This is a genomic window from Actinoplanes sp. NPDC049265 (assembly GCF_043197135.1).
Lineage (GTDB): Bacteria > Actinomycetota > Actinomycetes > Mycobacteriales > Micromonosporaceae > Actinoplanes.
This window is the reverse complement of the sequence record NZ_JBICSP010000035.1, coordinates 1-57002: the sequence shown is the minus strand read 5'-3', so window position 1 is coordinate 57002 and position 57002 is coordinate 1. Positions and strand designations below refer to the sequence as shown.

The following is a 57002-nucleotide window of genomic DNA, read 5'->3' as shown; positions in this document are numbered from 1 at the left end:
ACTGGCCGACCTGGGTCAGCATCGCGTCGGTGAAGGTCCACGCGGGCCACGGGTATCGCCCGCCGGCGGTGTCGCCGGGCATGAAGGTGATCATCTCGCGGCCCTGGTCGTCGAAGCCGCGGGCCCGGGGCGCGCCCTCGAAGCCGGCGTCCTCCAGGTGCCGCAGCAGCGCGTGCACGGTCGGGGTCCAGGGCGAGGCCCGCTTGTGGACGACGTCGCCGATCCGGGACGCGCCGACGGTGTTGCCACCCGGGAGGGTCTGCTCGGTCATCGCTGGTTTATAGCTGTCACCCGGACGATTGCGACACTCAATTTCCGCCAGGCATACCTGCATCATCCATTGACTTTCGTAACCGGCTGATGACAACGTTGTAAACGTGCGTGAACTCGATCGACGGAGGGTCGCCGCGGCGGCCGTACTGGTTCTGGTGGCGAGCGGCTCGGTGCTGGCCACATCCACCGCGGCCGTGGCCTCGGCGGCACGTCCGGGCACCGTGATCTCGGGCGATGCCCGCTTCCAGGTGCTCTCGCCGACGCTGATCCGCACCGAGTACTCCCCCGGCGGCAGATTCACCAACGGTGACACGTTCAACGTGATCGGCCGGGACGACTTCACCCCGACCGGCTTCACCAAGCGGGTCACGCACGGCTGGCTGACCATCGACACCGGCGCGGCGACGCTGCGCTACCGGGTCGGGTCCGGGCCGTTCACCGCCGACAACCTCTCCGTACGCCTGACCGCCGGCCGCCAGACCGTGACCGCCGCGCCCTGGGCCGGCAAGACCGTCCCGGAATGCGCGGCGGGCGCGCTGTGCGAGGCCGAAGGACTGGCCCTCAACGGCCTCAGCGCGGCGACCGACCACCGGGACTACACCGGCCGGGGCTTCGCGGCCGGGTTCGAGGGCACCGGCTCGTCGCTGACCTTCGCCGTCACCGCGGCGGCCACCGGCGCCCAGCAGCTCACCGTCCGGTACGCCAACAGCACCGGCGGCGACGGGCAGAACGTCACCCGGACGCTGACCGTGACGGTCGACGGCACCGCGGCCGGCACGCTCACCCTGCCGCCCACCGCCAACTGGGACACCTGGGCGACGGCCTCGATCCCGCTCGGCCTGACGGCCGGCCGGCACGAGATCAGCCTGGTCCGGACGCCGGACGACTCCGGCAACGTCAACCTGGACAGCCTGGCCGTGCTCGCGCCCGGAGCGGCGTACCCGCCGCCCGCTCCGGCCGAACCGCGGCCGTGCGCCTTCGGCGTGGTGTGTGAGGCCGACCAGGGCGCGACGACCGGCGGCGGACGGCTGGCCGACGACCACAACGGCTACTCCGGCGACGGGTTCGTGGCCGGGCTCGAACACGCCGGGGCCGGGATCGCGGTCACCGTGACCGGGGTGCCCAAGGCCGGCGACTACCAGGTGCAACTGCGCTACGCCAACGGGCCGGCCGGCAGCCAGCCGGTGCGGACCCGGACCATGACGGTCGCCGGGAACGACACCGCGCCGGTGACCGCGACGCTGCCACCGACCAGCGGATGGGACTACTGGCGGACCCGGACGGTCGTGGTGCCCTTGACCGCCGGCACCAACACCGTGACGCTGGGCTGTCCCGACGACCAGAGCTGCAACGTCAACCTGGACACGATCGCGGTCACCGCCAAGCACGGGCCGGTGCTCGCCCCGCACGCGCCGCTCGGCGGTTACCGGCGCGGGCTGGACAACGTCAACGGCGGCGCGCGCACCTACGCCGGGCTGCTCTACCAGGACGGATGGTCGCTGCTGGACGACTCGGCGACGTCGCATCAGGACGGTTACGTCTTCGCGTACGGCCAGAACTACACCCGCGCCCTGCGTGAGCTGTCCACCCTGACCGGCCCGACCAAGCTGCTGCCGAAGTGGGCCTACGGCGTCTGGTACTCGGAGTACTTCGACCGGACGGCGGCCCAGTTCCAGGACATCGTCGAGCGCTTCAAGACCGAGGGCGTGCCGCTCGACGTGCTGGTGGTGGACACCGACTTCAAGACGCCGGACAAGTGGAACGGCTGGTCGATCGACCCGACACGCTTCCCCGACTGGAAAGCCTTCGCCGGGTGGCTGCGCCGGCAGGGCGTACACACCGGTTTGAACATCCACCCGAGCATCCTCGGAAGCGACCCGAAGTTCGCCCGCGCGCAGGAAATCGCCAAGGGCAAGCTGCAGAAGGTGGGCTGCAACGGCGGTGCCGACTGCTACACCTTCGACTGGGGCGACAGCGACCAGCTGAAGGCCTACTTCTGGCTGCACGAGCAGATGGGCGCCGACGGCGTCGACTTCTGGTGGCTGGACTGGTGCTGCGACGCGTCACGCTCGTCGAAGGCCGGCGTCACGCCCGACGCCTGGATCAACCAGAAGTACGCCGACCTGACCGGATTCGCGTTCTCCCGGGCGTACGGGTCGCTGCAGGCCGGCGGCTACGGCAACCCCGGCCCGGTGGCGACCGGGCCGTGGGCCGACAAGCGGACCACCCTGCACTTCACCGGCGACACCATCTCCAACTGGGAGACGCTGCGGTTCGAGGTCGGCTACACGCCGGGCGAGTCGGCGGCCACCGGCCTGGCCGCGGTCAGCCACGACATCGGCGGGCACACGCTCGGCCTGCAGGAGCCCGGCAGCGAACCGGGCAGCACCAAACTGCCCGACGACCTGTACGCCCGGTGGGTGCAGTTCGGCACCTTCCAGCCGATCGACCGCCTGCACTCCAACCACAGCGACCGCCTGCCCTGGCAGTACGGTGCGGAGGCCGGCGCCTCGGCCAAGAAGTTCCTCAACCTGCGCCGACACCTTCAGCCCTACACGTACGCGGCGGCCACCGCGGCCACCCGCACCGGCACCCCGATCGTCCGGCCGATGTACCTGGCCTACCCCCGCGAGCAGGAGGCCTACGCCACCGCCGGCAGCCAGTACCTGTACGGCCCCGACCTGCTCGTGGCCCCGGTGACCGCGCCGGGCACGACCGCGACGACGACGGTGTGGTTCCCGCCCGGAAACTCGTGGACGGACTACTTCACCGGCCGCACGTACGCCGGCGGCACCACCGCCGCGGTCACCACCACGCTGGACACGATGCCGGTCTTCGTCCGCTCCGGCGCCCCCAAGCCGTAGCCCCCGCCCCGCCCCGCCACCAGATTCCGAAGTGGTAGCCCAGGGCGGTGTCCGAGCCCCCGACACCATCCTGGGCTACCACTGAGGTTCGAAGTGGTAGCCCAGGGCGGTATCTGAGCCCGCGATACCGCGCTGGGCTACCACTTTTGCTGGAACGGCGGCGACCAGGCAGCCGGGCCGCCGGGCACGCCGCACCTCAACCCGGCGCCGCGGCGTCAGGAGTCGTTGTTGCGGTAGTCGATGACCTTGGTCGGGATGATCACGCGGCGGGGCAGGGCGGGGGTGGCGGCGGGCTCGTCGATGTGGGCGCAGACGAGTTCGGCGGCGACGCGGCCGATCTCGCGGGCGTCGTACGAGACCACGATCAGCGGCAGGTCGAGCAGGTCGGCGAAGTCGAAGTCGTCGAAGCCGGCCAGCGCGGTCGTCGTACCGCCGGCCCGGATGGCGCGGTAGGCGCCGACGGTGTTGCGGTTGTTGGCCGCGAAGATCGCCGTCGGCGGGTCGGGCTGGTCGAGGATGGCGCGCGCCGCCTCGACCGCGGCCGCCACGTCGGGCTGGTCGCGGCGGACGACGCGGTCGCGCACGGGGAGTCCGGCCGCCTCCAGCGCCGCCACGTAACCGCGGTAGCGCTCCGAGCCGGTCCAGGTGGCGGCGGGCAGGCCGAGGAAGCCGATGTTGGTGTGGCCGCGCGCGATCAGCATGGTGGTCGCCTCGTACGTGCCGCCGAAGTCGTCCAGCAGCACCGCGTCGGCGTTGATCCGGTGCGGCGGGCTGGCCGCGAGCACCACCGGGATGCCGGCCAGCGCGGCCGGGTCGAGGTGGTCGTGCTCATTGGCGGCCGGCACCGCGATGATGCCGTCCAGCCGGCGGGCCGCGAAGTCGTGCACGAGCCGGCGTTCGTTCTCGGTGTTCTCGCCCGAGTTGGCGAACACCACCCGCATGCCGCGCCGGCCGGCGTGGGCTTCGATGCCGAGGACGAGCTGGGCGTAGAACGGGTTGGCGATGTTGGTGATGACCACGCCGAGGAGCCCGGTCGAGCCGCCCAGCCGCAGGTTGCGCGCGGCCTCGTTGCGCCGGTAGCCGAGCGCGGCGACCGCCTCGAGGACACGCGTGCGTTTCTCCGGCGCGACACTGGGGTCGTCGCGGAGCGTGCGCGACACGGTCATCGGACTGACCCGCGCGTAGGTGGCGACGTCACGCATCGTCGGGTTCATCGCTGTGATGGTATCGCGATCATCCGGGAGCGTCGTGCCAGGTCAGCCAGGCCGCACCGAGGTGCGCGGCGGTGTGCGGAAGGGCGGCGGGGCGTACGTCGGCCGGGAGGCCCAGCCCGGTGACGAACAGTGGCCCGATCACGTCCCAGGAACCGGCGACCGCTCCCCCGACCACGACGGCCTGCGCCTCGAAGCGGCGGATCCACGGGGCCAGGGCCACGCCCAGTCGCCGGTAGGCGGACAGTGCCGCGGTGTCACCGGCCCGGATCACGTCCAGCACACCGGTCGCCGGGCGGCCGTGGGCCCGGATCACCGCGCGGGCACTGACCGTCTCCTCCAGCGGCCGGCCGTCGATCTCGAGCAGGTCGGCGCGGCCCTGCGGCGGCACCGACGGCCCGTCCCGTACGACCCGCCCGTGGTCGAGGAAGGCCGACCCGATGCCGGTGCCGAGCGTGATGCCGACCAGGCGGGTCAGGCCCGGCCCGGCGCCGGCGAGCCATTCACCGACCGCGAACGCCTCCGCGTCGTTGACGAAGGTGATCCGGGACGGCCTTTCGTCGAGGGCGGCGTACAGGGCGGCCCGCACGTCCACGCCGTTGAGGGCGGCGAACTTGCCGACCCCGGCGTACCGGCCGACCCCGGCGGCGTAGTCGAACGGGCCGGGTACGGCGAGGCTCAGCGGCGTACCGGACAACGGGCCGGCCGATCGGGCCGCGGCCGCCACCGCCGCGACGATCTCGGCCGCGCCGGCGTGTGGATCGACCGGCCGGGCCGGCGGGTGCTGGTCGCGCGTCGTCGCGGTGGCCGGGTCGGCGCGGGTGGCGCTGACGTGGCTGCCACCGAGTTCGACCACGGGGATCATGCGACGAACGCCTTGACCACCCGCGCACCGGACGGGCCGGACGCGGTGACCGTGTAGCGGCCGACGGCCGCGGGAACCACCAGCGTCTCGGCGTACGACAGGCGGTGCTCCCCCAGCCTGGTGCGGATCGCGACGCCGTCGCCGGCCACGACGTTGAGCACGTGGAAACGATCGGTGGTCTCCTGCCCGGCGGTGGCGCCGGCGTCGAGTTCGAGGCGGTGCACCCGGAAGAACAGCTCGGGCAGGGCACCGATCAGGTCCTCGCGCCAGCCGTCGCCGGTGACGATCGTCCTGGGCCGCTGGATGAGGTCGGCTCGCAGCGCCGCTCCAGTCCGGCCGGTGTCGAGGTTGTCGAAGGCGTGGCCGACGTGGACCGGCCGCTGCCGCCCCTCGGCGTCGCGGCGCAGCCAGTCGTAGAAGCGCAGCGAGTACAGGTAGGGCGTCGCGCTGATCTCCAGCACCACGTTGCCCTGGCCGCTGCCGTGGGGCGTGCCCGCCGGGACCAGGAACAGCTGGTGTTCGGTGGCGGGGTGCTGCTGCACGTACCGCTCGATCTCGAACGGCTCGCCGTCGTGGTGGGCGGCGTGGGCCCGGCGTTCGAACTCGGTCAGGTCGGCGGCGTCGCGCAGACCCAGGTGGATGACGTTGTCGGGCGAGCCGACCAGCACGTAGTAGGTCTCGTGCTGCGGGTACGCCCAGCCGAAGACCGTGCGCATGTTCTCCGGCCGCGGATGGCAGTGCACCGAGAGGCTGCCGCCGCCGTACGTGTCTAGGTAGTCGAACCGGATCGGGAACGACGGGCCGAACCGGGGCCGCACGGCCGCCCCCAGCACCTGCTCGGGATGTGAGGCGACCAGCAGCTGGAAGGGCACCTCGACGGCGCCTTCGGCCCGGGTGCCGATGAGGACGCCGCTCTCGGGTGCGATCAGTTCGTACCCGAGTGCGGTGTTGCGGGCCTGGGTGTTCATCCCGAGCCGTTCCTGGGCCCAGTGCCCGCCCCACGACGTGGTGTTGAACGTCGGCCGGGTGCGTAGCGGGCGGCGGGCCAGCTCCTCGAGGGTGGCGCGCAGGTCGGGGCCGGCGAGCATCCGCGGGTCGGCCGGGTCCTGCAGGTCGAGCCACTGGGCGATGCCGGGTGCGACGGCGTCGCGGTGCCGGTCGAGCAGCGGCCAGTCGATGTAGAACAGCCGCTGGGTGGTGCCGGTGCCGTCGCCGGGCCGGCCGAGGTTGCGGCCGTGGCCCTGGGTGGTGGCGTGTTCGGCGTACCGCTTGGGCAGATCGGCGTACCAGAGCTCGTCGTGGTCGGCCAGCGCGGCTCCGGGCCCGTAGACGACGGTGAGCCGGCCGGGTTGGCGGGGTACGGCCGGCAGTTCGTCGATCAGGTCGGCCAGCGTGCCCGGGGCGAGGGTGGCGAAGTCGGGGTCACCGGCGAGCTGCTCGGCCGAGGCGGTGCGTTTTTGCACCTGGTCCCAGGCCACGGTGGCGCCGCGCATGTCGACGGTCAGCGTGCCCGGTGGCAGCGCCGCCGCCAGGGCCGGCCAGTCCAGCATCATCGGCCCGTCGACCGCGAGCACCGCGCCGGGGCCGGGCAGGGCGTCGCGTACCGCGTCCCAGCCTCTCCGCACCAGGCCGGAGGCCGGTGGATAGATCGGCTCGGGCTCGTATGTCGTCTGCTGGGTCACCACGCCATGGTATCGGTACCTTCAGGCATACGCGCAACAGCCAGGAAACATTGCGCTCATCTCATGGTAGCGATACCGTGCCGGAGATGCGGATCACTCGACTTCACCGGACCGCCGGGTTGCTCCTGGCGGCAGCACTCGCCGGCCTGTCGGCCGCCGCCTGCGGAGGCGGAGGCGGCGACGCGACCGGCACCGGTCCCCTGTCGCTCTACTCGGACAACCCCACCTGGGAAAAGGGCTTCACCGAGGCCGGCACCGCCCTGCAGAAGATCACGGGTCGCGGCATCAAGCCGGTCAGCGTGCCCTCGACCTCGGACTACGAACAGGTCGTGCGGACCTCGATCAGCACCAAGAAGACCAACGACCTGGTCAAGTGGTGGAGCGGCTACAAGCTGCAGGACCTCGCGTCCACCGGCCTGCTCACCGACCTCACCGACGTGTGGAACACCGCCGAGAAGAACGGCTGGGTCGATCCGGCACTCAAACCCAACTACACCTTCCAGGGCAAGGTGTACGGCCTGCCGATGTACCAGTCGTACTGGGTGGTCTTCTACAGCAAGACGCTGTTCGCCAAGTACCACATCGAGCCGCCGGCCACCTTCGCCGACTTCGAGAAGGCGGCGGCCACACTGAAGAAGAACGGCGTGACCCCACTGTGGACCGGCCAGTCCGACACGTGGACGTCGTTCGTCGTCTACCAGGCCCTCGTCGCCGCCCAGTCACCCGACTACTACGGCAAGCTGACACGGAACCAGGCGGCCTGGACCGATCCGGTCTCGCAGAACACCCTGGACATCTGGAAGGGCTGGATCGCCAAGGGCTGGACCACCCCGGCCGACTCCAAGCTCGCCGACGCCCCGGCCATGATGAAGTCGGGCAAGGTGGCGATGCTCCCGGCCGGCACCTGGGAGAACAGCAACCTCAAACTGGCCGGCCTGACACCCGACGCGGACTACGGCGCCTTCTTCATGCCCACCGTGACCCCTGGCGCGCCCAAGGCGACGTTCGTCGAGGGCGGCGCGTGGACCGTACCGAAGAACGCGCCCGACCGGGCCGACGCGGTCAAGCAGCTGGGCAGCTGGCTCGACCCGTCGGTGCAGCGGGTGTGGTCGGACTTCCTGGCCGACAGCTCGGCCAACCCGAAGGTGCCGTCCGGCGACCCGCTCATCAAGAAGGTGCAGGCCCAGGTCGCCCAGGACAAGCCGGTGCTGCTCAACCGGTTCTACGAGGCCTTCCCGTCCAAGCTGGTGCTGGCCGCCACCACCGAGCTCGACGGCTTCATGGTCCACCCGGACACCGGCCCGAAGGTGCTCGACTCGATCCAGAAGACCTCGGTGACCGAGTGGGACGCGTGGAAGAAGCAGGCCGGATGACGTCCCGCGCGGCCTTTCTGTTCCCCGCCGTCGGGCTGGTCGCGGTGGTGCTGCTGACGCCGTTCGCCATCACCGTGTACCGCGGCTTCCTCACCGACGGCGTGCAGCCCGACTTCGCCGGGCTGGCCAACTACCAGGAGATGTTCCGCGACCCGATCCTGGTCCGGTCGCTGGTCAACACGCTGATCTGGGTGATCGGGTCGCTGCTGCTGCCGGTCGGGCTCGGCCTGACCATCGCGGTGATGACCAGCGCCACGCGGTGGGGCCGCTGGGCGCGGCTCGCGGTGGTGCTGCCGTACGCCATCTCCGGCTCGGCCGTGGCCGTGGTCGGCGCCTTCATGCTGCAGACCGACGGCGCCGTCAACCAGTTGCTGCGCGCCGCCGGGCTGGACGGCCTCACCACCCAGTGGCTGCTCAACTGGCCGCAGAACACGGTCAGCGCCATCCTGCTGAGCACCTGGCAGAGCACCGGCGTGGCGGTGGTGCTGTTCCTGGTCGGCCTGCAGACCATCCCCCCGGAGACCATCGAGGCCTCCGCCCTGGACGGCGCCGACGGCTGGAAACGGTTCCGGCACATCACCTTCCCGCAGCTGCGCGCGGTCACCGTCGTGGTCGTCGGCATCACGCTGGCCAACGCCCTGCGCGCCTTCGACCTCATCTGGGTGCTCACCCAGGGCGGACCGGCCCGCAGCTCCGAGACGCTCGCGCTGTCGATGTACCGCGAGACCTTCCTGCTGCAGGAGCCGGGCCAGGGCTCGGCCATCGCGGTGGTGCTGACCGTTGTCGTGGTCGGCGCCTCCTGGTCGTACCTGCGCTCCAGCCTGAGGAGTAGCCGATGAGAAAAGCCGTCCTGGCCGTGCTGGCGCTGATCTGGCTGATGCCCACCTATTTGCTGATCGTCAACGCCTCGGTCTCCAACGACACCTACACGGGTACGGCGAAATGGTTCCCGGACAGCTTCGCGCTGTGGGAGAACATCAAGGCGGGCTGGCTGGCGGCCGACTTCACCGACGCCGCCCGCAACAGCCTGCTCTACGCGACCGGGTGCGCCGCCGCGGCCGTGCTGATCGCCACCCTGGCCGCGTTCGCCCTGGCCGTGATGCCGGTCCGGCACAAGACGCTGTGGTTCTGGCTGATCTACACCGGCACACTGCTGCCGCTGCAGGTCTTCGCCCGGCCGCTGTTCCTGGCCGCGTCCACCACCAACCTGTACGACACCCAGGCCGGGTTGGCCATCGTCTACGTCGCGATCTGCGTCCCGTTCGCGATGTTCGTGGTCCGCAACTACCTCACCACACTGCCGCCGGAGATCACCGAGTCGGCCCGGATCGACGGCGCCGGATGGTTCCGGCTGTTCTGGTCCATCCACGTCCCGCTGGCCCGTTCGGCCATGGCCGCCGCGTTCGTCTTCCAGTTCGTCTACATCTGGAACGAGCTGTTCTTCGGCATCTCGCTGTCGCTCAGCCCCGAGGTGCGGCCGGTGATGGCGGCGCTCGCCGGTCTGCAGGGCAACTTCAGCGCGGTCGGCCAGCCCGCCGTGCTCGCCGCCGCGCTGGTGGTGTCGCTGCCCACCGTCGCGCTGTTCTTCGGCTTCCAGCGGTTCTTCGTCACCAGCCTCAAGTCCAACATCTGACCCGCGGAAGGACCTGCCCGTGACCGCCAAGACGCTGACCGCGAGGTCGACCTGGGACTGGGATCTCGCCCGGGACAACCTGAAGGACCGGGCCACCACCGCGTCCGCCGGGCCGGTCCGGTTGCAGGCCGAGCCACTGCTGCGCCGCACCGAGTCGGGCGAGCTGCGGCAGTCGGTGCGGGTCCGTGCGGGTCGTCCGCTGACCCATGCCGGGGTACGGACGGAGTCCGGCACCCCGCTCCCGGTGGAGATCCTGCCCGCGCCGGACGGCCTGCGTCTGCTCGTCCCCGAGGTGACCCGGCCCGAGACCGTCATCGTGGAGCTGCCCGGCGGGCCGGTCTCACTCACCCTCGAACCGGTCCGCCGCTGGGACATCCACCTCGTACACCACTCGCACCTCGACATCGGCTACACCGACCCGCAGGGCCGGGTCCTGGCCGAGCACCTGTCCTATCTGGACTCGACACTGGATCTGGTCCAGGAGACCGACGACTGGCCGGACGACGCCCGGTTCCGGTGGTCGGTCGAGTCGCTGTGGTCGTTCGAGCAGTGGTGCGCCAACCGGCCCGTGGCCGCCGTAGCCGACATGGTGGACCGGGTCCGCCAGGGCCGCATCGAGCTCACCGCGCTACCGTTCAACCTGCACACCGAGACCTGCTCCACCGACGAGCTGCACGAACTGCTGCGGACCGCGTACGACCTGCGCCGCCGCCACGGCGTGGACATTCCGGTGGCCATGCAGACCGACGTGCCCGGCGCGGTCGGCGGGCTGGTCGACGTGCTCGCCGCCAACCGGGTCCGCTACCTGTCGGTCGCGCACAACTGGGCCGGCCGGTCGGTGCCCCACCTGACCGGCGGGCAGGACGTGCCCCGACTGTTCTGGTGGCAGGCTCCCAGTGGGCGGCGGGTGCTGGTCTGGTCGACGGACACCCCGCACGGGCTGGCTTACATGGAAGGGTCGGTGCTCGGCTTCGATGCCTCGTACGACATGGTCGACGATCTGCTGCCCGCGTACCTGACCGCGCTGGCGACCCGGCCGTACCCGTACGACGGCAGTGCCTTCGGTTTCCCGGTCCCGGACGCACCGTTGCACCGCCCGCCCTACCCGTGGGACATCCTGCACCTGCGCGTGCAGGGCCGGTTCGGGGACAACGCGCCGCCGCGGCGGATCATCGCCGAGACCGTACGCCGCTGGAACGCCGAATGGGCCTTCCCCCGGCTGCGGCTGTCCCGCAACGAGGACTTCTTCACCGAGGCCGAACGCCGCTACGGCGACCGCCTGCCGTCGTTCACCGGCAGCTGGAACGACTGGTGGGCGGACGGCATCGGCTCCGCCGCACGGCCGCTGCAGCTGGTCCGGCGGGCCCAGGCCGCGGTCGCCGACGCGCAGACGGTCAGCACGCTGGCCGGACTGCGCGGGGCGCCCGGTTCGGCCACCGACACCGCTGACGCGCGGGCCGCGTACCTCAACGCCTCACTGTTCGACGAACACACCTGGGGCGCCGCCGACCCGTGGACCCACGGTGACGACCACACCCACTCCGGCGACGAGCAGTGGCACTGGAAGTACCACACCGCGCTGGCCGCTCACGACGACGCCGAGCGGCTGCTGACCCGAGCGACCTCCCGGCTGGCGGGCACGCTCAGCCGCGACACCGCGCTGTACGTGGTCAACACCGCCGCACATCCGCGGACCGGCGTGGTGACCGCGTTCCTGCCGGAGAGCCGGATCCCGATCGAGACGCCGCTGTCCGTGGTCGACCCACGCACCGGCAAGACGCTGCCGGCCGAGGAGACGCCCCAGCTCAACCCCACGCATCGCGAGGCCGGGCGGTTCCTGCACGTGGCCGTGGACGATGTGCCGCCGCTGGGCCTGGTCCGGCTCGACCTCCGCGCGACGGCCACGCCACAGGCCCCGGCCGCCCCACCCGATGGCTCCGTTCTGGAAAACGACGAGCTGCGCGTCGAGGTCGACCTGGCCGGTGCGAGCATCCGGTCGATCCTGGACAAGCGCACCGGCACCGAGCTGGTCAACGCCGACGCCACGGCCGGGTTCAACGCCTACGTCTACGACCGCTACGCGACCGCCGGCGGCATCAACCACCAGTCGTCGAAGACCGAGGCCACCGCCAACCTGGCCCTGCTCGCCTCGCGTGGCACGGCCCGGCCCGCGGCCCTGGTCGACGCCGGCCGGACCGCGGTGCGGCAGTGGCTGACCTACGAGTCGGTGGCCCCCGGCGCTGACTGGGTCCGGACCACGCTGACCCTGCGTACCGGCACCGGCGTGCTGGAGATCGAGAACCGGCTGGCCAAACCGGCCACGATGACCAAGGAGAGCGCCTTCTTCGCCTTCCCGTTCGCCCTGGCCGACCCGGTCGTTCGGATCGACGCCACCGCGACGGTCAACGGCACCGACCAGCCCCAGGTGCCCGGCGGGGCCACCCACATGCAGGCCGTCCGGCACTGGATCGGGCTGCACGCCGGGGACGTCGGCGCGGCCTGGGTCACCGTCGACGCCCCGCTGGTCCAGCTCGGCGCGATAGTCGTGCCGTACGCGCCGTTCCCGGTGTCGACGCCCTCGCACGAGCCCGGCACCGTCTACTCCTGGGTCCACAACAACCTGTGGGACACCAACTTCCCCAGCTCACAGGCGCTGGAGATGACCTTCCGCTACCGGGTCGCGGCCACCGCGTCCGACGGTCCGGACGCCACCTCGGCCTTCGCCGCCCGGGTCGCGACCGACGCCACCAGCCCGCTGATCGCGGTGCCGGCGTCCACCGGCGACACCGGTTCCGCCCTCACCCTGTCCGACGACCGCGTCCAGGTCGTCGGGCTCACCACGCCGGCCCCCGGGCAGGTGCTGGTCCGGTTGCGGTCGGTCGCCTCGGTCGCCGTCGACTGCACGCTGACTCTGGGCTTCCCGGCCGATGCGGCGTGGACCGCCACCTATCTGGCCGAGACCGTCTCGGCCCTCGAACCGCACGACGCGAAGGTCACGGTCACCGTGCCTGCCTTCGCGACCACCGCTGTGCTGCTGACCGTACCCACCAACCAGGAGTGAGTATGCGCCACGTCATCCGGCTCGCCACGACCGCCGCCCTCAGCGCCGCGCTCGTCGGCTCCGCCGGCATCCTCCCCGCCCAGGCCACATCACCGTGGACCGGCCGGGCCACCTCGGCCTACCGATCCCTGCAACAGCACCTGTACCTCGATCCGCTCTACCAGGAGGACTATCCGAGGCAGGCGGGCGACAACACGTACTCGTATCTGTGGCCCTATCGAGAAGCCACCACCGCCACACTCTCCCTGCACGAGGCACCCGGCAACCGCGCGGTCGACCGGCGCGATCTGGCCACCCGGTTCGCCGGCTTCGGCAGCTACTTCTCGTCCGGCTATCACTCCTATGTGGTGCCTCCGCTGGGGGCCGGCGGGGACCTGTTCTACGACGACAACGCCATCGTCGGGCTCGAGTTCGTCCGCGGCTTCCACGCCACCGGCGACAAGAAGCTGATCCCGCACGCCGTCGACGCGCTCGACGCGGTCCGGCGCGGCTGGGACACCGACATGTCCCGGCCCTGCCCCGGCGGCGAGAAGTGGGTCGAGTCGGACAGCAACACGTTCCGGGCGGCCAACGTCACCGGGCTCGGCGCCCAGCTCGCCGCGCACCTCTACCTGATCCGCCACCGGCGCGCCGACCTCGACTTCGCCCGAAAGCTGTTCGCCTGGAACCAGCGCTGTCTGCGGCAGAGCCCCGGCCTGTACTGGAACGACATCAGCTACGAGGGGGTCGTCAACAAAACCCTGTGGACCTACAACTCCGGCGCCATGATCGCCTCGGCCACCCTGCTCTACCGGGCCACCCACGACCGGTTCTACCTGCACGACGCGGTCGCCGAGGCGAAGGGCGCCCTGGACTACTGGACCGCCGGGGACCGCCTCTACCAGCAGCCCGCCATCTTCAACGCCTACCTGCTGAACGACCTGCTGCTGCTCGACGCGCAGGCGCCGAACCGGCGGTACCGGGCCGCGTTCGAGAAGTACGCCGCCCGGGTCTGGGCCGACAACCGCGACCCGGCCACCGGCCTGTTCCACTTCCAGGTCAGCGGGGGCGGCACCCCCGACCCCGAGCACGTGCCGGCCCAGACGCTGGAACAGTCGGCGGTGGTTCAGATCTTCGCCGCGCTGGCCTGGAACCGACGCGACTACTGGCGCATCGCCTGAGGCAGCGCCGAGGCCCACGCATCGGACGCGTCGGTGCAGAACCGCATGATGCCGAACAGGCGCGCGTACGGGGGGCGACGTCGCCGTGGATCAGCACGTGCGGCAGCGGCGGGCGGCGCAGCTTGGTGAACCAGGCGGTGAGCCAGTGCGCGTGGAGGGTCAGAGGAGCAGCACCAGCAGCAGCTCGGCGTCACCACAGCTCGCTGAGCAGGCTCAGGGGCAGCACCGCGACAGTTGCCAGCGCGCTGGCGCCCACCGCGAGCAGGGCGGCCCGCCGCATCGGGCCATCGAGCCAGGCCGCGAGGGCCAGCCCGCACCCCCACGGCAGCGACCAGGTCAGCGCGGCCTGCACCAGACCGGTCAGCTGCAGCCCGCCGACGAGATAGCCCCCGGCGATCGTGACCAGCACCGCCACCGCACCGCCGAGAACGACGAACCTGAGGCGCAACGGCCGCCACCACCCACCCCGGGCCGCGGCGGCGTGTCGCTTCACCAGGGTCAGGGCCAGGCAGCAGGCGACCGTCGAGGCGACGATGACGACGGCCGTGAGCGGAAGAAGCACGGCCAGCTGGGGGATGGAGATCCCCACGGCGCCACCGACGTTGAACCAGTCCCGCGACGCCGCGACGCCGCCACCGGCCAGTTGCGCGGCGCACACGAACGCCACGACCGCGGCCACGCCCCCGTCACGCCGACGGGTCACGAGCGCCAGCCCGGCCAGCAGCACGGCCACCAGCAACGGCCAGATCGCCGGAACCGTGGCCCACCCGAACCAGCCGATCCAGCTGAACCAGTCGGTGTTCCGGACCGCCACAGGCATCGTGATCAGCACGGCGCTGATTGCGGTCAGCGCACACACCGCGATCCCGAGCCCGGCGACCGCCGGCGGCCTGACTGTCGCGCCCGCATCGTTTCCCACCATGCCGGAACAACGCCACTTCACCCGCCGACGATGCGCAGCCGAATGGTCTTCGGTCAGATGTCGCGTTTTCCCTCGATCGAGGCTCACCCTCAGGAGGGTTCAGTCGTAGTGGACGAGCAGTGGCCAGACCGCCGGCCAGCCGCCGATCGGGCCGTCGCACAGTTGCAGCGCGGCGCCCTGTTCGTCGTTGTCGAGGGCGTAACCGTTGTCGACGTGGCCGACCGTGCGGCAACCGGTGAAGTGGCGGCTGGTGGCGTCGCCGGGGGTGAAGCCGGTCAGGATCACCGGGCCGGTGGCCGAGGCGGGTGGCGGCCAGAGGGCGTAACCGTTCTGGCCACTGTACGCCGGAGGCAGCCCGTGCCCGAGCCGCACCGCGCTGGCCTCGGCGTAGGTGGCCGTGAAGACCACCGCCGGGGGGTGGTCGCCGGGTGGAAGCGCCGAACGGACGGCGCGCAGGTATTCCGGCCAGCCGACCTGCTCCCCGGCCTCGTGGTTGAGGGTGTTGACGCCGCTCGCCTGGAGTCGGGGGGCGGGGACGATCGGCAGGCTGTTGACGGCGTTGAGGACCAGCGACACCCCGATCGCCGCGCTGACCAGGGTGCGACGGAGCCGTCGGCCGCGGGTCAACCAGCCGTCGGCGGCCACGCCGGAGGCGGCCACGATCATCGGCATCAGGCCGGCCGCGTAATAGCCCTTGCCCCCGGTCACCACAACCACGAGCAGGAGCGCCAGGTACGCGTACCCGAAGGCCTTGAGATCGCCCCGCAGCAGACGCACCAGGCCGGCGCCCAGCACGGGAGCCAGGAAGATCGACACCAGGAAGAGCTGGAGCGGGACCACGCCGATCCGGTTGCCGCCGCCGGCGATGGACGCCGCCACCTGTGACTGCGGCCAGCCGTGGGCGGTCTGCCAGAGCAGGTACGGCAGCGCGCCCAGCACCGCGAGCGCCGCACCGGCCAGCGCGGCACGGCTCAGCAGCGGGCGTCGCGGGCCGGCGACCAGCAGGGCCGCGCCGACAAGGACGGCCACGATCCCGATGACCAGCTTGTTGAACAGGCCGGCCCCGAGCACCGCCCCGCCGGCGATCAGCCAGCCCGGCCGGCCGCCGGTCAGGGCCTTGAGCAGGCAGGCGATGACGCCGGCGGTGAACATCACGTCGAACGTGGCCGTGCTGACCAGGTGGCCGGTGACCAGGGCGACGGTGCCCACCGCCCAGATGGCCGACGCGAGCAGCCGGGCCCGGTTCGTGCCGCCCAGCAGGCCCGCGATCGTGCCGGTCAGCACCACTGTCGCGGCCGAGGCCAGGGCGGCGGCCAGGCGGAGGACGACCAGCGAGCCGCCGCCGAGCCGGTACAGCGCCGCGGCCAGCAGGGGCGTGAACGACGGCTGGTCGGGATAGCCCCACGCCGGGTGCTGCCCGGCGACGACGAAGTACAGCTCGTCGCGGTGCCAGCCGTACCGCGCGCTGGTCAGCACCAGCAGCACCAGCAGGGCTGCGGCGACGTACCACTCTGGACGGAACCGGCGCACGACTCAGGCTAACCCGCCATGGTGGGCCAAACGGCTGGTGCCGCTGGACAACAGCGTGCGGAACTCAGCCTTTCACCGCTCCCGCGAGGCTGAAGGCGCCCCCGAAGACGCGGGACAGCGCCGAATACAGCAGCACCACGGGAGCGGTGTAGAGGATCGCGAAGGCGGCCAGCTGGCCGTACGCGACCTGCCCGTACGTCGAGAAGAAGGTGTAGATCGTGACCGACGCGGGCTGGCTCTCGGGGGTCTGCAGCAGGATGAACGGGATGAAGAAGTTGCCCCACTGACCGACGAACGTGAACACGAAGACCACGGTCAGGCCGGGCACCATCAGCGGCAGGATGATCCGCCAGAGCGACTGGAACCAGCCGGCGCCGTCGGTCCAGGCCGCTTCCTCGAGTTCGACCGGCACACCGTCCATGAAGTTCTTCATCATCCAGATGGCGAACGGCAGGGCCGTCGCGGACATGAACAGGATCAGGGCGGGCACCGAGTCGGTCAGTTCGAACCGGCTGTACATGGTGTAGACCGGCACCATGACCCCGGTGATGGGCAGGCCGGTGGAGAACAGGATGCCGTAGAGGAACATCCGGCCGAAACGGCTGCGGTACCGCGACAGGGGGTACGCCGCGAACGTCGCCGCGACCACGGTGATCAGGGCGGTGCCGCCGGAGATGATCAGCGAGTTGAGCACCGGCCGGAACAGGGTCTCGACGTTGAGCACCTTGGCGAAGTTCTCGAACGAGAAGTCCCAGGTGACCTTGGCCGAGAGGGCGGCGCCGGGCTGGATGGACGCCACCACCAGCCAGAGGAACGGCAGCAGGAACGCGAGCGCGACGATCAGCAGCACGAGGTAGACGGCGAACCGCAGTGGTCCCCGGCCGGGCGCGGTCAGGTCGGCCGTCGGTTTGGTCTTCTTCTTCAAGGCCGGAGCCGCCGCCGGCGGCGGTGCAAGAGTCTGGCTCATCGCTTACCCCGCTCCGCGGCTCGGCGATCAATCTGTGTCGTGGTCAAGACCGTAGCCTCCCCGCTCCCGCTCATAGGTCGTCCACCTTGATGATGCGTACGTAGATCAGCGAGAAGATCGCGCCGATCACCAGCAGGACCAGCGCCATCGCCGTGCCGTACCCGAGTTTGTAGAACTGGAACGACTCTTGGTACATGTAGATCGGCGTGGTCGAGCTCTTGTTACCGGGCCCGCCCTTGGTCATCACGTAGATGAGCCCGAACGCGGCCAGGGTCTGCAACGTGATCAGCATCAGGTTGCTGACGATCGAGCGGCGGATCAGCGGCAGGGTCACGCTGCGCAGGCGCTGCCAGGCCGACGCGCCGTCGACGGCGGCCGCCTCGTGCAGCTCGGGCGGCACGTCGTTGAGCGCCGCCTGATAGACCAGCATCGAGAAGGCGGTGCCACGCCAGACGTTGGCCAGGATGATGGCCAGCATCGGCGTGGTGTAGAGCCAGTTCTGGCTCAACCCGAACCAGCCCAGGATCCCGTTCAGCGTGCCCTCGCGGTTGAGGTAGGCGTACCAGCAGAAGCCGGCCACCACCTCGGGCACCGTCCAGGCGGCGATGACCAGGCCACTGACCAGGCCGCGGGTGAACTGGGCGCGGCCGCGCAGCAGCAGGGCGATCAGCAGGCCGAGGGTGTTCTGCCCGATCACGGCCGAGCCGACCACGAACAACAGCGTCAGCCACAGCGAGTTCCAGAACTGCGCGTCGCGGAACATCGTGGTGAAGTTGTCCACCCCGATGAAGTTGATGTCGGCCGCACCGGTCAGCTTGACGTCGGTGAACGCGCTGTAGACGGCCCAGATCAGCGGTCCGGCGAAGAACACCGCGAGCAGCAGCAGGGCCGGGGCGTACGCCCCGATCCTGGCTGCCCGCGGTGCGGTGGAGGTCGTCATTGCGCGGTCGTCACCTTGTCGGGTCCGCCGACCGCCGAGGTGGTGGTGTCGGCGAACGTCTTGGCGGCCTGGTCGACCGGTTGCTGGCCGGTCATCACCGACTCCATGGCGACCTGGATGCCGTTGGAGACGTTGGGATATTCCGGGTACGCCGGGCGGAACTTGGTGACCTCGACGAGGTCGGTGAAGAACTTCAGCGACGGGTTCGACTTGAGGTACTCGGGGTCGGACGCCACGTCCTTGCGCTCGGCGATCTGCCCGGCGCCGATGGCGTACTTCTGGGAGTTCTCCTTGTTCAGGAACGTGGAGACGAAGTCGAACGACGCCTTCTTGTCCTTGGCGTTGGCACCGACCGAGAGCAGCCAGCCACCGGACATGCTGATCCGGCCGGGGGCGTCACCGTTCTGCGTCGGCATCGCGGTGTAGCCGATCTTGTCGTTCCACTCGGGCCACGGCTTGCTGCCGCTTTCCAGCCAGGTGCTGCTGACCCAGGAGCCGTCGAGGCTGATGCCCAGCTTGCCGCTCGGGAACAGCTCGTTGTTGACCTTGGTGCCCCAGTTGGGGTCGAGGGCGTCCTGCGGGTCCGGCGCCAGCTTCTCGCTGAAGATCGTCTTGATGAAGTTGAGCGAGTCGTTGAAGCCGGGGCTGGCCACGATCCACTTCTTCTGGGCGTCGTCGTAGAGGGTGTTCTTGGTGCCGTACAGCAGCATCTCGAAGCCCTGCATGGTCGAGCCCTCGCCCTGGCCCTTGCCGGAGTAGACGTTGAGCGGGGTCACGCCGGGCACCTTCTGCTTGATGGCGCGCGCCGCGGTCAGGATGTCGTTCCAGTTCTTGGGCTCCCACGGGACGGTGAGGCCGGCCTTGGCGAAGATGCCCTTGTCGTAGTAGAGGCCGCGGGTGTCCGTACCCATCGGAACGCCGTAGGTCTTGCCGTCCTGGGCCTTGCCGGCGGACTTGGCGGCGTCGGTGAACTGGTTCCAGTCCTGCCAGCCGGCCAGGTACTCGTCGAGCGGGGCCAGGAAGCCGGCCTGGATGTCGGTGTTGATCAGGAATGTGTCCTCGTACATGATGTCCGGCGCGGTCTTGGGTGACCGGTTCATCAGCGAGAGCTTGGTGTAGTAGTCGTTCTCGGCCGCCTCGATCGGCACCAGCTTGACGGTGTAGCCGGCGTGCGCCGCCTCGTACGTCTTCTTGACGTCCTGCAGCTGCTTGTCGAGTTGGACGAAGGAACCGAACTTCTGGTACGCGATGGTGACCGTCTTGCCTTCGGCGCCTCCGTCGTCACCGCCGCCGCAAGCGGCCGCGGACGCGGTGAGCACCAGTGCCGACAACGCGGCGAGGACGAGTTTGGGCCGCATCAGGACTCCTCACAGGTCGACCCGATCAGGTGGTTACCGGTTCAAGATCAATTGAGTAAGGTCTCTGTTAACGTTCTCTGAGAACGTAATCAGATCGCACTACCAGCGCAACAGATGTGACGAACGATCTTCGGAGCGTACGTTGGGACAGCGCCGGCCCACCATGCACGATGTCGCGCGGGCAGCAGGGGTGAGCCCCGCGACGGTCTCCCGCGTGGTCAACAACGAGCGGTACGTCCGGGAAGAGACCCGGGTGGCCGTCGAGCGCGCCATCGCCACCCTCGGCTTCGAGCGCAACGAGGCGGCCCGGTCGCTGCGCCCCGGGCAGAGCACCGACACCATCGCGCTGGTCATCGACGACGCGACCAACCCGTTCTGGTCGGCCGTCACCGACGGCGCCGAAGAGGTGGCCCGCCGCCACCAGCACATGCTCGTGGTGGCCAGCACCCGGCAGAGCTACGACCGCGAGCGTGACCTGCTGCGCGACCTGGTGCTGCGGCGCCGGGTGGACGGCCTGCTGGTGGTGCCGGCCGCGCACACCCAGCAGGAGTTGCACGCCGAGCTGGGCCGCTGGGCGCCGATGGTGTTCCTCGACCGTACGCCGTCCGGGGTGCCCGCCGACGCCGTGGTGCTCGACAACCGGGGCGGCACCCGACGCGCCGTCGAGAACCTGATCGCCCAGGGCTGCCGGCGCATCGCCTACATCGGGGGCGATCCCGGCGTCAGCACCGGCAAGCAGCGCCTGGCCGGTTACCGCGAGGCCCTGAAACGGGCCGGTCTGCCCTACGACCGGCACGTCGTCCGGCTCAACGCGCACACCGTCGAGGAGGCCCGGGCGGCCGCGGTCGACCTGCTGTGCTCCTTCGCCGACATCGACGCGGTCTTCGCCGACAACAACCGGATGAGCGTCGGCGTGCTGCACGCGGTGCACGAGGTGCGGCCGATCCCGGTCGCCGGTTTCGACGACGTCGAGCTGGCCGACCTCCTCCCCCACCCGATCGCTCTGGTCACCTACGACGCCACCGCGTTCGGCGCGCACGCCGCCGAGCTGCTGTTCGCCCGGATGACCGGCGCCGACGGCCCCCCGAAGCGGTCCATCCACCGCACCACCCTGGTCACCCGGGGTGGCATGACCCGGGCCGGCCGGGGTATCTGACCCGGTATGCGTATCGGTTACTTCCTGTCATGTGAGGAATACACGCCGGCCCAGCTCATCGAGCAGGCCAAGGCGGCCCAGGACGCGGGGTTCCAGAGTCTGTGGATCTCCGACCACTTCCACCCGTGGAACGACGAGCAGGGTCAGAGCCCGTTCGTCTGGTCGATCATCGGCGCGCTCAGCCAGGTCGTATCGATCCCTGTCACCACGGCCGTGACCTGCCCGATCATCCGGATGCACCCAACGGTCACGGCTCAGGCGGCGGCGACCAGCGCGGTCCTGCACGACGGCCGGTTCGTGCTCGGCGTCGGCACCGGCGAGGCCCTCAACGAGCACATCAACGGCGACCGCTGGCCCTTCGCGGACGAGCGGCTGGAGATGCTGGAGGAGTCGATCGAGGTGATGCGCGAGCTGTGGAAAGGTGATTTCGTCACCCACCGTGGCCGCCACTACCAGGTCGACCAGGCCCGCATCTACACCCTGCCGGCCGAGCCGCCCAAGGTCTACATCTCCGCCTTCGGCCCCAAGGCGATCGAGGTGGCCGCCCGGATCGGTGACGGCTACGTGTCGACGACGCCCGACGGCGACCTGGTCGGCAAATTCCGCGATCTGGGTGGTGGGGACAAGCCGGTGCAGGGCGGCTTCAAGGGCTGCTGGGCTCCTTCCGAGGACGAGGGGGTACGCATCGCGCACCGGCTGTGGCCCAACAGCGGCGTGCCCGGCGAACTGTCCCAGGTGCTGCCCTCGCCCCGGCACTTCGAGCAGGCCTCGCAGCTGGTCACCGAGGACATGATGCGCGAGTCGGTGGTGTGCGGCCCCGACCCGGCCGGGCACGCGCGGCAGCTGCAGCAGTACGAGAAGGCCGGCTTCGACGAGGTCTACATCGCCAACATGGGCCCGCACTACTCCGAGCTCATCGACATGTATCGGAGCGAGTTCCTGTAACGCGGACGTTCCTCCGCCCTACCGGCCGCACTTTCCCGGCGGTCAGCCGGGCCCGCTCACGCCATGCGTTCCCGACGGTCAGCCGGGCCGCCCACGCCATGGCTTTCCCGGCGCTGGCCGGCTCACACCGGGGCGGCGAGGCGGAGGAGTTCGCGTACGCCCGGACCGGTGTGCCGCCGGTCGAACAGCAGCAGCGTGCGCATCGGGTCCGGATAGGTCAGCGGGACGAAGGTGACCTCGGCCGGCGCGTAGCGGGACATGCTCAACGGCAGCACGCCCGCGCTCAGCCCGGCGGCGATCATCGACAGCTGGGTGGTGACGTCGTTGACCTCGGCGAACTTGCGGGCCTGGAAGCCGGTACGCCGGCACATGCCGTGAATGCCGAACGGCTGGTCGCGCAACGCGTCCCGGGCGATCACGGTGACCGGCTCGTCGGCGAGGTCGGTCAGGCTCAGCGCGGCGCGCCGGGACAGCGGGTTGTCCCGGTGCAGCACGACGGCCAGCGGCTCCTCGGCCAGCTGCACCGCCTCGATCGGCTCGGGCCGGGCCGGAGGCTGGAAACCACTGGTCAAAGCCAGCTGGATCGTTCCCTGACCGAGCTGGGCGAGGGCGTCGGCGATGCTGGTCTCGCGCAGCCGCAGCCGGATGTGCGGGCGCTCGACGGCGAACCGGCGCAGCAGATCGGTCAGGTGCCCGGGCGGGACGCCGGGGGTCAGCCCGATGGTCAGCAGGCCGGCCTCCCCGCGCATCGCCGCCTGACCCGCCCGCACGGCCAGCTGACCGGACTCGATCGCGTCGCGGGCGTGCGGGAGGAACGCCGCCCCGGCCTCGGTGAGCACGACCCCGCGCCCGTCGCGGTGCACCAGCCGCAGCTCGAGCGCCGCCTCGAGCCGCTGCAGCTGCTGCGTCACCGTCGGCTGGGCGACACCCAGTCGCGCGGCGGCCCGGCCGAAATGTCTTTCCTCGGCAATTGCGACGAAACAGCGCAGCCCTTTCATGGACAGATCCATAACGGAATACTATCACCGCGATATGAATACACAATTGGACGGCCGCGCCATTTCCCTCGTAGCCTGACCGCATGCGTTTGAACAACAAGGTGGCACTTGTCACCGGCTCGTCCCGGGGCATCGGCCGCGCCACCGCCCTGCGCCTGGCCCGGGACGGTGCCGCCGTCGTAGTCAACTACCAGTCGAACGCGACGGCCGCCGGCGACGTCGTCACCGACATCGCGCAATTCGGCGGCAAGGCCGTCGCCATTCGGGCCGACCTCGCGGTTCCGGCCGACATCACTCGCCTTTTCGAGGAGGCGGCGGGCAGTTTCGGCGGGCTCGACATCGTCGTCAACAATGCGGCGCTGCGCGCTCTCGGGACCATTTCCGACTTTCCCCTGGAACAACTCGACCGGCTGTTGGCGACCAATGTCCGGGGCTCCTTCCTGGCCATGCAGCAGGCGGCGCGATTCGTCCGCGACGGCGGCCGGGTCATCAACATCTCGACCGGGAACACCCGGGAGCCGAGCACCCTGGTCGCCGCCTACGGCGGAAGCAAGGCGGCGGTCGAGTACTTCGGTCGGGCGCTGGCCAAGGAGCTCGGCCCGCGGCAGATCACGGTCAACAACGTGCTGCCCGGGTTGACCGACACCGACGGGCTGACGCCCGAGTTCCGGGCCAACACCGCCCTGCGCGAGCGCACGCCGCTGGGCCGGCTCGGTCGCGCCGAGGACATCGCCGACGTGGTGGCTTTCCTCGCCGGCGACGACGCGCGCTGGGTGACCGGCCAGACCATCGCGGCCGCGGGCGGCCTGGTCTGACGGCCCGGCCGACGGCGGTACGGGCTGAGTGTGCCGGCCGCAGGCGGTCCGATCCGAGCGAACCGACCGACGGCGATCCGGGCTGAGTGAGCCGGCCACAGGCAGTCCGACCCGAGCGAGCGGGCCGGTGTCTTCACTCCGTCGGCGGCACCAGGACCGGGAGCGCGGCCGAGGTCGCGTCCAGCACGCGGTTGCGGCCGGCCGCCTTGGCCCGGTAGAGGGCGGCATCGGCCGCCGCCAGGATCGCGTGTTCGCCGCCGCCGTCGGACGGGAACATCGCGAGGCCGATGCTGGCGGTGATCGGCACCGTCGACGGCGCCGCGGCGATGGCCCGGCACAGCCGATCGGCGTGGGCGAACGCCGCATCCCGATCGCTCCGGCCGAGGATCACCATGAACTCCTCGCCGCCGTAACGCGCGACGAGATCGCCGGGCCGGCAGTGCGCCCGCAGGACGTCGGCGGCGACCCGCAGCGCGTCGTCGCCGGCCTGGTGCCCGTACGTGTCGTTGAGCCGTTTGAAGTGGTCCAGGTCGACCATGAGCAGCGCGAACGGGCGGCCATCGGCGACGGAGGCGTCGAGCCGGGCCGCGGCCGTGCGCCGGTTGGCCAGGCCGGTAAGCGCATCGGTCTCGGCCGCGCGGCGGATGCGCGCGTTCAGCAGTTCGCGTTCCAGCGCCAGGCCGGCCTGCAGCACCGCCTGTTCGAGGGCGGTCACCATCCGCCGCTCGACGCGCGCGCCGGGCCGGGCGCGGGTGACCGCGACCACGCCGCGCAGCTGGTCCTGGACGAACGGGACGAGGATCGGACGAACCGCGCCGGGGAGCGCGCCGGCCAGGACCGGGTCGGCGGCCGGGTCGACGCGCTGCGGCAACCGGACCGGCGCACGGGGCACCGCCGTCCGTACACAGTGGTCCATGCTCTCCGGCGGAAGGTCGCCGAGCACCATCTCACCGCCGGGCCCGGCCACGATCCCGAACCCGTGGGCCGGCTCGCCGGTGTCGCCCGACGGGTACACGAGGATCGCGACCCGGTCGGCGAGCATGTCGTCACGGGCGAAGGCGGCCAGCCGGCGCAGCACGCCCCGCGGCGGATGCGGACGGGCCAGGGTCAGGCCCAGGTCGCGCAGCGCCTCGCTGTCGTAGCGCCGGCGCCGCAGCTCGCGTTCGTTGACCGACGCGAAGCAGGCGGTCAGGATCGAGATCAGCCACAGGCCGCCGACGTACGTGGCCAGACCGGCCACCGGCATCGGCACCGGCCGCCCGAGCAGACCCACGGCCTGGGTCTCCAGCAGCGTGAAGGCGAGCACGCTGTGCCACAGGGTGACCTTGACGCCGGTCCGGAACGAGGCCAGCAGGGTGGTGCCGAGCACGTGGGCGCAAACCAGCAGCTCGACCACGTTGCCGGGGGCGCCCAGGATCCACCACGAGCCGGCCAGCAGCAGGCCGTCGCCGAGCAGGCCGAGCGTGAAGCCGATCCGGGCGGTGCGGCGCGACCGGCGGGCGGCCGGTGCCACGGCCAGGGTGAGCAGCAGCCAGCCCAGCGCGCCGGCCACCACCGGGACGTGGCCGCCGTGCGCCCGGTCCCGGGTCAGCAGCACCGTCACCAGCAACACCGTGACCACCACGCGGCAGCCCGCCATCCACAGGTAACGGTCGATGACCGGAACCAGTTCGGCCGCCTTCGGTGCCGATCTCATCGTCGTCCCCCACGCCGCGCCCGCGGCTCGTCGTCGAAGGTCAGGAAACGGTCCCGGGTCAGCGGGGCCAGGGCCAGCTTCGGGTCGCGCTTGTCGATCCGGTCCTGCACGGCGAAGAACAACAACATGACGAGTACGCCGAACAGCGGGATCGCCGCGTGCCGGCTGCCCGCGGTCAGCACCTTGAGCACCCCGTCGACCACCCGCCCCAGCAGCGGGGCGTGCGCGCCGCGCCGATCGGCGCGCACCGTCTCGGGGCCCGGATCGCCGTCCGGTGCCGGGGCCGGTGCCGGTGCCTCACCGGTGGCGGGCCGGCCGGTCGCGGCGGGAGCGGGCAGGGCCGGTCCGTCCACCGGGGTCCGGACCGGGGCGGGCGTCGCCGGGGTCACGGTCGGGGCGGCGGGCACGGCGTCGGGGGCGATCAGCCAGCGCAGCGTCGCGCCGGCCGTACGCCCCTGAGCGTCGTCGTCGTCCACGCGCACGGTGATCGCGAAGGTGCGCGACCCGGCGCCGGCCACCGGGTGCCAGCCGGCGTCAACGCCGGTGGGCCCGGCCGCGGACAACGCCGCCAGGGTGCCGTCGTACACCGCCGGCCCGGTGAGGCCCGCGCACCCACTGGTGCCGGTCCGGACGGTGAGGCGCAGATGCGCGGTCAGTGTGCCGGTGACGTCGTCGGCCGCCATCCGGACCGTGCCGCCCGTACCGTCGTGGGCGATGACGATGCACCGGGTGACCGTCCGGCCGGGTGTGAGGTCGGTCGCGGCGAACAGCGGCGTACCGGCCGAGCCGACCAGGCGTGCGGCCGCGACCTGAGCCACCGGTCGCGGCGCCGGGCCGGCGTCCGGCAGGGCCATCACCGCCCCGGCGGCCACACCGGCCAGCCCGACCGGCAGGAACCACCGGGGTGCGTACGCGGACATCCTCTCCCCCGCCGCCGGTCAGACGTTCTGGGCTTCCCAGGTGAAGGTCGCCGTCACCTGTTCCAGCTGGGCGGCGTTGGCCGTGCCGACCGGCAGCAGCCAGGACAGCCGGTACCACCGCGTGGTGTTCTGCGTTGCGCCGTTCCAGCCGCCCAGGCCGAGGGCGTACGTGGACGGCATGCCGTCGAGGAAGACGTTGGTGTTCGAGGCCGACCCGTAGCGGTAGCCGTCGCTGGTGAAACCGGCGCACCCGACGTCGGTGCCGGCCGCGGGCCCGGTGCCGGTGTCCACGTCGAAGAGCAGGAACTGGCCGAGGCCGCCGTCCGCACCGGTCTCGGTCAGCGACGCGCGCAGCCGGACGTTGGCCGGCAGCGTGCCGGTGTAGGTGACCTTGATGCAGGCCGAGCCGCCGGCGGCGACGTCACTGGCCACGAACGGTCCGCTCGCCGGCGGGGCCAGCGTGCTGGCGGCGCCGTCGGGGCGGACCAGGGCCGGGGTGAACACGGCTGAGCCGCTCTGGTCGTTGGTCAGCGACACCGTGCCGGTGGTCCAGACGTTGCCGGTGTTGTCGGTGTGTCCGGTGAACGCGGCGTACGACGCGTTCCACACAATGGCGCCGCTGAGGAACGCCGCGATCGCGAGTACGGCCGCGGCCGCCCGCCACGACCGGCGTCGCCGGCTGGTGGTCATCATGTGTCCTTTCATTGTCACGACCGACCATCGGCAGTCGCGGCGCCGGCTTGAACGTTTGGTGGACGGTCCTTCAGGGGCTTTCAGTGGTCGGCGTGGAAATGCCAGGAGATCTGCTGCGCCGACAGGGCAGCCGGGTAGAACGCGACCTCGTCGAGCGACCCCACGAAGTAGTCGGTGGTCCAGCCGTTGGTGCGCGCGTCGCCGCCCCAGCGCCAATAGCCGGAGGTGGCCGGTGGGGCCAGGTAGGCCTTGGTGGCGGCCAGGACGCCGTCGACGTAAAGACGCATCCCGGTGCCGCTGTCGAGAGTGGCGGCGACGTGGTGCCAGCGGGCGTCGAGGTAGCTGGTGCCGCTGGTGCGTACCTGGCCGGCCGCGGTGGTGTCGAGTGCGAAGGTGACGTTGCCGGCGGTGTCCAGGATCAGCCGCCGGCCGCCGTCGCCGGTCGCGGTGTCGGCGGTGCCCGCGCCCGCGAAGTTGATCAGCGTGCCGTCGTAGGCGGCGGGCCCGGGCACGTCCGCGCGGAACCAGCACTCGACGGTGAAGGTGGTCGGGTTGACCAACTGGGTCGCGTCGTAGCCGTTGCGCACACCGGTGAAGGCGGCCGCGGTCGCCGCCTGCTGGCCCTGTTGGGCGCCGTCGAGGGCACCGGACGTGCCCAGGCTGAAGGTGCCGAGCTGGGCGTCGCCGTAGATCCGGGTCACCTCGGCCGCGGTGAGAGCCCGGCGATAGAACCGGAGCTCGTCGATCCGGCCCTGCCAGTTGCCCGCGTAGCCGCCGTTCCAGCGCATCCGGCCGGCGTTGACCGCACCGGTGCCGCTCCACGGGGCCGCGAACGAAGCCGTCCCGCCGGCGGCGCCGTTGACGTAGATCCGGATCTGGTCGGCCACGTCGTCGTACACCCCGGTCAGATGCGTCCAGACGCCGGTGGCCGCCGCGCCCGAGCTGACCGCGGCGGTCACCGTCGGGTTCGCCGCGTCGGCCGAGGTCAGCGCGAACTGCCACTTGCCGGTGGCGGCGACGTAGCCCAGCAGGAACGGGCTGCTGGTCGCGCCGGCCTGCGACGCGACGGTCCGGTCGGCGCCGGTCACGTCCAGGTAGGCCCAGGCCGACACGGTGAAGCTGCCGGTGCTGTCGACGGCGGGGGCACTGCCGGTGGCGTACGCGTCGGTGGATCCGTTGAACTGCGCCGCGGCGCCGAGGTGACCGGTGGTCCAGGACGTCCCGGCGCCCAGCGTGCCCCGGTTGGCCGCACCGGCGGCGTCGCGGACCGTGGTGCCGGTGTTCTCGTCGAACCGCCATTGAGCGGCCGCACCCAGGTTGAGGCCGTTGACGTACCCGCTGATGGTCGACGCGGTGAGCGCCAGCCCGGGTAGCACCCGCACGTCGTCGATCCGCCCGTTCCAGTACCCGGCGAAGGCCCCGGCCCAGCCCACCCCGACCGTCGTCCCGTTGGTCGCGTTGAAGGTGGTGGTGTGGTTGGCGGTGCCCACGCTGGTGTCGGCGAGCCACACCTGCAGCTTGCCCGTGCCCGCGTTGAACGTCGCCACGAGCAGCTGCCAGGTGTTGGCCACGGCCGCCGACGACGACGCGACGGTGTCCGAGGCCGGGGCGGCGACGTCGGTACGTGGCATCGTGAAGACCCACTTGCCGGTGTCGCCGTCGTAGCCGAGCGCGTAACCCCAGGTGTTGGTGCCGCGCTGGCTCACGGCGAGGCCGTCGATCGCCGTGTTGGTCAGGTACACCCAGGCCGAGACGGTGAAGCTGGCCCGGGTGTCGACGGTGGCCGCGCTGTTCACGTAGGCCGAGGTTCCGTCGCCGGTGAACGCTCCCCCGGCCCGTCCGGCGCCCCAGGTGGCGCCGCCGATCAGCGTGCCGTCGGCCGGGCTGCCGTCGGCCGCCAGGTCGCGCGCGACGGTGCCGGAGCCGTCGTCGAACGGCAGGTAGAGCGCCTGCACGGTGTTGACCGGCGGCGCGAACGCACCGGTGTTGCCGTTGCCGGAGGAGTCCGCCGCGGTGGTGGCGCTGACCGCGTCATTCAGACGGTAGTAGGCGCTGGGGTGGTCGCTGACAACCTGCTGGGGGTACGTGGGGAAGGTCGCCGCCGCGCCCGCGCTCCCGGCACCGGTGGTGGTGCCGGTGAAGGTGGCGCCGGTCGGATGCACCACGACGATGGCCAGACACAGCAGGGCCGCCGCGAGCAGACCCTTCACCGAGCCCCCCTCGCTCCGGCCGAACTTCGTCCCGTCGGTCCGAAGGATGCCGCCACTGCGGTCCCGCCGGCCCGGTGACGTCCCGGCCGCGACCGTTCCCCGCCCGCCAGCGCGAGCACCAGGGCGACGGCGACGGTGCCGGCCAGCGCCCGGTAGCTGCCCTCGGCCCACCAGACCAGCGGCAGCCCGACGTACGGCACCCGGATCGAGGGCAGCCCGAGCACCGACGCGCGGTCCACCGGCGTCGAGTCCTCGACCGGGTTGGCGTCACCGCGGGTGATCAACGAGCCGTCCGCGGTCCGGCGGACCACCCGGTGCACCAGCGTCGTGCCCGGCCGGGCCGGGTTGCGGACCAGGGCGACGGCCCCGTTGGCCACGTCCGTGCCGTCGGCCGGGCGGCTCAGGACCACGTCGCCCGGCGCCAGCGTGGGCATCATCGAGCCGGTCATGACCACATCGGCCCGCCACCCCAGCAACGTCGGCACCACCGAGAACAGCACCAACAGGACAGGGACGGCGAGCACCACGCGGACGACCGACCGGGACAGGCTCACGCATCCCCGATCGGTACGCGACGCCGTTTCACCAGGAAAGGCCGGTGTGCGGTAGACCTCGCCCCGGTCCGTTCAGGTCCGGGCCGCGCGCGCCGATACCGGTGAGGTCATGGCCAGGCACCGCAAACCCTCCGCGAGGCACCGCCCGTTGGCGGTCGCCGTCGCCTGTGTGCTCGCGCTGGCCGCCGCCTGGCACACGAGCGGGGCCGCGTTCACGGACACGACCGCGACGACGGCGGACTGGCGGGCCGGCTCGGTGGCGCTCTCCGGCACTCCCGCGACCGCGGTGATCTCGGCGTCCGGTGCGATCCCGGGCAGCTTCGGCAGCACCTGCGTGGTCGTCGCGTACACCGGCACCCTGGACGCGCGGGTGCGCTTGTACCTGCGGCCGGCCGACATCACCGGCACCGGCCTGGCTTCCTACCTGACCCTCCAGATCTCCGAGGGCACCGGCAGCAGCGCCTCCTGCACGGATTTCGCCACCACCGGCACCCTCTGGAACCCCGCCGGTGTGCCGGCCTTCGCCGCCGCCAGCCACGACTACGCCACCGGGGTGAGCAACTGGCTCGCGACGCCCGCGGCGAGCCGCACCTACCGCATCGACTGGCAGTTGCAGGACGACAACGCCGCCCAGAACCTGACCGCGGCCGTCACCTTCACCTGGGAGGCCCAGCAGCTCTGAACAGTTTGGCCCGCGCTGGGTGCGGGGGTAGCCCCGGGCTCGGATGCCGCCCGGGGCCACCACTGTCGGTTGGGGTGGTAGGCCCGGGCGGTGCGCCGGGCCCGGATGCCGCCCGGGGCCACCACTGTGGGTTCGGGTGGTAGGGCGGGCCCGGATGCCGTCCGGGCCACCACTGTGGGTTCGGGTGGTAGGGCGGGCAGTGCCGGCCCTGGACCACGGGTGGACCCGGATCTAGAGGTGTTGGTTGGCCATCCACGGCCAGACGTGGCGGCCGTTGTCGGCCGGGTCGTTGCGGGCCACGTAGATCCACGACCAGTGGCCCGGGAAGCGGTGGCCGTTCCAGGTGACCGTGTCGTACAGGCTCATGATCGAGTCGGGGATCAGGTCGTGCGCGTGGACGGTGTTGGCCTGCGGCGGCACCGTGGTGTCGTCGCGCGAGGCGACCAGCCAGGTCGGGGTGTCGACGGCGGCCAGCTGGGCGTCGGTGATCTCCTGGATGACACCGCAGATGGGTACGGACGACGCGAACAGATCCGGGTAGACCGTGGTCATCTTCAGGCTCATGTAGCCGCCGTTGCTGGCGCCGACCACGTGGATCCGGTCGGTGTCGATCTGATGGGTGCGTACCACCTGCTTGATGATCTGCCGAATCTGCGGCGCGTAGCGGTCGCCGTCCTCCAGCCAGAACGAGGGGCTCTGCGGGGCCAGCACGTACGCCCCGCCGAAGATCCGCTGCGCCTCCGGTGTGACGAAACCCAGCGCACCCCGGTTGGCCCGCAGTTGCGTCTCGTTGTCGTAGTACGCCGGCAGCGACCCGCCCTCACCGCCGCCGTGCAGCCAGACGATCAGCGGCCGCCGGCCCGAGTGGCGCACCGGCGAATACAGCCGGTATTTCATGCCCGAGCCGGAGGTGCGGTAGCTGAAGGAGTCCACTTCGGGGTTGACCAGCCGGCCCTGGACGAACTCGGCGATCGTGACCGACCGGCCGTCGCGCAGGCGGAACGGCGCGTTCTGGGTGATCGTGTACGTCAGGACGTATCGAACGTTGCGTCCGCGCGCCCCGGCCCAGCCGAGCGTGGCCCCGCCGGCCTGTCCCTCGGCGTAGCTCAGCTCGAGCACGATGTCACCGGCGTTGTCGACCTCGACGGCGGTCACCGTCCGGTCGAGGTCGTACTGCCCGGAGACGTTGTCGCCGGGCGCGAGCGGGCTGGTGGCCTTGGCGTGCACGGTGAAGGTGCCGGTGGTGAGGCTGGAGCGGTCGATCGGCCCGAGGTCGGATGCGGCCAGTGTGACCGCGACGACCTGCTCACCGCCGTCGAGCACTTCGGCGTTGAGCTTGAACCGGAGCTTGCGCCCGGCCGCGTGGGCGGCGGCGGGCATCGCGAGGCCGGCGACGGCTCCCGCACCCACGGCCAGAACGGAACGACGACTGACGGCCACACGAACTCCCCGCGATGATCAAATGTTTCGGGCGTGTTGCATTGATGCCGGTCTACCACAGATCCACAGCGCATCGGAAGACTCATCGAACTTGGTCACTATCCACCGGCACTGGGGGCCTCGCGATCTTCGCCGGCGGGTACGGCGTACCTGAGCATGATTTTGATCTTGGGTGATAATGGGCGGATGACTGACGCTGCGGTGACGACCGTGGACACCGGGGCCCGGCGGGTGAGCCGCCGCGTGGCCGTGAACGCACCCGCGGCCGAGATCTTCGCGCTGATCGCCGACCCGCACCGGCACGCCGAACTCGACGGCTCCGGAACCGTGCGCGACGTGCCGGTGAAGGGGCCGCACACGCTCACGGTGGGCGACCGGTTCACCGTCGGCATGAGACAGTTCGGGCTGCCGTACTCGATCACCTCGGTGGTGACCGGGCTCGAGCCCGACCGGCTGGTCGAGTGGCGGCACCCGCTCGGCCACCACTGGCGGTGGGAGCTGGCCGAGACCACGCCGGGCGTCACCGAGGTGACCGAGACGTTCGACTACTCGACGGCGAGGTCACCGCGGGTGATGGAACTTCTCGGGTACCCGGGCAAGAACGCCCACGGCATCACCGAGACGCTGGGCGCCCTGGCCCGCCGGTTCGCGGGCTGAACGCCCGGCCGCTCGACCACACCGCTCCTAGGTTCGGTCCGGTCGGGTGGCCTCGTTCAGCACGGCGTAGACGACGACCGAGTCGCGGTAGTGGCCGCGGCGGCGGTCCAGGTCACCGCCGCAGGTGATCAGGCGCAAGGCGGGGCGGCCGGTCGGGCCGTAGACGTCGGCGGCCGGGAAGTCGGCCTTGGAATACTGGGCGACCGAGACGACGCGGAACGCCGCCGTCCGGCCGTCGGCCCGCCGCACCCCGACCGTGTCGCCGGCGCGCAGGGTGCCCAACCGGTAGAAGACACCGGCGCCGTAACGGGTGGTGTCGACGTGGCCGACGATGACCGCCGGGCCGTTCTCGCCCGGGGTGGGCAGGTGGCGGTACCAGCCGGCCGGGGCGTCGCGGGTCAGCGGCGGGACCTGCATGGTGCCGTCGCGTTCGAGGCCGAGCCTCATGACCGCGGTGTCGACCTCGATGGCCGGGATGGTCAGCCGGACCGGCTCGGACCGCGGCAGTCCGGGCTCTGCTTTTTTCGAGCCCAGCGCCGCGACGGCCTTCGGCGCCGTGACCGCGACCGGTGGCGGCGCCGGGCGGCTCAGCCCGGCGGTGAGCAGGTTGCCGCCGGCCACGGCGAGGACGAACGCGAACAGCGCGGTGCCGGAACGGCGGTCGAAGAGGATCATCCCGCCGTACGCCGGAACGCGGTCAGCGCGGCACCGCCGGCCGCGGCCAGCAGCACCGCGCCCATGACGATCAGCGCGCCGGGGCCCTTTCCGGCCGGCCCGCCACCGGCCTCGGGCGCGCCGCTGGGCACCACCGTGGACACGGGTGTCGTCGGCCGGCCGGAGGAAGGCTCAGGGCCGGGCGACTCCGGCTCCGACGACGGCGGATCGTCGGGAGTCGGGCTGGCGGTCACCGGCGGCACGCTGTAGCTCACCGACGGCGACGACGTCGGGTAGGCCACCGGATCGTTGCCACTCCCCCGGCAGAACGCGAGCAACGCCAGCAGCAGAATCAGCAGCAGAACGGCGGCGACCACGATCAGGATCCGCCGGGTACGCCCGGAGCCCGCCGCCCGGCCGGATGACTCGGTCATGGGGTCCGCCTCTCGCCTGAGCGTTCCGGTGCGGGACGACCGTACCGGCCGAACCCCCGGACGTGACCCGTAGTGACCGGAAACCGACGCAGGAGCGCGACCACCGCACCGTCCCGTGGATCAGGCCGATGCCCGCTCCGGGACGTTCACGACCGGCCCGGCCGCTCCGTCGCCGCGCTCGTGATCCAGCTTCCGGCCTTCGATGTCGACGTCCGGGAGGATCCGGTTCAGCCGGCCGGGCAGCCACCAGGCGGCCGGGCCGAGCAGCGTCATCACCGCGGGCACGATGGTCATCCGGACGACGAACGCGTCGACGAGCACGGCCACCGCGAGCGCGAAGCCGATCGACATGATGACCGGGTCCGGGGCGAGGATGAACCCGGCGAACACGCTGATCATGATGGCCGCGGCCGCGGTGACCACCCGCGCGCCGGCACCGAACCCGGTGATCACGGCGTCGCGCGGCGCGGCGCCGTGCACGTGATCCTCGCGCATCCGGGTGACCAGGAAGACCTGGTAGTCCATGGCCAGACCGAACACGATGCCGATCAGGATGATGGGCAGGAAGCTGAGAATCGGCCCGGTCCGCTGCACGCCGAGCAGGTCGGCCGCCCAGCCCCACTGGAAGACCGCCACGACCGCGCCGAAGGTGGCGGCCACGCTGAGCAGGAAGCCCAGGGTCGCCTTGATCGGCACCAGGAGGGACCGGAACACGAGCAACAGCAGCAGAAACGCCAGACCCACGACCACAGCCAGGTACGGGATCAGAGAGTCGGCGACCCGGGTGGAGATGTCGATGTTGATGGCGGTCAGCCCGGTGACACCGGCGATGCCGCCGTCGAGTCGCCGGACGGTCCGCACGAGGTCCTTGGTCGCGGGGTCGCCGGGCCCGCCGGTGGGAATGACCGTGAGCAGGGCGGTGTCGCCAGCCGGGTTGACCGCCGCGGTCGTGGCCACGGCGACGCCGGGCAGGCCGGAGATCCTCTGCCCGACCCGGTCGGCGGTGGCCCGGGCGGCGCCGGCCGGTGCGGTGACGACGACCGTCAGTGGTCCGTTGAAGCCGGCGCCGAAGCCGGCCGTCACCAGGTCGTAGGCCTTGCGCTGGGTGGTGGCGGGCGCGGCGGTTCCATCGTCGGGCATACCGAGGCGGAGGTCGAGGGCGGGGATCGCGGCCAGCCCGAGCGCCGCCACGGCGACCAGCAGCGTGACGACCGGCCGGCGCGCGACCGCGCGGGCCCAGCGCGTGCCGGCGCTGACACGGCCGCGTGCCGACTCCCCATTGTGCTGCGGGGCGGTGGTGGGCCCGTCGCGGTGCGCGTCGATGCGCCGCGGGTCGGTGGCGGCATCGTCGCGGGGCACGTCGGTGTGCCGCGCGCGGGTCTCGCGCGGGGCGGTGGTGGGGCCGCCGCGCAGGCGGGCCGATCGGCAGAGAACGCGGCGGCCGGCGAAGCCGAGTGCCGCGGGCAGCAGGGTCAGCGCGATCACCACGGCGACGGCCACGGTGAACGCCGCGGCCACGCCCATCTGGGTCAGGAACGGCACGCCGACCACGGAGAGGGCGGCCAGCGCGATGACCACGGTGAGACCCGCGAACACGACAGCCGAGCCGGCGGTCCCGATCGCGCGACCGGCCGCCTCCGGCGGTTCGTGGCCGGCGGCGAGTTCGTGCCGGTAGCGGGAGACGATGAACAGGGCGTAGTCGATGGAGACGGCCAGACCGAGCATCAGCGCGAGGACCGGCGTGGTCGAGGACAGGTCGATGAACCCGGTGGCGGCGGTGATCACGCCGAAGCCGATGCCGATGCCGAATAGCGCGGTCAGCAGCGGCAGCCCGGCCGCCACCAGTGAGCCGAACGTGATGATCAGAACGACGGCGGCCACCGCGACCCCGATCGCCTCGCTCAGTCCCTGTTCGGGTGGGGCCTGCACCGCGTCGCCACCGATCTCGACGGTAAGCCCCCGGTCGCGGACCCGCTCGGCGATCCGGGCGAGGGCGTCGCGATCGTCGTCGGTCAGATTCTGCGCCGGAACCCGGTAGGTGGCCTGGGCGAAGGCGACGGTGCCGGCCGGGTTCACCGTGCCGGCCCGGAACGGGTCGGCCACCGCGGCGACGCGCGGCGCCTGGTCCAGTTCGGTGACGGCCTGCTCGATCACCGTCTTGGTGGCCGCGCCGGTCAGCCGCTGACCGGCCGGCGCGGCGAACACCACCCGGGCAGTGGCACCCTCGGCCGAGGTTGCGGGGAACCGTGCCTGCAGCAGGTCGATCGCCTCCTGCGACGGCGTGCCGGGGATCCGGAACGCGTCGGACGTCGGACCGGACAGGGTCGCCGCGCTGGTGGCCGCGGCGGCGAGAACGGCCAGCCACAGGCCGACGACCAGCCACCGCCGGCGGAACGCGAACCGGCCCAGCCGGTACAGAAATGCTGCCATCTCGGGCCTCCTTGGAAGATCTATGGCTCCGGAAGCTAGCCGATCGTACAGCGACTCACTGCACGATCGTGAGGTACAACACTTTACGATCGTACAGTGGATTGCTTGACGATCGTATGGTCGGTTAGGCTTCCGCGGGGCGAGAAATCAGGGAGGACGCTGATGGTCGGCACGACAGTTCGGGCGCCCGACAGCCGGCAGCGCTTCATCGAAGCCGCGATCCCGCTGTTCGCCCGGCACAGCTTCGCCGGCACGTCGCTGCAGATGATCGCCGACGAGGTCGGCGTCACGAAGTCAGCCGTTCATCATCACTTCCGCACCCGTGAGGAACTGCTCTACGCCGTGGTCGAGCCCCTGGTCGGGCAGGTACGGGCGGCGGTCGAGGCGGCCGAGGCGCTACGCAGCCGGTCGGCCCGCGCCGAGCGCATGCTCACCGGCTTCGTCGACATCGTCATGGTCAATCGCGTGCTGGCTCCCGTGCTGGTCAGCGACCCCGGGGCCGTCGAGATGCTGCGCTCCCGGCCCGAGGTGAGCGACCTCGTCGACCGGCTGATCAAGCTGTTCGCCGATCTCGAACCGGGCGTGGGTGGCTGGATCAAGGCCGACATGGTCCTGGCCGGCCTCGCCGGCGGCATCAGCCCCCGGACCAGCAACCTGGACGGTGACGTGCTGCGGCGGTACCTGATCGAGGCGAGCCGGCGCACCCTCGGGCTCCGCGCGCCCCGCTGCCTACGCCCCAGCTGACCGCTACCGATATTCCCGTGCCGCGCGTCCGGCCCGGCCGGAGCCGGGGTGCGCCCGGCGGTCGACCGCCGATCGATGCGCCCCACGGCGTGTGACCAGTCGCGTCTCATGGGGGTGCTGTAGGTACGTCGAGCGCGGTCGAGCCTGGGGCGTGCGTTCGCGAGGCGGGCGAACCTGACGTGACAGGACTTCGCCCGCCTCGGGCTACGAATGAGACATACGACCTAGGTCAGCACGCGGCACCTGAGGCTCGCGTCCGGTCAGGTCTTTGACCGCCGCCAGCAGGGTCAGTCGCGTGATGACGACTATGCGCTCATAGGGAGCCACGCCCGCGTCCGACGGCAATTGACGTCGGAGCTCTTCGGTCCGATCGGTGCCGACAACCGCGAAATCACCGTCCACCAGTTCGAAGATGTCCGGGCAGGTGGTGTTGGTAGCACTGCCCCGCTGTGCGGGCGGGAGGCCCACCCGACGGTAGATCCTCGATGGACGTGATGAGTTGCCTCCGTCGACAGCAATGGTCGGCCGCGAAGGAATATCCACTTACACCCCTCAGTGTGACCCGGATCCGATTTATTGCGCACAGTTGACGTGCCGTTACCGGTTGCAGCCGGATCAAAGACACACTGCGCAACGGGCCTAACGCGAGGGCGGCGACTTCGGTGACGGTCCAATGAGTCAGACTTTTTGGCCGAAGCATCGAAAGGGGGCCGCGTGCAAATTGCAAACGGACGCGCGGTGCGACATCTGTCTTGAGGGACGCATCACCCTGAGTCTCCGGGGCGTAACCAAGTGGAAAATACGCCCGTTATCGCCGTAGTGGGCGAAACGGGCGGGTAATTCCGTTTCGCCCCCCGCTTGTTTCCCCGACCCGGATCCAAGCGGCGCGGGGAGCCCTCCCTGAGGTTGCAGCCTCGAGGGCTTCCCGCATCTAGAACGGCCCGATCGGGAACGGCGGAGAGACTCCACCGAGGCATCACTCACAGTCCCGTACTTGACACTCGGTGTGACTATGCCGTATGGCCATTTCACTTCCGCCGCTCCCCCATGTGTCGCGCCGGCTAGGCAACTGGCTGGCCCTGGGAGGCCTTTGTGCACTCTTCATCGCATCCATCGTGGCATTCCCGATATTCACTCAGGACCTGGTGAAAGACCGCGACTGGAAATCCCTTTCCGACATCGGCCAGGCCTATGGAGGGATATCGGCAGTCGTCGCCGGTCTTGGATTCTGCGGTATTGCGGCATCACTCGCGCTCCAGGTCCGACAAACCCGGCTGACACAGGCCATAAGTGCCCGCGAACGGCACTTTGAGCTGGTCAAGGTCGGGCTCGAAAATCCGACGTTGAGCTACCAATTTCGCGAGGAAAATCCGGAACTGTACAAGAAAAAGGTTCTGATCAATCTATGGGTGTCTCACTGGCTTCTTCTCTGGGACATCGGCGAGGCGGACGAAGAATTCGTCCGCCTCGCCCTCGATGATCTGTTCCAGGACCGGGTCGCCTGCGAATGGTGGAGGGAATGGGGTGCGAACTTCGCGACTCCCAACACCAGGCGGCACCGCAAGTTCATGGAAATAGTGGGGCACCGCCACACGATGGCGGAAGCCGAGAACGCGGATACGACCGAAGACTCAGGTGCTTCATGTGATCCGCGGCAGCAGCCCTGATCGCCCTCAGGTGCCGCCGGCGCATCGGCCCACGGCCGGTCGGGGCGGGCCACCCTCAGTCCCGGCGCGTGCGGTGCCAGCGCAGTGGTCCCGGGTGCAGCGACCACCACAGGCGCCGCCACCAGGAACGGTTCTGCCGCAGTGCCTCGGCGTAGGCCACCACCTGGTCGGCCGCCCGCTTGGCCTGGGTCTCGGCGGCCATGCCGGGCGCGAACTCGGTGGTGTTGATGCCGTCGACCAGGCCGTCCAGGGCGGGCAGTTCGGCCGGCTCGGGCGGCGGAACGGCCCGGCGCAGCGCCGGTCGGGGCACGTCGGCGGCGTGCGCGGCCGCCTCGGTGGCGGCCAGGTGCTTGGGCACGGGCTTGCCGGCCAGCCGCATCGCGTCGGTGAACTCCAGCCACGCCCCGGCGATGCGGTCGTCCGGCGGGCCGGTGTGCAGGCGGCTGCGGCGCAGACGGGTACGCATCGTGACGACGGCCAGGGCGAGGGCGGCCAGGAGGAGGAACGCCGAACCGGAGGCGCCCCCGGCGACGAGGATGGTGGACGGGCCGCCCGGTTGCGCGGCCAGCAGGGTGGGCTCGGCCGAGGCGGACGGCTCGTCGCTGGGCGGGGGCGCGTCGGACGGCGGCGGCGGTGAGGTGGACGGCTTCGGGGTGAAGTCCTCCTCGACCGGACGCGGGTCCTTCGACTTGGGCATCGGGTCGAACGGGACCCAGCCGAGGTCGTCGAAGAGGACTTCGGGCCAGGCCAGGGCATCGGCCGCGGTCACCTGGCCGTCGGCCGGGACGTCGAAGCCGACCACGACCCGGCTGGGCAAGCCGGTCAGACGGGCCAGCAGGGCGTACGACGCGGCGAACTGCTCTGAGGTGCCGACCTGGCCGCCGCGGCTACGCGGGCCGAAGAGGAAGTATTCGAGGTTGGGGTAGGCGTGACCGCTCGGCGCGTCGTTGACCTTGCGGTAGTGCTCGGCCAGGAAGTCCTGGATGGCCGAGGCCCGGTCGAAGGCGGCGCCGTTGCCCTCCTGGAGTTGTTCGGCCAGCTTCTGGATGGACTCCGGCACGTTGGCGCCGACGGCCAGGAAGCGGGCCACCGGGTCGCCGGTCGGCGAGTCGGCCTCGGGCAGCAGGTTGAGGTCGGGGGTGGGGCGTTCGGAGACCACCGAGTAGCGCACGCCGGGGCGCAGCTCCTCGGGGCGGATCAGGGTGCCGGTGGCCGGGTCGTAGGCCACTCGGGCGCCCTCGACCTCGTTCGGTGTGGGCACCACGGGCAGCAGGCGGCCGGTCAGGCCGTCGACCGTGATGTCCTGCTTGATCTCGTCGACCGTGGTGCCGGGCGGGTTCGGCTGGGAGGGCAGGACGCGGCCGGCGTTGCGGTAGGTGGCGCCGACCCGCCAGGTGGCACCGTCGTAGTCGGACAGCACGGCCAGCCGCAGGCGCAGCTTGCCGGGGCTGGGGGCGTGCACTTCGAGGAGGCGCTGCTCGGGGGTGAGGGCCCAGCCCGAGATCCGGTTGAGGGGGCTCTCGTCGAGGCTGTCGACCTGCGGGGGCTCGACGTATTGGCGCGGGTCGACCGGGGTCGCCGACACCCGCCCGGCCACCCACGGTCCGGCGACGGCCACCAGCGCGACCACCACCGTCAGCCCGGCGGCCGCGCCGGCCAGCGCTCGCCCCCGCATGATCGCGCGTGCGGGAACGGGCACGTCGGCTGTGCCCGTACCCTGAAGTGGTTGGGAACTCGCCAACGCGACCGCGACCAGCCCCGCGAAGGCGACCGATGGCCAGCCCGCGGCCGACGCGTTCGGGCCGACCACATAGAGCGCGCCCGCGTAGAGCGCCGCCGCCGGCACGCAGCCGAGCAGGACGCGGCCGGCGCGGACGGCGACCTCGGCGCCGGCCAGACCGGCGAGCCAGGCCGCGACGATGGGCACGACCACTGTGTCCGGTGTCGCCTCGACCGGGATCATGGCCGTGAGCAGGCGCGGGATGCCGTTGACGAGCGAGTCGCGGACGATCGCGACGAGCGGGCCGGTGAGCGCGGCGTGGTCGGCGGCCAGCCTCAGCGCGAACAGTGTGTAACCGGTGAGCAGGAGCACTGACGCGGGCGCGGCGGTCCAGCTCGGCAGCCGGCGCACGCCGACGGAGACCGCGACCGAGCCGAACGCCGCTCCGGCGACGAGCTTCACGAGCAGGCTGTCGGCATAGATCCGGCCCAGGACCAGCCCCGACAGAGAGATCAAGAGCACGAGCACGATGGGTACGACCGCAGCCCGCAGCCACCTCACCATCCGCGGACCCCGTCCCAGGCGCCGGCGAACTCGGGCCCGTCCTCCGCCTCGATCACAATCATCCCGTTACCGCCGGTGATCGGGGCGGCGTCACGGTCGCCGAACAGCCCGGCGATGACCACCGGGTACGGGCCGCGCAGCGCACCCACCTCGCCGAGGTCGCCGCGGCCGCCCGGGCCGGTGAGGAAGACCAGCGTGTCGCCGAGCCGCTGGGTCCGGAGGTGCCTGACCTTGGGTGTGAGGTCGCCCTGGCCCAGTGCCACCTCGGTCAGGACGTCGAGGTACGGGCCTGTCCTGTCGGCCGTGACCAGATGGAGCGTGATCGGCAGGTCCTCGCGCACGGCGGCCGCGATGATCGAAGCCGCGGCCTCGCACGCGACCTCGAAGCTCTCCGGGTCGGGGTGCGCCTCCCGGCGGTCGTCGAGCAGCACCACGATGGTCGGCTCGCTGGTGTCCAGCTGCTCGCGGACCATCAGCTCGCCGACCTTGGCCGAGCTGCGCCAGTGCACGCGCCTCAGCTCGTCGCCGACCACGTATTCGCGCAGCGAGTCGAAGGTGATGGTGCCGTGCGGGACCTTGTCGATCCGGCCGTCGAGGCTGCGCGCCATGCCGGCCGGCACCGCCCGCACCAGGTGGATGCGCGGGTGCACCCAGACCGTGGTGGTGCCGCCGTAGCCGCGGGCCAGTGACATCAGCCCGAGTGGATCCGAGCGCCGCACCTGCAGCGGGCCGACCGGGACGACGCCGCGCCGCTCGGTGGGGACCGGGTAGGTCTCGGTGGTGTCCTTGCCCGGTCGCAGCCGCAGCAGCGGGACGGGCACGTCGCGGCGACCGCAGCGGTCGGTGGCGATCAGGCTGGCGGCGCGGAACCGGCTGGCGTTGTGCACGGTCAGCCGCATGGTGGCCGGGTCGCCGCGGGCCACCCGGTCGGGTTCGGCGTGCCGGTCGACCCTGAGCGTCGGGCGCCACAGCGCGAACACGACGGCGGTGCCGGCGGCGAGGACCGCGGCCACGCCGAGCACGACCAGGTCGGGGTAGCCGAACCGGAACCCGGCGGTCAGCAGCAGGACCGCGGCGGCGGCCACGCCGTAGCCGCGGGCGGTGACACCGCTCATACGCGCTGGTTGTCGGGCAGCGGTACGGGCACCTGCTGGACCGCGTCGGCCAGCACCTCGGTGGCGGTGACGCCGCGCAGCTGCGCGTCCGGGGAGAGCAGGACGCGGTGTGCGAAGACCGGCTCGACCAGCGTCTTGAAGTCTTCCGGCAGAACGTACCCGCGGCCCTTGATCAGGGCGAAGGCACTGGCCGCGCGGGTCAGCGCGATCACACCGCGGGGGCTGACGCCGACCCGGACCTGCGGGTGGTTGCGGGTGGCGGCGGCCAGCCGGACCGCGTACGTGTAGAGCGGGTCGGCGATGTGCACGCGCAGCGCCATCCGCACCATCTCGCCGACGGTGGCCGTGTCGGTGACCGGTTCGAGCGAGTCGGGCGAGCGCATGGCCGCGCCGCGCAGCACCTCGACCTCGACGTCCTCGTCCGGGTAGCCGACCGACAGCTTGACCAGGAAGCGGTCGAGCTGGGCCTCGGGCAGCCGGTAGGTGCCGTCCATCTCGACCGGGTTCTGGGTGGCCACGACCAGGAACGGCTGCGGCACCGGGTGCGGCACGCCGTCGACGGTGACCCGCCGCTCCTCCATGACCTCGAGCAGCGACGACTGGGTCTTCGGCGAGGCGCGGTTGATCTCATCGGCGATGACGATGTTGGCGAACACCGGCCCCGGGTGGAACTCGAAGCCGCGGCTGGCCTGGTTGAAAATGGTCACGCCGGACACGTCGGAGGGCAGCAGGTCCGGGGTGAACTGGATGCGCCGCCACTGCCCGCGGACGCTGGCCGCCAGCGCCCGGGCGAGCGTGGTCTTGCCGACGCCGGGCACGTCCTCCAGCAGCACGTGCCCCTGGGCGAACAGCGCGGTCAGGGCCAGCCGGACCACGTCCGGTTTGCCCAGCACGACCGCGCCGATCCGGTCGGCGAGCTGGGCCGCGACCTGGGCGAAGCCCTCGATGTGCTGGGGCGGCAACGGTTGTTCCGGGTTCATCCGAGCCGCCTAGCAGGTGGGCAGGTTGGCGAGCTTGTCCCCGCCGTCCAGGTTGATCCACGCCCACGGGATGTACGGCTTCTTGTCCTTGTAGCTGATCCGCACCCACCACGTGCTGCGCTTGTCCCGGTTGTAGATGTAGGCGTAGACCTCTTCGCCGGACTTCTTGCAGTACGCCTGCAGGCGGGTGCCCGGCTTGGCCCAGCCGACCTGCTTGCCGTCGTCCTGCTTGGTGACCGAGAAGATCTCGTTGCCGTTGCGGCCGTCCACGTCCTTGTCGCAGTAGTGGGCGGTGTCGCCCTTCTCGCCGTTGTTACAGGTCGCGACGCCGTAGATGTTGGCCGTGGTCACCCTCCGCGGCTTGCTGGTGGTGACGCCGGCCGCGTTCTTGGCCGTGACCGTGAAGTCGTAGGCGGTGCTGGGCTTGAGACCGGTCACCTTGAGGCTGGAGCAGCTGCCGCCGGCCGACTTGTTGTCCGGGTTGGTCTTGACCGTGCAGGTGGCCGTGCCGCCGCCGGCGTTGACGCTGAACGTGACCGTGCCGGTGTTGAACGTCGACGACGCACCGGTGATGGTGACCTGCGGCAGGGCAACGGTCTTGGCCGTGGCCGAGCCCGGCGCGCCCTCCCCCGCGTCGTTGACCGCGCGCACCTCGACCCGGACGGTCGCGCCGTCACCGAAGCCGGTCATGGTGACCTGGTTGCCCTCGGGCACGTCGACCGAGCGGCCGCCCGCGGTCACGACGTACTTGGTGATCGGCCGGCCATTTTCCGCCGCCGGCGACCAGGTGGCCCGGATCGCGCCCTTCTGGCCGCTGACCGTGGCGGCGTCCACGTTCTGTGGCGCCTCGGGCTTGGCGTAGGGCACGACGCTGTTGCTGACCGGCGACGCCTTGGACCCGGCGCCCCGCTCGTTGACGGCGACCACGGTGAACGCGTACTGCTTGCCGTACTCCAGCTCACCGCCCTTGATCGTCAGCGAGGGCTTGTCCGACTCCCCGACCGGCGCGCTGCCGCCCTCGGAGATCGCGGTCACCGTGTACCGCTCGATATCCAGCCCCTGCCCGTTGGCGGCGGGCCAGCTGACGGTGACAGTGCCGTCCGCCTTGGCCTCCGCCGTGGCGGCGGTCGGCGCGTCCGGTACCTCGGCCGTCGGGCGCACCGCGTTGCTGGTCTTGGCCGGCCCGTCGCCCTTCTTGTTGACCGCGTGGACCTCGAACCGGTAGGTCTCGCCGTTGGTCAGCCCCGGCACGTTCACCGACCGCTGGTTGGCACCGACCTGGAAGGTCTTCCCGGCACCGGTGACCACGTAGCGGGTGACCGGGGCGCCGTGCGGGTCGGCCGACTGCCAGGTGACCCGGGCCTCGGCGTTGCCCGCGGCGGCGCGCACGTTCCGCGGCGCGCCCGGCTTGTCGACCTGCGGCTTCTTCGGCTTCGGCGGCGGCGGAGGGGTGTCCGGCGCCGGCGGCGCGTCGCCGCCGAGGACGTCGTCGGCGTACTTGTCCACCACCCGCACCTGATGCTGGTTGTCGACCACCCGCGCGGTCGAGGAGCCCGGCGCGTTGATGAACAGGTAGTTCTCGCGCACCTCGAGCTCCAGCGGACCACCCGGGTTGGGCACGCCGATGCTCTTCTGCTCGCGCCCCTGACCGTCGAAGACGTGCACGGTGCCGGAGTCCTCTTCGGCCACGTAGAAGAAGCCCTCCCAGGCCACGGCGGCGGCCAGATCGGGTCCGTCGCCCGGCACCTGGAAACGGGGCCCCATCTTGCCGTCACGCACGATGTAGACCTCGCGCGCGTCGGGCACGGTCACCGGGATGGAGAGGCCCCAGGTCTGCGGGGCCACGGTGCCCGGCCCCGCCAGCGGCAGCTGCGTGGGCACGGCCTTCTGGTCGCCGCGCACGGTGGTGAGCGCGTTGGTCGTCCGGTTGAGCACCGCCACGCCGTCGTCCAGCGTGGTGATCGCCAGGTCGTGGCTGGCCGGCGCCACCGAGGTGGTGGACACCTGCACCGGCCCCGCGGCGGCGGCCTGTCCCCCGCCCTGCGGCGCGTCCGAGGCGATCCGGGCGGCCGTGATCGCCGACACGGTGCCCTGGCTCGGCACGCCGACCCACAGCCGCCCTTTGCCGTCGAAGACGCCGCCGGTGATGCCCGGCGGGTAGTTCAGCGGCTGCCCTACCGGAGTCAGGTAGCGCGGGTCGATCTGCCGCACCACACCGCGTACGGAGTCGACCACGAACGCGGCGTCGTCGCGCAGGGCCACGCTCACGCCCAGGCCGGAGTTCGTCGGCGTGGTCGCGTAGGTCTTCAGCGAGGTCAGGTCCATCGAACTGATCACGCCGGTGTTCACGTCGCGGTAGATCACGAAGCGGTCGTTCTGCGAGATCTGCATCGTGTGGTTACGCGCCGCCGGCACGTCCACGCGAGTGTCCACCTTGGCGGTCACCCCGTTGACCCGGGCGACCTCCCCCTTGCCCTTGGACCAGACCCAGGAGGCGGCGTCAAAGGAGGCGACGGCCTGATCGGCCGCGCCGAGCCCGAGCACGGTCAGCCCCAGACCCGTCACGAGAGTAAGGACGGTACCGATAGTGACGAGCCCGCCACGGGTCCGCCACGGGGGCTTCGATGTGGTCACGGCCTGCGCTTCCTCCCCGTCGAGCGTGCAGAACGCGGGCCATCATAGGGCGTGTTGGATCGATGGGGACAGTCGGCAGATCACGCCTGTGGATAACCATGATCGCTGACGGTGATCATTTACCCGACTTCCCCGGCGCCGGCCGGCTGGTGCAGGACTGCTCGCTGGGCGCGAAGGAATTGGTCCCGTACACCGCCACCACGGCGAAGCAGTAGTCCAGTTGATCATTAAGTCCGCGCAGCTCAAAGCGGGTTTCCCCCGGGCCGACCTCACCCATCGGCTTGAGCACTTCCCCAGGGTGCCCGCCGGTGACGAGCGTCGATGTCTTGCCGTCACTCGGGTCGACCCAGCTGATCTCCACCGAGGTCCCGTAGTCGCGCACCTGCACTCCCTGCGGAGGCGGGCCGCCCCCAACAGTTGGCACATCTGAATCTTTACCGTCATCTTTGCCACCGCGATCGGCCAGAACGAAAACCAGCGCGACCACGGCGACACTGACGGCCAGGACCGCGGCGATCGCTGCGAAGATCGCCGGCCCCCTCCGGGTGTACGCGCGCGCAGGCTCGGTTTCGATCGGGCCGGCTGTCATCCCGTGCGCCTGCGGGTCACCGAAGGGCCGATGAACAGCGAGATCGTCGAAGGGCCGGTACGGCTCCTGCCGCTCCTCGATCGGCCAGCCCTGCCCTCCTTGCACCGGCCATGCCGGCGCCGCTTCTTCCACCCGCCCCTGTGCTGCTTGTTCCCGCGCTGCTTGTTCCCGCGCTGCTTGTTCCCGCGCCGCCTGCTCCCGCGCCGCCTGCTCCCGCGCCGCCTGCTCCCGCGCCGCCTGCTCCAACGGCCAGCCCTGCGCCGGTGGTTGCTCCATCGGGGGCCGTTGGGCCGGCACCTGCGGCTCCGGCCGCGTCTCCGGCGGCTCCTCCCGCACCGAAGTCACCGGGTACTCCTCCGGTAAAGGCGGAGTCTGAGCCCCCGGCACCCGCCGGACCAGCGGAATCCCACCCTGCCGAGGAATCAGCGGCTCAGCCGGAGCCGGCCGGGGCGCCGCCAGCGAGGCCACATCCCGAAGCGGCGCCTCCCCCGAAGGCACCTCTGGCACAGGCGCGTCATGAGCAATCGCCCCGAAATTCCCCGCCAGATAGGCCCGAGCCTTCAAAACCGCCCAGTGTGCCCCACCAAGAACAGGTTCCCCCAGCTCAACCACACGCCCGAGCGCCTTACGAGCCTCATGCCGATTCCCGAGTTCCTCAGCCACCACACCAAGGTCGTAAGAGATCTCGAGCATCAGCGGATCGGAGTCCCCCAGCCGCCACTGCCCCGCCGCATAGGCTTCCTCAAGCACCCGCCGAGCCCCCGACGGATCATCGTCGAACTGATGAAGCCGAGCCAGATGATGCGCAGCGGCCAACACACCCGGGTCATCCTCCCCGAGATTCACCCGCCCCAACGAGACAGCATGCGAGAGCATGGCAATACCCGCGGCCCGATCACCTTGATCAGCCAGATACTGAGCCCGCTGCCGGGCAGGCTCGAGCGGAGACGGCTGCGACACCCGAGCCATGCTGCCCGCAAGTCCCTTCCCCCGCCACACCCACCCCCACCAACGTCCCGTTTTGCCCGATCCCACTTCCCCCGGCGGGCCTCCGCACAGGGCCCCCAGGGGGCCGTGTAGAGTTCTCTCCTGTGCGGCCGAGAGGACCGCGGCGCCAGGGTGCAACCTTGGTCCCGATCCTCCTATGCTGCAGGGCAGGTCCGGGTGGCGGAATGGCAGACGCGCTAGCTTGAGGTGCTAGTGCCCGTATAGGGCGTGGGGGTTCAAGTCCCCCCTCGGACACACATTAAGCACACGGCCGAGATCGCTTGAGACGATCTCGGCCACCACTGTCTTCGGGCCTGGCTTGTAGGTCATCCTAAGTCCGAGCCGGCTGTAGAGCTCCGCCGCCTTGTCGCGTGGGTCAGCCTCCCGGAGGACACCAAGCAAGCTTCCTAGGCCGTTGACGATCACCGCGATCTGATCATCGTTGAGCCGCTGCGGTGGGATGGCGCTCGTCCGGAGAGCAGCCTCAGCGGTACCCCGAACGGTCGACGCCTCCCGGATCCAGCCCAAGATGAGCGCTGGGTCGCCTCCCGCGTCGAGCGCCGCTCGGTAGCGCTCTATCTTGGCGTCGCAGTCCTCGATCGTCTGGCGGAGTCGCCCGCTGTCATCGTTCGCACGGAAGGCGAACATCTCGGCCCGGTGGTACGCGTCGGCCAGGGCGCGCAGGTTCGCTCCCAGCGTCCGGCCGTTGAGCTCCTTGCCGAGGAACTTGTCGACGGGATCCGTGATGGCGTCCTCGCGCAGGTAGAGCATGGGCGGATGCGCGACCTCGTGTTGCCGCACGAAGTCCCGCGAGGCTTTGCACCGGTAGTAGAGGCGTCCATGGTTGAGGTTGCCGACCATGTGCCGTCCGCAGAGCCCGCAGTTGATCAGACCGCGGAACAGGTAGGGGCGGGTGCTGCGACGTGGCGCCCTGCCTTGCTCGCCATTCGTGCCGCGAACCTTGATCGTCGTCTGCGCCCGCTGGTAGAGATCGGTCGTGATCAGCGGGGTGTGGGCCTCGCCCTTCGACCAGACCCATTCACTCTCGTCGTTCCAGCGGTGTCGGTTCTCGTGACCGAGGGCGATGTCTTCCACGTCGATCAAGACCTCATCGGTGCGCTGCTTGTTCCAGACCTGACGACCGGTGTAGCGCGGGTTGCGGAGAATCGCGCGGATGGCGGTCGTCTCCCAGACCTCGGTGTTCCGGTGCGGGTTTCGCGCCCGGTCGTAGGACGACGGGCACGGGATGCCGTCCTGGGTCAGCCCACGGGCAATCGAGGTCATGCCTCGTCCAGCTGCGTACTCCTCAAAGATCCGGCGGACGACCGGCGCTGTCACGAGGTCTGGTTCGAGCCGGTGCAAGCGCTTGCCCTCAGCAGCCTTGCCGGGATTGGGGTGTGGCCCGGCGTCGGCCAGTTGGTAGCCGTAGGGCGGACGGCCACCGAGGAATCGGCCTTCCAACTCAGTCTGCGACTTCATCGCGGACCGGACGCGGATCTTGATCCGATTGCGCTCGCCCTGGCTCATGCCGCCGTACAGCGCCATGACGAGATCATGTGCGTCCGAGCCTGGATCGATGGCGCCGCCGACCTCGGGCACCCACAGCCCAACGCCGTAGTGAACGAACACAGGGAACGTCATACCGAACTGACTTCCGTAGAACGCACGCTGCGGCTCGCCGATGACAACCGCGTCGAAGTCACGGCCGGCGCTCTTAATGGTGTCGAGCAAGCGCAGCGCCTCGGGTCGGCGCTTCCACGGCAGTGAACGGGACAAGCCGATGTCGAAGAACTCGGCAACGATCTCTCCGCCTACCGGCCCGATCAGGCTCCGAGCGCGCGAGAGCTGCCAGCCCTTCGACGCCTGCGGATCCTGCTGATCCTCGGTCGACACACGTCCGTAGAAGGCGAATCTCGTCATGTCGATCGATTCTTCCGAGCGCGGTCGATGATGCGCCACAGCACATCGGCGGCCGCGTCGGAGAGTGGGACTTCTAGGGACGTCTTGACCTGCGCATCTTCGATGACCAGCGCCTTCGTCCTTCGTATGCTGCGATTTCTCCCTTCGTCGTCTGGCTTGTTCGTGGTGATCGTCGGACCTCCCCTCAGCTCGAAGTGGTGTCCGGGCGAACGTCCGTCAGTCGTCCGTCCGCGCGCTTATCGGCGCAGACGCGCGCGAGCGGACGGACGTCCGCGCGGACGTTCAGGCCAGGCTCGCCACCGCCCGCGGGCGACCTGCCGGGCATGTCCGGCCGCCGCGAGCGCCTGGAGCCGTTCGTAGACCCAAGTGCGCCCCATGCCGGTGATCTCCATGAGGTCGGGAACGGTGGATCCTTCCTCCGGAGCGGCGGCGAGTGCCGTCGCGAGTGTCTGTTCGGGGTCAGGGCTGGCCGCAAGCTGGGCCGGCCGAGTGGTTGGTGAGTCGATGGCGGCGCGAGAGAGCGCGTCGAGTTCGGGTCGCTGGTCGGCATACCGAGCGGTCGTCGTTCGCAGGTCGTCGTCCGTCACCAGGTATGCACGAGCGCGCCGTGGTTGGTTGTGTCCATCGGCGAGTACGTAGAACTTGCCGGGTGCGTCGAGGGTGTGAGCGTGCCAGCCGGTGGCGAGCATGCCCTTGTCCAGGATCAGGTCGACATCTCGGCGTTCCCGAACCCGGAGGCACACGCGGACGCTCATCTGTGAACGCAGCGCCCCGCCTCCCATAGCCTTCTGTGTCGGGCGCTGGGTCGCCGCGAGCAGATCCACGGCCACCGCACGTCCTCGTCGGCCAATCGAGTCCGCGTACCCGACAGCCTCCGGTGCGGTGTCCACGAGTTCGGCGTACTCGTCAATGACGATCACCAGCGCCGGCGCGGCCAGCGTTGGCTTCCAGACGCGGGTGTTGTCACGGCCGGCTGCGTCCGCTCGGGCCTCAAGAACGGCCACAGCGTCGGCCAACAGCCGCGCCGCTTCCTCCGACGTTGTGGCGAGCCGGTCAAGGCACGACGCCCATGGCCGCAGTTCCATCCCGCCCTTGAGGTCGATGCCCCAGAGCACGACATCGGAGCAGGCGACGAGGTTGCCCAAGAAGACGTTCAGGACACCGCTCTTGCCGGAGTCCGTGGCGCCGCCGATCAGGACATGCCGCCGGAGCACGGAGACGCGAACCGACGTCGCATCCTCGAAGATTCCGAGGTCGATCGGGTCGGCGATGGATCGGGCGCGCTGGCCTTTCCAGCCGATGGCGCCGGCGTGGGGATCGGCGGCCAGGACGCGCAGCGTGAGACGGCCGGCATGGGACGGGTCTTGCTCGACCCGGACCGCCCCGGGTCTGGTTCCCAAGGCCGATTCGATCGCGGGTACGTGGGAGATGGCGTCCGGGACGCTCTGCCCCGGCCGCAACGCCATCCGGGCGCGCCATCCCCACGTGTCCACCGAGGCGGACATGATCCGGGATCCAGCGAGGCCGGTCGCCTCGGCTACGTCGGGCCAAGCGCTGATGACCCGATCGACCTTGACCCGGGCACGGCGCCGTCTGTGCGCCCACCAAGGCACCGCAAGCAAGAGCGTGCTTACGACGAGCACCGTCGGCAACGGTGACCGAGCTGGCCCGAAGGCGGTTGCGAAGGCCAGCCATGCGCCGGCCGCCGCGATGACGGTCGAGGCGTAGGTGCGCTCGCTTCGCCGGCCGAGTCGCCACGGGAGACCCCACAATGCCGCGCCGAGTGCCGCAGCTGCGGCCACGCCTGCTATCCACGGCCAGCCGCCCGGATGATTGCGGTGTAGGAGCAAAGCGGCAACGAACAGTACGCAGGCGCTGGTCAGTGGCGCGAGTTCGGATCGATAGCGGAACAGCGCTCGCCCGATCGCGGCGGCAAGAACGAGAAGGAGCGGTTCCTCGGGTACGAGCATGAGCGGCTGCGGGTTGCGCCGGCTCCAGCGTCGGTGTCGCCGTCCGTACGCCCTCATTGCTGTTCTTGCTCACCACGGTGCTGAGCGACCTCATCCCTCAGGTAGCTGTAGGGATCCGGCTCCCCGTCGCGCTCGGCCGCGAGCGACGCACGAGCTGCGGCTAGCAGGTTGGCGAAGTCGAGCCGAGCACGAGTCAGCAGAGCCAGGGTCCGCTGGATCTCGGCGAGCATCACGGGGATGTCGGCCATGGCCGTCCAGACGGCAAGGCGGGTCGGCCTCTCATAGGCGGCGTGCAGATGGTTGGTGATGACCTCCAGGTCGATGGTTACGTGTGGCTTGGTCATGAGGTGGGTTGGGCCTCCTTTCGTTCGGTGGATTCGCTGGCGAGTCGTCGTCGGAGTTCGGTCGCCTTCGGTCCGGCGATGCGAAGCGCTTCGCGCAAGGCGTCTCGGGTGATGGGTTGTCCGCGATGGGCGGTCCGGTACTTGACGTCGGCCTCTCGCGCGGCTTTCAGCAGGTCAGAGTCCGAACGCGCCTTCACCCGGCGAGTCCGGGACTTGGTACGGGACCCGGTACGAGCAACCGGCGCGCTGACCGCCTCCGCAATCGGGATGGTCCGAAGCGCATGCAGGTGAGCGGTGAGTCCGAGCACTGCCGCTGGGACGGCACCGACGAGCACGACGATCGGCCACGAGATCGTGAGCAGGCCGCTCGCGACGAGGTGGTAGCCGGCGTTGCCGACGATGCTCGTGGCGATGGCACCAACGGCGTTGGCACGGGCGAACCGTCGCGCTCGGCCAGCGGCCGGCGTTCCGGCCAGCCAGACACGAGCCGATGTCATCGCGTACGCGTCGATCGTGATGGGCAGCAGCCAGGCGAGCCGCGCCGGCCAACCGGCGACCTCGGCCAGGCCGCGTAGTCCAGCGAAGCTGGCGATCGCCGACGAGGCGGCGGCGACCGCCATGCCCGCCATCACCCAGCCGTCGCGGACTTCTTGAGGACGTCTCACGTCAAAGATCCAGTCCGGCGACGAACCGAGCGAAGGCCCGGAGGCCGTCCCCGATCGCTGGACCGATCGAGGACGAGGCGAGGAAGTACCCGAACGCCGCACAGATGGCGGCCTGCCACAGCGGCAGCCGGGCGTACCTCCAGAGCAGGTAGACGAAGACGCCGAGCAGGACGACGGCGGAGACGGCGATGGTCACGCGTCACCGCCATCACGACGACGCGAGCGGCGGCGGGTACGGATTCCTCGGTCCGCCCCACCGTGCGTGCCGCGGGCCTGGTGCCGGCGGTTGTAGCGGACCCTTGCGACGCACTTGCGGCACAGCGCCGGGTGTCCCCCACCAAGCCGCGCACCGCACGGGCAGGTCGGGACTTCATTGGTGAAGTGCTGGATGTCCATTGCGAGATCTCCTCTCGATCGGCGATGCGGGTGTCGCATCGACGCCATCGAGAGTGCGATCAGAGGCCGGGACGTGATCAGGTCACAGCTGGACTCCTCAGAGACATCTCGCCTAATGTGGACAAGCTGCAAAGACGTCCTGACGGGAAGACGATGCCGAACGAGCGACTACGCACAGCAATGCTGGAACGTGGAATCACGCCGGCCAGCCTCGCCGAAACGCTCAACGTCGACCCGAAAAGCGTCGAACGCTGGATCAGCGGACGCACGCCCTACCGACGTCACCGCTACGCCGTCGCCGCCCAGCTCGGCGTCGACGAGGTCTACCTCTGGCCCGACGCGCTCAGTCCCGACCAGGTCGCCAGCGTCAGCGAGAGCGAGATCATCAACATCTACCCGCACCGCTGGGCCGTCCCGTCCGACCTCTGGCGCAACTTCTATGACACTGCCGAGCACGAGATCGGCGTCCTGGTCTACAGCGGCCTCTTCCTGTCCGAGGACGCCGGCGTGCGGCGCATCTTCCGAGAGAAGGCCGATGCCGGAGCCCGGGTGCGGATCCTGCTCGGTGATCCGGACGCCGAGGTGGTCAAGCAACGAGATGTCGAGGAAGGCATCGACAGCCTGTCAGCGAAGATCAAGAACGCGCTGGTGATGTACCGGCCGCTGTTCGGCATCGACAACATCGAGTTCCGCCTGCACCGTACCGTGCTCTACAACTCGATCTACCGCGCTGACGAACAACTGCTGGTCAACACCCACATCTACAGCTTCCCTGCCTCCGAGGCGCCAGTCATGCACCTGCGACGGGTAGCCGGCGGCAACATGGCCACCACGTACATGAACAGCTTCGACAACGCGTGGGACGGCGCCACCCCACTGGAATGAGGCAGATGTGGGACGACGCATCGACTACTACGACGATCCCCAGGCACCCAAGGCCAACAGCATCGTCCCCTCAGCGAACGTCATCGTCGTCAACGACGAGGGTGACATCCTGCTGATCCGCCGCTCCGACAACGACAACTGGGCACTTCCCGGGGGCGGCATGGACCTCGGCGAGTCCCTCCCCGAGACAGCGATCCGCGAGACCGCTGAGGAAACGGGCATCCGCGCCGAGGTCACCGGGCTGGTCGGCATCTACACCGATCCCCGCCACGTCATCCTCTACACCAGCAACAACGAGGTACGACAGGAATTCTCGGTGGTCTTCACCGCGCGGCCGGTAGGTGGCAAGCCAACACCGAGCGACGAGTCGACCGAGGTCCGTTGGGTTCCTCCGGCCGAGGTCGGCGCCCTGCCGATGGACCGCTCGATGCGCATGCGGGTCGACCGCTATTTCATGGCTCCAGAAGACGTTCACCTTGGATAGCGACGCGATCAGCGCTCTCGCTGACTCCTTCGGCGCGGTGGGCACCGTAGGCGCGTTCCTCGTGGGCTTTCTGCTCCTCCGTCGAGAGCACCGCCGAGAGGCCGAGCGAGCCGACGACGAGCGCCGCTCCCAAGCGGAGCGGATCAGCGCGTGGATCGAGCTGACAAGGAAGCTCGACGGAGGCCGCGAACTGGCCTTTCACATCCACAACGCGAGCGCCATGCCGATCTACGAGGTAGAGCTACCGCTCCCATCGCGAGGCGACCAAAAGCCCGACTCAGAGTTCGTCGGCCTGGTCCCACCAGGCCAGACCATCCAGCGCTCGGCACCCGCGGAGTGGCTACGATCATACGTCGAGCCTGAGCCGGTACAGATCGAGTTTCTGGATAGCGCCGGTCGCAGATGGAGCCGCGACGAGCAGGGCGCGTTGTCCCGCGCCGAGTGAACTCAGCCCCTGTTCAGAGCCTCGGTGATCCCCCGAACCGAGCCGATGATCAGCGGACTGGCCTCGCGAATCGTTCTCGCTACCAGGTGCTCATCCCCGTAACGGGCGAAGATCTCGGAAAGCCGCTGCTCTACTTCAACGGGATCACCGTCGGGCGTGGTCGTCATGTCGGCGTACGTGATCGCATCTGCCAGCAGTCCGCCGACCGGCGGGAACTCCCCCAGAAGTTCGTCAGCCAGTCCCCTATTGCGAGCCTCGATCGTCGCGCACGAGTGATGTGCAACCAGCCGGCAGACAAGCTGATCAATCTGGGCTACATCGCGCAGGTACCGGGCACCGTCGAGCTGGTGCATCCCTGTCGCAACGAGGTCGGGCGCATACCCGACGTCATGCAACCAAGCAGCGGAGACGAGCGTGGCCGCATCATCGCCGACCAGGTGCGCAACCGACTCAGCCTTGCGTCCAACACCTTGACTGTGCGACCACCGCCGCGGGATCGACTCGGCCAGCAACCGGCGCGCAAGGTCACGGGCACGTTCGATCTGATCCACATGGGCAGATTAACGAACGTCCCGTCGTACGGGGTGCCGGTTGCTACCTGTCGTCGGCCTCCCCCACTGACGAGGATTCCGAAACCGCGCCTCCAATCAGCGCGGCGACCAGGCGGTCAGCGACAGCCGGACTCACGGTTCCGATGTGCACGACCGAACCACCCTGCCGCCCGACGCCATCGTGCAGCGCCGGAAAGTCTTGGCCCACATCAAAGCCGGCATCTTCGAGCGCAAGCGCGAGGCGATCCGCGGACTCTCGCGCGGCCCGTTCGCCGCGACGATCCTCTTCGCTCATCACTATCCACCTACTTGCTCTTCAGCCTGCTCGTCCGGCCTTGAGTCTTCGCGCCCGGTAACGGAGTGTGAACCACGGCGTTAGGACGTCTTGGGACTTCTTGGCTATGCTGACCCGAACTCCACTATCGGGAGGACGCAATGAAAGGTCCTCTGTCACGGGCATTGCTCGCCGCCGGCTTGAACGTCATCGACGTAGCCGCGCAGCTGAGCGTTGACCCGAAGACAGTGAATCGCTGGCTCGACGGCCGACTGCCCTACCCCCGCCACCGCGCCACGCTCGCTCACCTGACCGGCTGGGCCGAACGCGACCTCTGGCCCGGCATAGACGCACGCCAGCAAGCCGAACCCAACCCCCACGAGGTCATCACCGTCTACTCCCAGCGCTGCTCAGTCCCTCCAGAGACCTGGCGCCGGCTCTTGGAACGAGCGAAGCACAAGATCGACATCTTGGGCTACAGCAGCCTCTTCCTCGCCGAAGACGCGGGAGCCCAGGCGATTCTCCGAGCCAAGGCGCGTTCAGGCGTACGAATCCGCCTCGCCCTGGGCGACCCTCACGGCGCGCACATCGCTCAGCGAAGCGCCGACGAGGGCGTCGCCGGCATGATGGCGGCCCGCATCGTCAACGCGCTCGCGTTGATCAAGCCGCTGACCGAAGAGCCCGGAGTATCACTCCGACTGCACGACACCGTCCTCTACAACTCGATCTACCGCTCCGACGACGAACTGATGGTCAACACCCATCTGTACGCATGCCCGGCCTCCCGGACACCGGTCATCCACCTACGTCGGTCAGGCCACGACGGCATGGCGGCGACGTACCTCGCGTCGTTCGAGCGAGTCTGGACCGAAAGCTACGACTCCCGTGCCCACCAGATGAGCCGATCGCAGACATCTGCGACCCCCACCTCCGGTTGATCATCCAGGAAGTCCGCCACATACAGATTCATGAGAATCAGCCTGCCAAGGCGATCCGTGGTCACGAACAGCTCATCCTTCGTAGGAGGGCAAGGCCACGGATCCCCACACGCACGACACAGCCAGCTTGGCCGCTCGGGACCGTGCTCAAGCACAGCAGCGGATCGACCACGCATCCAAGCTGCGACCCAACGCAGTGAACTTACGAGCGATAGACACCGATTCATCGAAGTGGAGAGGGCGTCCCACCAAGCCGAGGGCGTTCCAAAACTCAACCACCCACGACCAGCCGGGAATGGATTCCCAAAAAACCGCAAGCAGTGACTGACGGGAAAAATCAACTGCGGTCGCTCCCTGTCATGTCTCTCGGCGCGTGATTCCGGTACACGAACTGGTGGCATCGATCCTCCTCAGGCTTCCGGATACCCAGAGGCCCGACCGCATGGAATGGGTAGGAGAACCACGCGGCCGGACCTCGGCCAACACCGGCGCCACCCCGTCCGCCGGCTTGAGGGTCCGATGACCCACGAACCGGGTGCGCTTCGGTGTTGACCCATAGCGTCGCCTTCACATCCGCCGGCCCCAACCACGCCTTCGGGACGTCCAGGGAACGTCTTAACGTCCCCGATCAAGCGCTGCGAGTCGGCACAGCCGCGTGCACTCAACGCTCACCAGTACGTTGTGGGGTTTGAGCCACGCCGAGGGCCATACTTCCGTGTCAAGGAACGATCTTGGAAGCTTGACCAGGCGTACCAGGGCACCTGAACAGGGCGAACAGTCCGTTGGTGTCCGAGCTCATCCATGGCTGTAGGCCCCGTTGAAACCCAGTTAGTCACCCAAGTCGCGCGTGTAGATCATGGGCACCTCGTCCAAGTACGCCTGCACCGGCCCATAGAGCGGGTACGGGATATAGAGCGCTTTTCAACTGCCGTGGATCGGGTTCTCGATGTGGTGCAGGGCCAGGATGGCCTGCACGATGGCGGTGGCGCGGCGTGGGCAGCAGCGCA

The 57002-nt window shown here is 70.3% G+C and carries 49 protein-coding genes and 1 tRNA gene (1 of these 50 running past the window's edge); 18 read left to right on the top strand and 32 right to left on the bottom strand.

The genetic code is table 11. From position 1 onward, the window contains the following. A protein-coding gene (locus ACGFIO_RS42730; protein WP_392836620.1) for a phosphotransferase crosses the window boundary here: on the bottom strand, window positions 1-271 show its beginning. 506 nt of this gene lie to the left of the window's left edge; 271 of the gene's 777 nt are visible here — the first part of the coding sequence; it begins with the start codon at window positions 269-271; the stop codon falls past the left edge of the window. Between the two features lie 106 nt (window positions 272-377). Between ACGFIO_RS42730 and ACGFIO_RS42725 the strand changes: the two genes are divergently transcribed. Then, window positions 378-3137, top strand: coding sequence for a TIM-barrel domain-containing protein (locus tag ACGFIO_RS42725; protein ID WP_392836617.1), 2760 nt, complete (start codon window positions 378-380; stop codon window positions 3135-3137). 215 nt (window positions 3138-3352) lie between these two features. Here the strand turns inward: ACGFIO_RS42725 and ACGFIO_RS42720 are convergent, their stop codons facing one another. From ACGFIO_RS42720 to ACGFIO_RS42710, 3 genes are read right to left on the bottom strand one after another with little or no spacing between them, the layout of a single operon-like run. Next, on the bottom strand, window positions 3353-4351 hold the full coding sequence (locus ACGFIO_RS42720) for a LacI family DNA-binding transcriptional regulator (protein WP_392836615.1): 999 nt from the start codon (window positions 4349-4351) through the stop codon (window positions 3353-3355). A 19-nt stretch (window positions 4352-4370) separates the two neighbouring features. Further along, window positions 4371-5213 carry an ROK family protein gene (locus ACGFIO_RS42715; protein WP_392836613.1) on the bottom strand — a complete coding sequence of 281 codons (843 nt, stop codon included), beginning with the start codon at window positions 5211-5213 and terminating at the stop codon, window positions 4371-4373. Next, window positions 5210-6895 (bottom strand): class I mannose-6-phosphate isomerase, encoded by a 1686-nt coding sequence (locus ACGFIO_RS42710; protein WP_392836611.1) that lies wholly within the window; start codon window positions 6893-6895, stop codon window positions 5210-5212. Before ACGFIO_RS42710 ends, ACGFIO_RS42715 begins: the two co-directional genes overlap by 4 nt. Before the next feature lie 86 nt (window positions 6896-6981). Here ACGFIO_RS42710 and ACGFIO_RS42705 point away from each other — a divergent pair, with 86 nt between their 5' ends. The 5 genes from ACGFIO_RS42705 to ACGFIO_RS42685 are packed head-to-tail and all read left to right on the top strand — an operon-like array spanning window position 6982 to window position 14122. After that, the gene (locus ACGFIO_RS42705) at window positions 6982-8268 is read left to right on the top strand and encodes an ABC transporter substrate-binding protein (protein ID WP_392836608.1); all 1287 of its coding nucleotides are present in this window, start codon (window positions 6982-6984) and stop codon (window positions 8266-8268) included. Beyond that, window positions 8265-9107 (top strand): carbohydrate ABC transporter permease, encoded by an 843-nt coding sequence (locus ACGFIO_RS42700; RefSeq protein ID WP_392836605.1) that lies wholly within the window; start codon window positions 8265-8267, stop codon window positions 9105-9107. The genes ACGFIO_RS42705 and ACGFIO_RS42700 overlap by 4 nt, the downstream gene beginning before the upstream one ends. Beyond that, a complete protein-coding gene (locus ACGFIO_RS42695) occupies window positions 9104-9901 on the top strand; it encodes a carbohydrate ABC transporter permease (protein WP_392836602.1) in 798 nt (265 codons plus the stop codon). The genes ACGFIO_RS42700 and ACGFIO_RS42695 overlap by 4 nt, the downstream gene beginning before the upstream one ends. A 19-nt stretch (window positions 9902-9920) precedes the next feature. Beyond that, window positions 9921-12962: a hypothetical protein gene (locus tag ACGFIO_RS42690; protein ID WP_392836599.1), complete on the top strand. Its 3042-nt coding sequence runs from the start codon at window positions 9921-9923 to the stop codon at window positions 12960-12962. 2 nt (window positions 12963-12964) lie between these two features. Beyond that, complete coding sequence (locus tag ACGFIO_RS42685) at window positions 12965-14122, top strand: glycoside hydrolase family 76 protein (RefSeq protein WP_392836597.1); 1158 nt, start codon at window positions 12965-12967, stop codon at window positions 14120-14122. 190 nt (window positions 14123-14312) lie between these two features. Here ACGFIO_RS42685 and ACGFIO_RS42680 read toward each other — a convergent pair whose 3' ends face one another. The 5 genes from ACGFIO_RS42680 to ACGFIO_RS42660 form a co-directional block, all read right to left on the bottom strand. After that, on the bottom strand, window positions 14313-15044 hold the full coding sequence (locus ACGFIO_RS42680) for a hypothetical protein (RefSeq protein WP_392836594.1): 732 nt from the start codon (window positions 15042-15044) through the stop codon (window positions 14313-14315). Between the two features lie 99 nt (window positions 15045-15143). After that, window positions 15144-16574, bottom strand: a complete 1431-nt coding sequence (locus ACGFIO_RS42675; RefSeq protein WP_392836592.1) for a glycosyltransferase family 39 protein — start codon at window positions 16572-16574, stop codon at window positions 15144-15146. 64 nt (window positions 16575-16638) lie between these two features. Continuing rightward, complete coding sequence (locus ACGFIO_RS42670) at window positions 16639-17541, bottom strand: carbohydrate ABC transporter permease (protein ID WP_392836588.1); 903 nt, start codon at window positions 17539-17541, stop codon at window positions 16639-16641. A 70-nt stretch (window positions 17542-17611) separates the two neighbouring features. Next, window positions 17612-18481 (bottom strand): carbohydrate ABC transporter permease, encoded by an 870-nt coding sequence (locus ACGFIO_RS42665; protein ID WP_392836585.1) that lies wholly within the window; start codon window positions 18479-18481, stop codon window positions 17612-17614. After that, window positions 18478-19839, bottom strand: a complete 1362-nt coding sequence (locus ACGFIO_RS42660; RefSeq protein WP_392836582.1) for an extracellular solute-binding protein — start codon at window positions 19837-19839, stop codon at window positions 18478-18480. Before ACGFIO_RS42660 ends, ACGFIO_RS42665 begins: the two co-directional genes overlap by 4 nt. 163 nt (window positions 19840-20002) lie before the next feature. Here ACGFIO_RS42660 and ACGFIO_RS42655 point away from each other — a divergent pair, with 163 nt between their 5' ends. Further along, window positions 20003-20995, top strand: a complete 993-nt coding sequence (locus ACGFIO_RS42655; RefSeq protein ID WP_392836646.1) for a LacI family DNA-binding transcriptional regulator — start codon at window positions 20003-20005, stop codon at window positions 20993-20995. Window positions 20996-21001: 6 nt separating this feature from the next. Next, complete coding sequence (locus ACGFIO_RS42650) at window positions 21002-21940, top strand: TIGR03557 family F420-dependent LLM class oxidoreductase (RefSeq protein ID WP_392836579.1); 939 nt, start codon at window positions 21002-21004, stop codon at window positions 21938-21940. A 122-nt stretch (window positions 21941-22062) separates the two neighbouring features. Here the strand turns inward: ACGFIO_RS42650 and ACGFIO_RS42645 are convergent, their stop codons facing one another. Further along, window positions 22063-22950 carry a LysR family transcriptional regulator gene (locus ACGFIO_RS42645; protein WP_392836577.1) on the bottom strand — a complete coding sequence of 296 codons (888 nt, stop codon included), beginning with the start codon at window positions 22948-22950 and terminating at the stop codon, window positions 22063-22065. Window positions 22951-23021: 71 nt separating this feature from the next. On the opposite strand from ACGFIO_RS42645, the gene ACGFIO_RS42640 reads away from it, so the two are divergent. Continuing rightward, entirely contained in the window at window positions 23022-23753 is a 732-nt protein-coding gene (locus ACGFIO_RS42640; RefSeq protein WP_392836574.1) for an SDR family oxidoreductase, read from the top strand. Window positions 23754-23886: 133 nt separating this feature from the next. On the opposite strand, the gene ACGFIO_RS42635 is transcribed toward ACGFIO_RS42640, so the two are convergent. The 5 genes from ACGFIO_RS42635 to ACGFIO_RS42615 form a co-directional block, all read right to left on the bottom strand. Next, on the bottom strand, window positions 23887-25449 hold the full coding sequence (locus ACGFIO_RS42635) for a GGDEF domain-containing protein (protein ID WP_392836571.1): 1563 nt from the start codon (window positions 25447-25449) through the stop codon (window positions 23887-23889). Continuing rightward, window positions 25446-26369: a hypothetical protein gene (locus ACGFIO_RS42630; RefSeq protein ID WP_392836569.1), complete on the bottom strand. Its 924-nt coding sequence runs from the start codon at window positions 26367-26369 to the stop codon at window positions 25446-25448. Before ACGFIO_RS42630 ends, ACGFIO_RS42635 begins: the two co-directional genes overlap by 4 nt. An 18-nt stretch (window positions 26370-26387) precedes the next feature. Next, window positions 26388-27059 (bottom strand): hypothetical protein, encoded by a 672-nt coding sequence (locus ACGFIO_RS42625; protein ID WP_392836566.1) that lies wholly within the window; start codon window positions 27057-27059, stop codon window positions 26388-26390. An 83-nt stretch (window positions 27060-27142) separates the two neighbouring features. After that, on the bottom strand, window positions 27143-29272 hold the full coding sequence (locus ACGFIO_RS42620; protein WP_392836564.1) for a LamG domain-containing protein: 2130 nt from the start codon (window positions 29270-29272) through the stop codon (window positions 27143-27145). Beyond that, on the bottom strand, window positions 29269-29826 hold the full coding sequence (locus ACGFIO_RS42615) for a signal peptidase I (protein ID WP_392836561.1): 558 nt from the start codon (window positions 29824-29826) through the stop codon (window positions 29269-29271). Before ACGFIO_RS42615 ends, ACGFIO_RS42620 begins: the two co-directional genes overlap by 4 nt. Window positions 29827-29974: 148 nt before the next feature. Here ACGFIO_RS42615 and ACGFIO_RS42610 point away from each other — a divergent pair, with 148 nt between their 5' ends. Then, the gene (locus ACGFIO_RS42610) at window positions 29975-30508 is read left to right on the top strand and encodes a hypothetical protein (RefSeq protein ID WP_392836559.1); all 534 of its coding nucleotides are present in this window, start codon (window positions 29975-29977) and stop codon (window positions 30506-30508) included. Between the two features lie 231 nt (window positions 30509-30739). Here ACGFIO_RS42610 and ACGFIO_RS42605 read toward each other — a convergent pair whose 3' ends face one another. Beyond that, the gene (locus ACGFIO_RS42605) at window positions 30740-31948 is read right to left on the bottom strand and encodes a prolyl oligopeptidase family serine peptidase (protein WP_392836557.1); all 1209 of its coding nucleotides are present in this window, start codon (window positions 31946-31948) and stop codon (window positions 30740-30742) included. Between the two features lie 186 nt (window positions 31949-32134). Here ACGFIO_RS42605 and ACGFIO_RS42600 point away from each other — a divergent pair, with 186 nt between their 5' ends. After that, on the top strand, window positions 32135-32605 hold the full coding sequence (locus tag ACGFIO_RS42600; RefSeq protein ID WP_392836554.1) for an SRPBCC family protein: 471 nt from the start codon (window positions 32135-32137) through the stop codon (window positions 32603-32605). 27 nt (window positions 32606-32632) lie between these two features. Here the strand turns inward: ACGFIO_RS42600 and ACGFIO_RS42595 are convergent, their stop codons facing one another. From ACGFIO_RS42595 to ACGFIO_RS42585, 3 genes are all read right to left on the bottom strand, one after another. Continuing rightward, complete coding sequence (locus tag ACGFIO_RS42595) at window positions 32633-33280, bottom strand: class F sortase (protein ID WP_392836551.1); 648 nt, start codon at window positions 33278-33280, stop codon at window positions 32633-32635. Next, window positions 33277-33693, bottom strand: a complete 417-nt coding sequence (locus ACGFIO_RS42590; RefSeq protein WP_392836550.1) for a hypothetical protein — start codon at window positions 33691-33693, stop codon at window positions 33277-33279. Before ACGFIO_RS42590 ends, ACGFIO_RS42595 begins: the two co-directional genes overlap by 4 nt. 120 nt (window positions 33694-33813) lie before the next feature. Further along, window positions 33814-36123: an MMPL family transporter gene (locus tag ACGFIO_RS42585; RefSeq protein WP_392836547.1), complete on the bottom strand. Its 2310-nt coding sequence runs from the start codon at window positions 36121-36123 to the stop codon at window positions 33814-33816. A 162-nt stretch (window positions 36124-36285) separates the two neighbouring features. Between ACGFIO_RS42585 and ACGFIO_RS42580 the strand changes: the two genes are divergently transcribed. After that, on the top strand, window positions 36286-36867 hold the full coding sequence (locus ACGFIO_RS42580) for a TetR/AcrR family transcriptional regulator (protein ID WP_392836544.1): 582 nt from the start codon (window positions 36286-36288) through the stop codon (window positions 36865-36867). Window positions 36868-37071: 204 nt separating this feature from the next. Here ACGFIO_RS42580 and ACGFIO_RS42575 read toward each other — a convergent pair whose 3' ends face one another. Beyond that, window positions 37072-37410 carry a hypothetical protein gene (locus tag ACGFIO_RS42575; protein WP_392836541.1) on the bottom strand — a complete coding sequence of 113 codons (339 nt, stop codon included), beginning with the start codon at window positions 37408-37410 and terminating at the stop codon, window positions 37072-37074. Between the two features lie 572 nt (window positions 37411-37982). On the opposite strand from ACGFIO_RS42575, the gene ACGFIO_RS42570 reads away from it, so the two are divergent. Next, a complete protein-coding gene (locus tag ACGFIO_RS42570) occupies window positions 37983-38534 on the top strand; it encodes a DUF6082 family protein (protein ID WP_392836538.1) in 552 nt (183 codons plus the stop codon). Window positions 38535-38589: 55 nt separating this feature from the next. Here ACGFIO_RS42570 and ACGFIO_RS42565 read toward each other — a convergent pair whose 3' ends face one another. The 5 genes from ACGFIO_RS42565 to ACGFIO_RS42545 form a co-directional block, all read right to left on the bottom strand. After that, window positions 38590-40818, bottom strand: a complete 2229-nt coding sequence (locus ACGFIO_RS42565; RefSeq protein ID WP_392836536.1) for a DUF3488 and transglutaminase-like domain-containing protein — start codon at window positions 40816-40818, stop codon at window positions 38590-38592. Next, a complete protein-coding gene (locus ACGFIO_RS42560; RefSeq protein WP_392836534.1) occupies window positions 40812-41933 on the bottom strand; it encodes a DUF58 domain-containing protein in 1122 nt (373 codons plus the stop codon). The genes ACGFIO_RS42565 and ACGFIO_RS42560 overlap by 7 nt, the downstream gene beginning before the upstream one ends. After that, window positions 41930-42913, bottom strand: a complete 984-nt coding sequence (locus ACGFIO_RS42555) for an AAA family ATPase (RefSeq protein ID WP_392836532.1) — start codon at window positions 42911-42913, stop codon at window positions 41930-41932. Before ACGFIO_RS42555 ends, ACGFIO_RS42560 begins: the two co-directional genes overlap by 4 nt. Before the next feature lie 9 nt (window positions 42914-42922). Then, window positions 42923-45547: a fibronectin type III domain-containing protein gene (locus ACGFIO_RS42550; protein WP_392836529.1), complete on the bottom strand. Its 2625-nt coding sequence runs from the start codon at window positions 45545-45547 to the stop codon at window positions 42923-42925. Between the two features lie 115 nt (window positions 45548-45662). Further along, on the bottom strand, window positions 45663-47105 hold the full coding sequence (locus ACGFIO_RS42545; protein ID WP_392836527.1) for a tetratricopeptide repeat protein: 1443 nt from the start codon (window positions 47103-47105) through the stop codon (window positions 45663-45665). Window positions 47106-47294: 189 nt separating this feature from the next. Here ACGFIO_RS42545 and ACGFIO_RS42540 point away from each other — a divergent pair. Beyond that, window positions 47295-47378, top strand: a tRNA-Leu gene (locus tag ACGFIO_RS42540). Here the strand turns inward: ACGFIO_RS42540 and ACGFIO_RS42535 are convergent. The 5 genes from ACGFIO_RS42535 to ACGFIO_RS42515 all read right to left on the bottom strand — a co-directional run bounded on the left by ACGFIO_RS42535 (window position 47334) and on the right by ACGFIO_RS42515 (window position 52218). Then, on the bottom strand, window positions 47334-49043 hold the full coding sequence (locus ACGFIO_RS42535) for a recombinase family protein (RefSeq protein ID WP_392836643.1): 1710 nt from the start codon (window positions 49041-49043) through the stop codon (window positions 47334-47336). The genes ACGFIO_RS42540 and ACGFIO_RS42535 overlap by 45 nt on opposite strands. 236 nt (window positions 49044-49279) lie before the next feature. Further along, window positions 49280-51013 carry an FtsK/SpoIIIE domain-containing protein gene (locus ACGFIO_RS42530; RefSeq protein ID WP_392836524.1) on the bottom strand — a complete coding sequence of 578 codons (1734 nt, stop codon included), beginning with the start codon at window positions 51011-51013 and terminating at the stop codon, window positions 49280-49282. Window positions 51014-51066: 53 nt separating this feature from the next. After that, window positions 51067-51357, bottom strand: a complete 291-nt coding sequence (locus ACGFIO_RS42525) for a hypothetical protein (RefSeq protein WP_392836522.1) — start codon at window positions 51355-51357, stop codon at window positions 51067-51069. Beyond that, on the bottom strand, window positions 51354-51977 hold the full coding sequence (locus tag ACGFIO_RS42520; RefSeq protein WP_392836519.1) for a DUF2637 domain-containing protein: 624 nt from the start codon (window positions 51975-51977) through the stop codon (window positions 51354-51356). The genes ACGFIO_RS42525 and ACGFIO_RS42520 overlap by 4 nt, the downstream gene beginning before the upstream one ends. A gap of 46 nt (window positions 51978-52023) precedes the next feature. Then, complete coding sequence (locus ACGFIO_RS42515; RefSeq protein WP_392836517.1) at window positions 52024-52218, bottom strand: hypothetical protein; 195 nt, start codon at window positions 52216-52218, stop codon at window positions 52024-52026. Window positions 52219-52598: 380 nt separating this feature from the next. Here ACGFIO_RS42515 and ACGFIO_RS42510 point away from each other — a divergent pair, with 380 nt between their 5' ends. Genes ACGFIO_RS42510 through ACGFIO_RS42500 form a run of 3 tightly spaced genes read left to right on the top strand, consistent with a single transcriptional unit; the run spans window position 52599 to window position 54232 of the window. Continuing rightward, window positions 52599-53303: a helix-turn-helix domain-containing protein gene (locus ACGFIO_RS42510; RefSeq protein ID WP_392836514.1), complete on the top strand. Its 705-nt coding sequence runs from the start codon at window positions 52599-52601 to the stop codon at window positions 53301-53303. Between the two features lie 7 nt (window positions 53304-53310). Then, window positions 53311-53787 carry an NUDIX domain-containing protein gene (locus tag ACGFIO_RS42505; RefSeq protein WP_392836512.1) on the top strand — a complete coding sequence of 159 codons (477 nt, stop codon included), beginning with the start codon at window positions 53311-53313 and terminating at the stop codon, window positions 53785-53787. Further along, window positions 53780-54232: a hypothetical protein gene (locus ACGFIO_RS42500; protein WP_392836511.1), complete on the top strand. Its 453-nt coding sequence runs from the start codon at window positions 53780-53782 to the stop codon at window positions 54230-54232. Before ACGFIO_RS42505 ends, ACGFIO_RS42500 begins: the two co-directional genes overlap by 8 nt. Window positions 54233-54234: 2 nt before the next feature. Here ACGFIO_RS42500 and ACGFIO_RS42495 read toward each other — a convergent pair whose 3' ends face one another. Further along, window positions 54235-54783 carry an HD domain-containing protein gene (locus ACGFIO_RS42495; RefSeq protein ID WP_392836509.1) on the bottom strand — a complete coding sequence of 183 codons (549 nt, stop codon included), beginning with the start codon at window positions 54781-54783 and terminating at the stop codon, window positions 54235-54237. Window positions 54784-54826: 43 nt separating this feature from the next. Further along, window positions 54827-55078 carry a hypothetical protein gene (locus ACGFIO_RS42490; RefSeq protein ID WP_392836506.1) on the bottom strand — a complete coding sequence of 84 codons (252 nt, stop codon included), beginning with the start codon at window positions 55076-55078 and terminating at the stop codon, window positions 54827-54829. A gap of 140 nt (window positions 55079-55218) precedes the next feature. Between ACGFIO_RS42490 and ACGFIO_RS42485 the strand changes: the two genes are divergently transcribed. Next, the gene (locus ACGFIO_RS42485) at window positions 55219-55995 is read left to right on the top strand and encodes an XRE family transcriptional regulator (RefSeq protein ID WP_392836503.1); all 777 of its coding nucleotides are present in this window, start codon (window positions 55219-55221) and stop codon (window positions 55993-55995) included. Window positions 55996-57002: the final 1007 nt, after the last annotated feature.

Coding starts and splice junctions, on each gene's coding strand:
- ACGFIO_RS42720 (WP_392836615.1), bottom strand. CDS start 4,351: ATGAACCCGACGATGCGTGACGTCGCCACCTACGCGCGGGTCAGTCCG.
- ACGFIO_RS42715 (WP_392836613.1), bottom strand. CDS start 5,213: ATGATCCCCGTGGTCGAACTCGGTGGCAGCCACGTCAGCGCCACCCGC.
- ACGFIO_RS42705 (WP_392836608.1), top strand. CDS start 6,982: ATGCGGATCACTCGACTTCACCGGACCGCCGGGTTGCTCCTGGCGGCA.
- ACGFIO_RS42700 (WP_392836605.1), top strand. CDS start 8,265: ATGACGTCCCGCGCGGCCTTTCTGTTCCCCGCCGTCGGGCTGGTCGCG.
- ACGFIO_RS42695 (WP_392836602.1), top strand. CDS start 9,104: ATGAGAAAAGCCGTCCTGGCCGTGCTGGCGCTGATCTGGCTGATGCCC.
- ACGFIO_RS42685 (WP_392836597.1), top strand. CDS start 12,965: ATGCGCCACGTCATCCGGCTCGCCACGACCGCCGCCCTCAGCGCCGCG.
- ACGFIO_RS42680 (WP_392836594.1), bottom strand. CDS start 15,044: ATGGTGGGAAACGATGCGGGCGCGACAGTCAGGCCGCCGGCGGTCGCC.
- ACGFIO_RS42670 (WP_392836588.1), bottom strand. CDS start 17,541: ATGAGCCAGACTCTTGCACCGCCGCCGGCGGCGGCTCCGGCCTTGAAG.
- ACGFIO_RS42665 (WP_392836585.1), bottom strand. CDS start 18,481: ATGACGACCTCCACCGCACCGCGGGCAGCCAGGATCGGGGCGTACGCC.
- ACGFIO_RS42660 (WP_392836582.1), bottom strand. CDS start 19,839: ATGCGGCCCAAACTCGTCCTCGCCGCGTTGTCGGCACTGGTGCTCACC.
- ACGFIO_RS42655 (WP_392836646.1), top strand. CDS start 20,003: ATGCACGATGTCGCGCGGGCAGCAGGGGTGAGCCCCGCGACGGTCTCC.
- ACGFIO_RS42650 (WP_392836579.1), top strand. CDS start 21,002: ATGCGTATCGGTTACTTCCTGTCATGTGAGGAATACACGCCGGCCCAG.
- ACGFIO_RS42645 (WP_392836577.1), bottom strand. CDS start 22,950: ATGGATCTGTCCATGAAAGGGCTGCGCTGTTTCGTCGCAATTGCCGAG.
- ACGFIO_RS42640 (WP_392836574.1), top strand. CDS start 23,022: ATGCGTTTGAACAACAAGGTGGCACTTGTCACCGGCTCGTCCCGGGGC.
- ACGFIO_RS42635 (WP_392836571.1), bottom strand. CDS start 25,449: ATGAGATCGGCACCGAAGGCGGCCGAACTGGTTCCGGTCATCGACCGT.
- ACGFIO_RS42630 (WP_392836569.1), bottom strand. CDS start 26,369: ATGTCCGCGTACGCACCCCGGTGGTTCCTGCCGGTCGGGCTGGCCGGT.
- ACGFIO_RS42625 (WP_392836566.1), bottom strand. CDS start 27,059: ATGACCACCAGCCGGCGACGCCGGTCGTGGCGGGCGGCCGCGGCCGTA.
- ACGFIO_RS42600 (WP_392836554.1), top strand. CDS start 32,135: ATGACTGACGCTGCGGTGACGACCGTGGACACCGGGGCCCGGCGGGTG.
- ACGFIO_RS42595 (WP_392836551.1), bottom strand. CDS start 33,280: ATGATCCTCTTCGACCGCCGTTCCGGCACCGCGCTGTTCGCGTTCGTC.
- ACGFIO_RS42590 (WP_392836550.1), bottom strand. CDS start 33,693: ATGACCGAGTCATCCGGCCGGGCGGCGGGCTCCGGGCGTACCCGGCGG.
- ACGFIO_RS42585 (WP_392836547.1), bottom strand. CDS start 36,123: ATGGCAGCATTTCTGTACCGGCTGGGCCGGTTCGCGTTCCGCCGGCGG.
- ACGFIO_RS42580 (WP_392836544.1), top strand. CDS start 36,286: ATGGTCGGCACGACAGTTCGGGCGCCCGACAGCCGGCAGCGCTTCATC.
- ACGFIO_RS42565 (WP_392836536.1), bottom strand. CDS start 40,818: ATGGTGAGGTGGCTGCGGGCTGCGGTCGTACCCATCGTGCTCGTGCTC.
- ACGFIO_RS42560 (WP_392836534.1), bottom strand. CDS start 41,933: ATGAGCGGTGTCACCGCCCGCGGCTACGGCGTGGCCGCCGCCGCGGTC.
- ACGFIO_RS42555 (WP_392836532.1), bottom strand. CDS start 42,913: ATGAACCCGGAACAACCGTTGCCGCCCCAGCACATCGAGGGCTTCGCC.
- ACGFIO_RS42545 (WP_392836527.1), bottom strand. CDS start 47,105: ATGGCTCGGGTGTCGCAGCCGTCTCCGCTCGAGCCTGCCCGGCAGCGG.
- ACGFIO_RS42535 (WP_392836643.1), bottom strand. CDS start 49,043: ATGACGAGATTCGCCTTCTACGGACGTGTGTCGACCGAGGATCAGCAG.
- ACGFIO_RS42530 (WP_392836524.1), bottom strand. CDS start 51,013: ATGCTCGTACCCGAGGAACCGCTCCTTCTCGTTCTTGCCGCCGCGATC.
- ACGFIO_RS42525 (WP_392836522.1), bottom strand. CDS start 51,357: ATGACCAAGCCACACGTAACCATCGACCTGGAGGTCATCACCAACCAT.
- ACGFIO_RS42520 (WP_392836519.1), bottom strand. CDS start 51,977: ATGGCGGTCGCCGCCGCCTCGTCGGCGATCGCCAGCTTCGCTGGACTA.
- ACGFIO_RS42510 (WP_392836514.1), top strand. CDS start 52,599: ATGCTGGAACGTGGAATCACGCCGGCCAGCCTCGCCGAAACGCTCAAC.
- ACGFIO_RS42490 (WP_392836506.1), bottom strand. CDS start 55,078: ATGAGCGAAGAGGATCGTCGCGGCGAACGGGCCGCGCGAGAGTCCGCG.
- ACGFIO_RS42485 (WP_392836503.1), top strand. CDS start 55,219: ATGAAAGGTCCTCTGTCACGGGCATTGCTCGCCGCCGGCTTGAACGTC.